This is a genomic window from Micromonospora sp. NPDC050187, from assembly GCF_044459745.1.
Classification (GTDB): Bacteria; Actinomycetota; Actinomycetes; order Mycobacteriales; family Micromonosporaceae; genus Micromonospora.
On sequence record NZ_JBITJH010000019.1, the window covers coordinates 1 to 57,671 of the forward strand.

Here is a 57,671-nt window from a genome sequence, read left to right on the forward strand (position 1 = left end):
GTTCATGGGGGAACTCCAATCGGGGGATCGACACCCCGGCGTTCAGGGGACACCGGGGACGCGAGCACCGTCAGGCACCCGAACAAAGACAAGGAAAAAAAAGGGGGGATCTCTCCCACCGGCGGAAGGCCTCACGCTGCCCGTCCACACCGGCGAACCATGTACAACGACCCGCCACCCGCCGGCATTCCGCGGCCGGGTCCCGGACCGAACCCGGACGTCGGGAACGGTGGGGCCGATCCGTGCCGCCGGTCGCCGGTACGGTGGGCGGGTGCTGTGGAACGTCGGCCCACCGGGGTCGGTCACCCCGGACGCGCGGAGCCTGCCGGACGGCGACCCGCTGACCCACGTGAGGTGCATGTCGTGATCGTCCAGGCGATCCGGCGCTACCCGGTGAAGTCGATGCTCGGCGAGGTGCTGCCGCACGCGCAGGTCGGCCCGGCCGGGGTGGAGGGTGACCGCCGGCTGGCGCTGCGCGACCTGACGACCGACCGGGTGGTCAGCGCGAAGCACCCCCGGCGGTGGCGGGCCATGCTGACCCTCCGCGCCACGGGAGGCGGCCCCGACCCGCTCCGGATCAGCCTGCCGGACGGACGTGCACTCACCACCGGGGACGACGTGGACGCCGTCCTCAGCACGCTGCTCGGCACGCCGGTCGCGCTGATCGCGACCGTGCCGCCCGGCGCGACCCTGGACCGGGCCCGGCCCGACGAGGTCCTGGCGGCCGGCGTGACGGCACCGGTGACGGTCGACGAGACGCCGCTGGGCGGGGGAAGCACCGCCGAGACCTTCGTGGACTTCGCCCCGGTCCACCTGGTCACCACCGCCACCCTGGACCGGATCGCCGAGGCGGCCGGCACCGGGCAGCCGGTCGACGCCACCCGGTACCGCCCGAACCTGGTGCTCCGGACCACCGGCGTACCGGGCTTCGTCGAGAACGGCTGGGTCGGTCGGGACCTGCGGGTCGGGGCGGAGCTGGTACTCCGGGTGGTGGCGCTGACGCCGCGCTGCGCGGTGCCGACCCTGGCCCACGGCGACCTGCCCGCCGAGCCGGACGCGCTGCGGGTGCCGGCCCGGCTGAACCGGGTCGCCCCGGTGCCGCAGCTCGGTCCGCTGCCCTGTGTCGGCGCGTACGCCCAGGTCGTCCGCCCCGGTCGGGTCGACGCCGGGGATCGGGTCCGGCTCGACTGAGGAGCGCCGGACTCAGTCGTCGTCCTCGTCCTCGTCCTCGTCGTCCTCGGCCCCGCCGTCGACGCCGGTGACGGGGAACCGCTCCAGCATGGTCAGCAGACGGGCCACGGTGACCCCGTCGATCTGCTGCCGCTGGGCCGCATCGCCGAGGCGCTCCCGGAGTTCCCGGAGCCGCTTGGTCCGGTCCTTCGATTTCCCCGAGGCGAGTTTGCCGACCGTGTCGCGCAGCCGCTCGGCGGTTCGCGCGTCGACCGCGCCGCGCGCCTCCGCCTCGTCGATCACGGCCTCGAACTCGTCGGCCAACTCCCGCAGGGTGGTCGGCCGGGGGCGGGCGGGAGTGGGGACGGGACGGGTGGTGCGTGGAGCCCCGGTGGACGCCGTCGGGCTGGGCACCGGGTCGGCCTGCGCGCCGGTGGCGGTCCGGCCCGTGGTGGACCGGCCGGCCTGGTCCTCGCCGAGGGCGCGCACCCCGACCAGCCCGACGAGCAGCGCGAGCCCGGCCGCGACCAGGACCCCGATCCTGCGGTTCGACCGGGGGCGCGGCACCGCGCCCGGGGGGCGGGGGGCCACCCGGGTCGGATCGGTGGCCCGGCCGGCGTAGCCGGGCGTCGGCGGAGGCCCGACGAGCGTCCGGGCGGCGGGGGGACGCGGACGCGCGACGAGGGTCGGGGGCGGCGCGACGGGGGCGGGCGGGGACGACAGGGTGGGCAGGACGGTGGTGGGCGGGTGCGTGGGCCGGCCCGCGCCCAGCCGGGTGGCGACGTCGGCAGCCGCCGGTCGACGGGCCGGGTCGGCAGCCAGGCAGGCCATCACCAGCCGGTCGACGTCGGCGGGCAACTCGGGGATGCCCAGCGGCGGCACCGGGCTGCCCCGGCCGTGCACCGCCCAGGCGTCCTCCCAGGTCCGCACGGGCAGCGGCGCGCGGCCGGTGAGCGTCCGGTAGAGCAGCGCGCCGAGCGCGTAGACGTCGCTGGCCGGGTCGGTTGCTCCGGCGGCGAGCCGTTCGGGCGCGATGTACGCGGGGGTGCCCATCAGGGGTTCTCCCCCGTCCCGCCCGGCGAGCGGATGGTGCGGCCCGGCGAGCGCGGCGATGCCGAAGTCCAGAACCTTCGCGCCGGTGTCGGTGAGCATGACGTTGCCGGGTTTGACGTCGTGGTGCACCACCCCGATCCGGTGCGCGGCGGCGAGGGCGGCGGCGACCTGCCCGCCGAGACGCACGGCGTCCGGCCAGGCGAGCGGCCCACGGTTCAGCCGGTCGGCGAGGTTCTCCCCCTCGACGAGTTCCATCACCAGGTAGGGCACCACGACGCCGCCGGCGAGGGTCGCCTCGCCGTAGTCGTACACCTGGGTGACGTGGGGGTGGGTCAGCCGGGCCGCCGCGCGGGCCTCGCGCCCGATGGTGGCGCGCAGCTCCGGGTCGGCGGCGAGCTGGCCGGCGAGAGCCTTGACGGCGACCGGACGGTGCAGCACCTCGTCGTCGGCGCGCCAGACCTCGGACATCCCACCGAGGCCGATGCGCGCGCGCAGGACGAACCGGTCGTGCAGCCGGAGGCCGGGCGTGAACGGCGGCGACATGATGCTCCAGTCTGCCCTCCCCAGGACCGCCGGCACCACCCGCCCCCGCCCGGCTGGGCCGGCGGCCGGTGGGGCACGTCCGGGGCGGACGGTCGGGGACGGGACTCCGGAGTCCACGGCCGGACGGCCGTCGCGGCGGCGTGGGTCAGGGCTTTCGGCCGACCGCGGCGTACATGCTGACCTCGGCGGCGGTGGGGCGCGGCTGCGGCTCGTGCTCGGCCCGCCACTCCGCCACCGACGAAACACCCGGTTCGATGAGTTCCAGGCCGGTGAAGAACCGGGCGAACTCCGCCCGGTCACGCAGGACGACCAGGCCGTTCGGGTCGCCGTCGTGTCGCGCGCCCGGCGGGCGGGGTGGCAGCGGCACGGGCAGGTGATCGCCGGTGGCGTGGGAGGCGACGAGGTGGCTGCCGGCGGGCAACGCGTCCAGCAGCCGCGCGACCGCGCCGTACGGATCCTCGTCGTCGGGGACGAAGTGCAGGACCGCCACCAGCATCAGGGCGACCGGCCGGGTCGGGTCGAGGGTGCGGCGCAGGTCGGGGTGGGCGAGAATGCGCTCCGGCTCGCGCAGGTCGGCGTCGAGGTAGGCGGTCGCCCCCTCGGAGGTGCTGGTGAGCAGGGCACGGGCGTGCGCCAGCACGATCGGATCGTTGTCGACGTAGACGACCCGGCACTCCGGGGCGATCGACTGGGCGACCTCGTGGGTGTTGTCGGCGGTGGGGATGCCCGTGCCGATGTCCAGGAACTGCCGGATGCCGGCCTCCCGGGCCAGGTGGGCCACCGCCCGCTGGAGGAAGCGGCGGTTCTCCCGGGCGCTGGTGCGCACGGTGGGGAACGCGGCCGCCCAGGCGTCGCCGGAATCCCGGTCGGCCTGGAAGTTGTCCTTGCCGCCGAGCCAGTAGTTGTACCGGCGGGCGGGGTGGGCCACCGACGTGTCGATCCGGGCACTACGCTGGGCCGCTCCGGAGAACCCGCTGGTCACGACTGCCTCCATGGCTCCACGTACCGCGCCGACACGGTGGGCGCGCTCAGCCTCCCGCGACCGTCCACTGTCACCGGTCGCGATCCATCGTAGTCGGTGCGCCGACCGGCCCGGACGACGCCGCGCCGGTCACGCCCGGTGCAGGTCGTCGAGGACCCGGCCGAGGATGTCCGGGGTCCGCTCCGGCGGTTCGGCCTCCACGCAGAGTCGCTCCATCGCGGCGGCGTAGTGGTCGACGTCGTCCCGCTTGTCGAGGTAGAGCGCGCTGGTGAGTTGCTCGATGTAGACGATGTCGGGCAGGTCCTGGTCGCCGAAGCGCAGGATGGTGAAGGCCCCGCCCGCCGCGGCGTGCCCGCCGGCGTCGAAGGGCACGATCTGGAGCCGGATGTTCGGCGCCTTGGTCGCCTCGACGAGCGCGGCGATCTGGCCACGCATGACCTCCGGCCCGCCGATCGGCCGACGCAGGACGGCCTCGTCCACCACCGCCCAGAGGTGCGGCGCGTCCGGCCGGTCCAGCAGCCGCTGGCGCTCCATGCGCAGGCCGACCCGGCGGTCGATCTCGGCCGCGCCGGCCGCGCCGTGCCCCAGCATGACCACCGCGCGGGCGTACTCGCGGGTCTGGAGCAGGCCGGGAACGAACTGGACCTCGTAGCTGCGGATCAGGGCCGCCGCGGCCTCCAGGCCGAGGTACGACTGGAACCAGCCGGGCAGGACGTCGCCGTAGCGGTGCCACCAGCCGGGGTTGTTCGCGTCGCGGGCCAGTTTGAGCAGCGCCTCCCGCTCCCCCGGTTCGGTGACGCCGTAGAGGGTGAGCAGGTCGGCGACGTCCCGCTCCTTGAAGCCGACCCGACCCAGCTCCATCCGGCTGATCTTGGATTCGGAGGAGCGGATCTCCCAGCCGGCCCCCTCCCGGGTGACCCCGCTGGCCTCGCGCAGCCGACGGAGCTGCGCGCCGAGCAGCATGCGCAGTACCGTCGGCCCCGTCGTCGGACCGCCCTCGGCTGGACCCGTCGTCACGTAACGACCTCCGCGTGCCCACTGTTCCAGCCGGACGCCCCCGACCGGCTGACGTGTAAGCATGCCATGAACCCAGAGTCAGGCGTAGTCAGCCGGACGGGCTCCGGGTCCCGCTGCCGGGACATGCTCAGGTGATCAGGTGGTCGAAGTCCCCGTCCCGGGCCCCGAGCACGAAGGCGGCGATCTCGTCGACCGTGTAGATCAGCGCCGGCCCCTCCGGATGCCGCGAGTTGCGCATCGCTATCCCGGCCCCACCCGGCAACTCGGCCAGCTCGACACAGTTGCCGCTGGGATTGCTCCGACGGCTCTTCTGCCACTTCAGGGGAGGCAGGTCACTGGTGGGAACGCCGTTCTGTGGCTGCTGCATGGGGCGTCTCTCGTTCGGTTGGCCGTCCGACACCGCGTGCAGCGGGACGACGACGAAGGGTGCGCGAAAAATCAACTCGTCGGCAGATGCACGTGCATCTGCTATTGCATCTGCATTGGACAGCGAGCATGATATCGCACGTGAGCGGTACCCAACCGTTCACTTTCAGTGACCCGAACCTGGGGTGCGACCAGGAAAAACGGGGCCTGACACAGGGTCGTGTCGGGCCGCTGCACGGCGCACCGCGACGCGATGACGGGGGGACGCCGGTGCCAGATCCGTTCACCATCGTGTCCGGCATCTGCGCCGCCGGAGCCGTCGCCGCCGGTCTCCAGCTCCGGCAGCGAGCGGTCCGCGCCGAGGCGCGGATCGAGACGCTCCAGGCGGAACTCACCGCCGAACGGCACGCCGCCAGCCACGATCCGCTGACCGGGCTGCCCAACCGTCGGGCCTTCTACCGCCTCGCCGGGACCCTGCTCACCAACGCCGCCGGGAAGCCGCTCATCGCCGTCGTCCTCGACCTCGACAACTTCAAGCAGGTCAACGACCGGTACGGTCACGCCGCGGGCGACCAGGTGCTGATCAGCGTCGCGGCGCGCTTCGCGGCCTTCGCCGGGGACAACCTGGTGGCCCGCCTCGGCGGCGACGAGTTCGCCGGCCTGCTGGCCAGCCCCACGGTGGACCACCGCTGGATGGAGCACACCGCCCACCGGCTCGGCGACGCGCTCGCCGCACCGATCGAGCACGGGACGGTCCGCCTGCGGGTCACCGTCTCGGTCGGTCTGGCCCCGGTACGCGGTCCGGCCCAGCTCGCGGACGCGCTCTGTCGTGCCGACGCCGCGATGTACCGGGCCAAGAGCATCGGCGCGGCCCGCCCGACCCGGCAACTGGTCGACACCCACCACGTCGACAACCACCACGACGACCCGCTGACCGTCCACCGCTGACGGTCCGGAGCGGGTCGCCACCGCGACGGCAGAACCCCCGGCACGCCGCTCGCGGGCCGGGGGTTCGTGGGGCGGTGCCTAGACGGCGACCGGCACCCGCTCCGCCTCCTGCTGCTCCGCCGCACGGGCCCGCTCGGCGCGGCGGCGCTCCCGCTCCTGCGCGCCGATCAGGTCGTCCGGCAGCGAGTCCTCGACCTCGGTGTCGAAGCGGCGCAGCAGTCGGATGGCGAAACCGCCCAGGGTCACCAGGACCAGCGCCGCCCCGCAGACCACGTAGGTGAAGGCGATGCCCCGGCCCTCGCCGGTGCCGATCACCGTGCCCACCGACCCGGCGAGCGCGCCGTCCGGGGCGAGCATCGGGCCGAACCAGGCGGTGGCGGTGGGAGCCACCAGCGCGAAGCCGATCGGCAGGGTCGACCAGGAGATGGTCTGGTTCAGGCTGAACACCCGGCCGTGGTACCGCTGCGGCACCTTCACCTGGACGATGGTGGCGTAGATGCTCTGCGCGGTGGTCATCGACATGGCCAGCCAGAACGCCCCCACCGCGATCATCACCACCGAGGCGTCCAGCCCGATGAGCACACAGCCGACGGCGGTACCGAGGTTGCCGACCAGCACACCGATCATCCGGCGACGCCGGGGCCCGCCCCAGAGCGCCATCAGCACGCCACCGGCTATCCCGCCGAGCGCCTCCGCGAGAGCCACCTGGGCGACCTCGGTGGCGGTGGCGAACGACAGCACCAGCGGGGTGATCAGCACCAGGGCCGGGGCCAGGAAGACGTTGCCCAGCGCGAAGTAACCGAGCATGAGCCGGAAGCCCCGGTGGTTCCACGAGTAGCGCAGGCCGTTGGCGATGGCGGTCAGCAGCCGCTCCCGGGGACGCCAGCCGAGCAGGTCCGGGAAGCGGACCACGGCCAGCGTCGCCACCGCCACCACGTAGCTCGCCACGTCGATCAGGAGGATGCCCTTCAGCTCGATCGCGGCGAGCAGGCCGGCGGCGAAGACCGGCATCATCAGCAGCGCAAAGCCGTTGGAGAGCTGCACGACGCCCATCGCGTGCCCCAGGTAGCGCTTCGGCACCAGCTGCGGCACCGACGACTGGTACGCGATCCGCTGGAACGCCCCGGCCACCTGACTCAAGGCCACCAGCAGGTAGATGTGCCAGAGGACGAGGTTGCCGCTCCAGAGCAGGGCGGCCAGGACCACCTGCACCAGCCCCGCCGAGGAGCTGGCGATCATCATGATCCGGCGGCGGTTGAGGCGGTCGGTGATCGCGCCGGCCACCGGCAGCACCAGCACCCCGCAGAGCAGTGCCAACGCCCAGAGCAACCCGAGGTTGGTCACCGACCCGGTCTCGGTGAACAGCCAGATCGGCACGGCGAACGCGGTCAGCGCGCTGCCGGTGGTGGAGACGACCTGCCCGACGGTGACCGCCAGGAACCGGGCCATGCTCGGCCGGACCACGTCCTTCACCGGGCGGTCGTCCACCCCCACCCGCTGCCAGTCGCGCAGCGCCCAGGCGGCGTCCTCCCCCTTCGCGGCGGGCTCCAACGAGTGGGTGTCCCCGGCGGCCATCGCCCGGTGCGTGGAGGTGACCACCTCGGCCAGCTCGTCGGCCCGGTACTTGAGGAAGAAGTGCCCGGCCTGGTCCAGCACGACGAGCCCGAGGGTGTCGCTGAGGAACTGCCACTCGGCGTACCGCTCGGTGTAGTAGTCGGTCACCGGGTCCTCGGAGCCGACCACCGACACGATCGGGACGCGCAGCTTCGCCGCCCGCCGGTCGAGCAGCCCGGTGAAGTACTCCTCCGAGGCACGCGAGTCGGCCCGCATGTTGCTCAGGATCCGGTCGGCCTGCTCCGGCTCCAGCTCGTCGGTGTCCACACCCATCGACTTGAGCCAGCTCGCGTAGTGCCGGTTGCTGCGCAGCTTCTCCAACCGGGTACGGATCGCGGCGAGGGGTCCCTTCGGGCGGGCGAACGGGAACATCGCCCCGATGTAGAGGGCCGCCAGTTCCCGACCGGCCGCCTCGACCTTGCGGGCCACGTCGGCGACGATCGCGCTGCCCACGCCGCAGTGGCCGTAGAGGGCGATCGGTCCCTCGATCCGTTCCAGGATCTCCCCGGCGACCCGGGTGGTCAGCTCGTCGAAGGGCAGCGCCTCCTCGTCCAGCCCGACGTCGTGCCCGGGGATCGCCAGCGACCAGAGCGCGTGTCCGGCCGGCAGTGCGTCGGCGAGGGGCTGGTAGACGATGGCGCTGCCGCCGCCGTACGGGACGCAGACGTAGGTGAGGGTTCGCTGGGCGGCCGGGATCGGCTTGGTCAGCTCGTAGAGGAGCCGGCGCGGGCCGTCCGATTCCGCACCACCGGTCATGAAGCCGGCCAGGTCCCGGATGGTGCGCTGCTGGAACAGGTCCATCACGCCGACCGGGCGGGTGTCCAGGTCCGCCTTGCGGATCTTCGCGACCACCTGCGTGGCGAGCATGGAGTGCCCGCCCAGGTCGAAGAAGTCGTCGTCGATGCCGAGCGTGGGGACGCCGAGCACCTCCGACCAGATGCCGGCGAGCAGCCGTTCGGTGTCGTCGCGCGGCTCGACCAGGGCGACCGACGCCTCCCGGGCGACCACCGGGGCGGGCAGCGCCTTGCGGTCCAGCTTGCCGTTGGGGCTCAGCGGTAGGGCGTCCAGGGTGACGAAGGCGTTCGGCACCATGTACTCGGGCAGGCGCTCCTTGAGCGCCGCCTTGCACGCCGCCGGCTCGGCCGTCCCGACCAGGTAGCCCACCAACCGCTTGTCGCCCGGGGTGTCCTCGCGGACGACCACCGCCGCCTCGGTCACCCCGGGCTGCTCGCGCAGCGCGCTCTCGATCTCGCCCAGTTCGATCCGCAGGCCGCGCAGCTTGACCTGGTGGTCGATCCGGCCGAGGAACTCGACCACGCCGCTGCCGTCCGGCTGGGTCCGCCAGCGGGCCAGGTCTCCGGTGCGGTAGAGCCGGGCACCGGACTCGCCGGAGTACGGGTCGGGCACGAACCGCTCGGCGGTCAGCGCCGGACGGCGGTGGTAGCCCCGGGCCAGACCCACCCCGCCGATGTGCAGTTCACCGGCCACCCCGACCGGGCACTCGTTTCCGGCGACGTCGAGCACGTGCAGCCGCAGGTTGGCTATCGGCCCGCCGATCGGCACGTTGGTCAGGCCGGTGAGAGTGGCCGGCTCGCAGGGCCAGGCGCTGACGTCGATGGCCGCCTCGGTGGGGCCGTACAGGTTGTGCAGGCCGCACCAGGGCAGCCGGGTGGTGAACTCGACCGCCGTGGCGAGCGGCAGCTCCTCGCCGGAGCAGATCACCCGGCGCAGAGCGGTGGCCGCCTCGACGCCGTCCTCGGCGAGGAAGACGGTCAGCATCGACGGGACGAAGTGAGCGGTGGAGATCCGCTCGCCGATCAGCAGGTCCCGCAGGTAGCCGGCGTCCTTGTGCCCGCCCGGCTTCGCCAGCACCAGCCGCGCGCCGGTCTGCAACGGCCAGAAGAACTCCCACACCGACACGTCGAAGCTGGCCGGGGTCTTCTGGAGCACCGCGTCGTCGCCGCCGAGGCGGTACGTCTCCTGCATCCAGTCGAGCCGGTTGACGATGCCCCGGTGGGTGTTCGGTACGCCCTTGGGGCGGCCGGTGGAGCCGGAGGTGTAGATGACGTACGCGAGGTTGCCCGGGGCGGCGGTGGCCGTCGGGTCGTCGGTGGGCTGGTCGGCCCAGACGCCTTCGTCGTCGAGGGCGAGGACGGTGGCGGCGGTGGCCGGCAGGACGTCCCGCAGGTGTTCCTGGACCAGCACCACCGGGGCGTCCGCGTCGGTGACCATGAAGGCCAGCCGGTCCGCCGGGTACTCCGGGTCGAGAGGGAGGTACGCGCCGCCGGCCTTGAGCACGCCCAACAGCCCGGCGACCAGCTCGAAGGAGCGTTCCGCGCAGACCCCGACCAGGGTCTCCGGGCCGACGCCCCCGGCGCGCAGCCGGTGGGCGATCCGGTTGGCCGCCGCATTCAGCTCCGCGTACGACCAGGTGCGCCCCTCGAAGGTCACCGCCGGGGCGGCCGGGGTGCGGGTGACCTGCTCCTCGACCAGGCCGTGCAGGGTGGCCGTGGCGGGGAAGTCGGCGGCGGTGACGTTCCAGCCGGCCAGCAGCGCCCGTTCGTCGGCGGTGGTCAGCTCCAGGGCGGAGACCCGGGTGTCGGGCGCGGCGACGACCGACCGGAGCAGGGCGGTGAACCGGGCGGCCATCCGCTCGACGGTGGCCCGGGTGAACAGGTCGGTGTTGAAGACCAGCTTCCCCCAGAGCCCGGACTCGACCTCCACCACGTGCAGCTCGAAGTCGAACCGGGTGGCGCGCAGCTCCATCGGCTGCCACTCGAAGCTGACCTCGCTCGCCTCCGAGGTGGACCGGAACCGGCCCATCTCGTAGTTCTGCAGCACGAACATCGACTGGAACACCGGGGAGCGGCTGACATCCCGGGGCAGGCCCATCTCCTGCACCACCCGGGCGAACGGCACCTCGGCATGCTCGAAGCCGTCGAGCACACCGCGTCGGGTGCGGTCCAGCAGCTCGGTGAAGGTGGGGTCGCCGGCCAGCTCGGCGCGGAGCGGCAGCATGTTGATGAACATGCCGACCAGGTCCTCCAGCTCCGGGGCGGAGCGGCCGGCCACCGACGCGCCGACGGCGAAGTCGTCCTGGCCGGCGTGCCGGGCCAGGAAGACCTGGTACGCGGCGAGCAGCGTCATGAACAGGGTGCCGCCCGCGTTCCGGGTCAACGCGTTCAGCGCGTCGGTGACCTCCCGGTCGACGGTGAACTCCACGAAGTCGCCGTGGTAGGTCTGGGTGGCCGGGCGGGGCAGGTCCAGCGGCAGCTCCAACGGGGTGATCCCGGCGAGCCGCTGCTTCCAGTACTCCAGGTGCCCGCGCGCCTGCGGGCCGTCGAGCTGCCCGGCCTCCCAGACCGCGAAGTCGCCGTACTGGACGGACAGGGTGGGCAGCTCACCGCCCCGGTAGAGGGTGATCAGGTCGCGCAGCAGCACGTCGACCGACCAGCCGTCGCCGACGATGTGGTGCTTGCCGAGGAAGAGCACGTGGTCGTCGTCGGCCAGCCGGATCAGCAGGGCCCGCAGCAGGGGCCCGGCCGCCAGGTCGAACGGCTCGGTGGCGGCCCGGTCGACCAACAGCTGCGCGGTGGCCTCGTCGGGGGCGTCCACGACGGTCAACGGCACCTCGACGCGGTCGGCGACCACCACCGTCGGGCGACCGTCGGCGTCGGCCGGGAAGCGGGTCCGCAGCGACTCGTGCCGGTCGGTCAGCGCGTCCAGCGCGGCCCGCAGGGCCGCCACGTCGAGCGGGCCACGCACCCGCAGCGGCACGGCGATGTGGTACGCCGCCTCGCCCGGGGCGAGCTGGTCCATGAACCAGACCCGTTCCTGGGCGTACGACAGCGGCACGGTCGCCTCCGGCGGCCGGGGGGTGATCCCGGCCGCCGGGGCGGCACGACGCTTGCGGAGCCGGGACGCGATGAGCGCCTGCCGGGCGGCGTCCCGTGCCGAAGCGTCCTTCAGGTCTGTCATGTGCGGCTTCCCTCTTCCGCCGCGAGCAGCGCGGCGACCTCGTCTGCGGAGAGTTCGTCGACCTCGGCGGCGATCAGCGCCTCGATCTGGGTGGCCAGGTCGGCGACCACCGGGGTGCTGAACAGCGCCCGCATCGGCAGGTCCACGTCGACCTCGGCGCGGATCCGGGACATCGCCCGCATGCCCCGCAGCGAGTTGCCGCCGAGGGCGAAGAAGTCGTCGTACGCGCCGACCCGGTCCACCCCGAGGATGTCGGTGAAGACCTCGGCCACCAGCGCCTCCGCGTCGGTGCGCGGGGCCACGAATGACCGGGCGGCCTCCGTGGTGGCCGGGGCGGGCAGCGCGGCGGTGTCCAGCTTGCCGTTCGGGGTCAGCGGCAGCGCGTCGAGGCGGACGAACGCCGCCGGCACCAGGTGCGCGGGGAGCTGCCGGGCCGCCTCGGCGGCCACGTCGGCCTCGGCGGCGGTGCCGACCAGGTACGCGACCAGGGCCGGCTCGCCCGAGTCGGTGCGTACGGCGACCACGGCCTCCCGGACGCCCGGCTGGGCGAGCAGGGTCGACTCGATCTCGCCCAGCTCGATCCGCATGCCCCGCACCTTGACCTGGTGGTCGCGGCGGCCGAGGTACTCCAGGGTGCCGTCGGCACGCCAGCGGGCCAGGTCACCGGTGTGGTACATCCGCTCCCCCGGTGCCCCGTACGGGCAGGGCAGGAAGCGCTCGGCGGTCAGCCCTGGCCGGCGCAGATAGCCCCGGGCGAGCTGGACCCCGGCGACGTACAGCTCCCCGACCACGCCGGGCGGCACCGGGTTCAACGCCGCGTCGAGCAGGTAGGCGCGCATGTTCCAGGTGGGCCGGCCGATCGGCACCGGCCCGGCCGGCACCGCCTCGCCGGGGGCGATCCGGGCCGCCACACAGCCCACGGTGGCCTCGGTCGGGCCGTACTCGTTGACCACGGCGACGCCGGGGTGGTCGGCCCGCCAGGCGGCGAGCTGTTCACCGGTGAGCGCCTCGCCGCCGATGACCAGGTCGGTGCCGGGCGACAGCGCGGCGTCGAGCAGCGGCAGGTGGCTCGGGGTGACCTTGAGGAAGGCCGGCGGACCCCCGGCGCGGGCGGCGGCCTCGTCGATCCCGGCCAGCCGGACCGTGCCGCCCGCGGTGAGCGGGCCGAGCAGACCGGTGACGGTCAGGTCGAAGGAGACCGGCGAGTGCAGCAGCGCGGTGCCGGCCAGACCCGGGTAGGTGTCCCGGGCCCAGGCCAGGTACGCGTGCACCGCCCGGTGCTCGACCACCACGCCCTTCGGGCGGCCGGTGGAGCCGGAGGTGTAGAGCACGTACGCCGGGTGGACGGGGCGCAGCGGCGCGGTCCGCTCGGCGTCGGTGAGGTCGGCGGCGTCCCCGTCGCCGGTCGGCGTCCCATCGCCGGTCGGCGTCCCATCGCCGGTCGGCGTCCCGTCCAGGACCAGCGCGCCGGCCGGGACGAGTGCGGCGGTCTCGGCCGTGGCGAGCACCAGCGCCGGTGCCGCGTCCTCCAGCAGGTAGGCGATCCGTCCGGCCGGGTACGCGGTGTCCACCGGCAGGTAGGCCGCGCCGGACTTGAGCACGGCGAGGATCGCCACCAGTAGTTCCGCCGAACGGGGCAGCGCCAGGGCGACCAGGTCACCGGGGCCGGCGCCCCGGGCCACCAGTGCGCGGGCCAGCCGGTTGGCGCGGGCGTTGCACTCGGCGTAGGTCAGCGACACCCCGTCGGCGACCAGGGCGGTGGCGTCCGGGGTGTCGGCCACCTGCCGCTCGATCTCGGCGACCACGGTGGACGCCGGGACGTCCCGGGCGGTGTCGTTCCAGGTGCGCAGCACGCGCTCCCGCTCGGCGTCGTCGAGCAGCGGCAGGGCGGAGACCCGGGTGGCCGGCTCGGCCACGGCCGCGTCGAGCAGCCGGACGTAGCGGGCCACCACCGCCTCGGCGGTGGACCGGTCGAACAGCGCGGTGCGGTAGATCAGCCGGCTGGTCGTGGTGGTGACGTCGAAGGCCAGGTCGTCCTTGGTGGTGCCGAGGGCGACCGGGTCCAGCCCGGAGTCCGGGATGAAGTTGAACGCGGTCTGGAAGATCGGCTGCACCGACGGGTCCCGCTGCGGGGCGAGGGCCTCGACGATCCGCTGGAACGGCGTCGCGCCGTGCTCCATCGCGTCGACCAGCGCGTCCCGGGTCCGGGCGACCAGCTCGGTGAAGGCCGGATCGCCGGTCAGGTCGCAGCGCAGCGCGGCCGGGTTGACGAACATGCCGATCAGCGGGGCCAGTTCGGGGTTGTCCCGGCCGGCGGTGGAGACCCCGACGACCAGGTCGTCGTCACCGGAGATCCGGTGTAGCAGGGCGGTGAACGCGGCGAGCAGCACCATGTAGGGGGTGGCGGCCGATCCGACGGCGAGCCGTCCGACCCGGTCCAGCAGCCCGTCGGGCAGGGTGAAGTGCACCTCGTCCCCGGCGTAGCCCAGCTCGGCCGGACGGGGCCGGTCCAGCGGCAGGGTGGTCACCGCCGGGGCGCCGGCCAGCCGCTCCCGCCAGAAGCCGAGCTGCCGGTCCAGTTCCGCGCCGGTGAGCTGCTCGCGCTGCCAGACCGCGAAGTCGGCGTACTGGATGGCCAGCTCGGGCAGGTCCACGGTGGCGCCACCGAGCGCGCCCCGGGCCAGCGCGGCCAGTTCCTCGGTGAGGATCACCGCGGACCGGCTGTCGAAGACCACGTGGTGCACCACGCCCTGGAGGACCACCCGGTCGTCCGCCATCCGGACCAGCCGGGCCCGCCACAGCGGCCCGACGTCCATCGGGATCGGCGTGCGGGCCAGTTCGGTGAGCAGTTCGTCGAAGCGCGGACGCCGCTGTTCCGGCGGCAGGTCCCGCAGGTCGATCACGTCCAGGTCGACCGGCTCGGCGGCGCGGACGACCTGGGTCAGCGTCCCGTCGTCGACCCGCAGGTGGGTGCGGAGCGCCTCGTGCCGGGCCACCACCGCGCCGAACACCGCGCTGGCCTGCTCGGCGGTGAGCCCCTCGGGGAACGTCCACAGCAGGGAGACGTTGTAGACCGGGGAGCCGGCGTCGAGCTGGTTGGCGATCCACACCCGTTCCTGGGCGTACGACGCCGGAAAGCTCCATTCCTTCGCCGTCACGACAGCGCCTCACGCACCGAACGGGGACGCATGTCCGTCCAGACCGTGTCGATGTGGGCGAGGCACTCCTCGCGGGTGCCGGCGAAGCCGGCGTCGTGCCAGCCGGCGGGGAGCTCCCGGTCGGCCGCCCAGATCGAGTACTGCTCCTCGTCGTTGCGCACGACCAGGAATCGGGGGTCGGACATCACTTTTCTCCAGGGGTGTGCGGTTCGGCCATGGCGACAGCGATCTTGCGGGGGCCGGTGAACGGCTCGCGGCCGTGCGCGGCGGTCATGTTGTCCACCACCAGTACGTCGTCGCGCCGGTAGTCGAAGCGGACGCTGGCGGCACGATACGCGTCGCGCAGGTGGTCCATGACATCGGTGGGGATCTCCGCCCCGTCGCCGTAGTAGGTGTTCGCGGGGAGCCCGTCGGGGCCGAAGAGTTCCCGCAGCCCCTCCTGAAGGTCCTTGGCGAGCGTGCTGACGTGGAAGAAGGTGGCGTGGTTGAACCAGCGGGGCGTGTCCGATCCGGGCCGGTGGTGCACCACGTCCCGCACCGAACGGGTACGCAGCCCGTCGGCGCCGATCCACTCCAGCGCGATCCGGTTCGCCGCCGCGTACGTTTCGACCTCGGCCCGGTCGCCGGTGTCGAACACGTGCTGCCACGGGGTGCCGAAGTCGGGATGGAAGTTGCGGACCAGCATCCAGCGCCGCCGGACGAACTCCTCCCGCACCGCCGGGTCGATCAGGTCGTACACCCGGCGCACGTCGGCCAGGGGCGTCGCGCCGAGCGTGTCCGGCGGGGTGATGCAGTAGAAGAACAACGTCAGCGGCCACCGCGCCTGGTACGAGTTCTCGTTGTGCAGGAAGATCTCCTCGTCCGGCGGGTAGTCGGTGGAGGTGTAGACCTTCCCCTTGATGGCGTGCCGGGGCGAGGAGCGTTCGGTGTAGGTCAGCGGGTCGCCGGCCAGGGCCCGGACCACCCGGTCGAAGCCGTCCACCCCGCCGACGTCGAAGCCGCGGAACAGCAGTCCGCCGTGCTCGACCAGGGTGGCCCGCAGCTCCGCCCGGCGTCGGTCGATCAGTTCGGTGAGCGGGGTGCCGTCGTTCTCGACGACAACCGGCAACGTGGCGATCGAGTCGCTCATCGAGAACCTCCGTGGAAACCCCTGGCATCAGCCGTGGGGAGGGAACGGAACTCCGGTGGAGCGGGGCAGGGAAAGCCGACCCGCCGCCAAGGCGGGTCGGCGTCCACCACCACGCCACCGGAATGCTTACCAGCTGGCTTGTTAGGCTGTGAGCCGTGGCCAGGGCCGTGAAGCGGGCATTCAGATTCCGCTTCTACCCGACTGACGCGCAGGCCGCCGAGCTTGCCCGTACGTTCGGCTGCGTCCGGCTGGTCTACAACATGGCGTTGGCCGCCCGCACCGAGGCGTGGACGCTGCGCCAGGAACGGGTCAACTACCACGCCACCTCGGCGATGCTGACCACGTGGAAGAAGGCCGACAACCTGGCGTTCCTCAACGAGGTGTCCTCGGTACCGTTGCAGCAGACCCTGCGGCACCTGCAAGTCGCGTTCACCAACTTCTTCGCCAAGCGCGCCCGGTACCCCAGCTTCAAGAGCAAGAAGAAGTCGCGCCGGTCGGTGGAGTACACCACCAGCGGGTTCCGCTGGCGTGACGGCCAGCTCACCCTGGCGAAGATGACCGAACCGCTGGACATCGTGTGGTCCCGGCCGCTTCCCGAGGGCGCGAGGCCGTCCACGGTCACCGTGTCGCAGGACCCGGCCGGACGCTGGTTCGTGTCCCTGCTTTGCGACGACGTGATCGAGCAGGCTCCCGCTTTGGGAATGGTCGGCGTCGACGCTGGACTCGACAGCCTGCTGACCCTCTCCACCGGAGAGAAGATCGTCAACCCGAGGTACGAGCGCCGCGACCGGTCCGCGCTCGCCAAGGCGCAGCGGGAGCTGGCCCGCAAAGCCAAAGGGTCCCACAACCGCGCCTGCTCGGCGTGTGGTGCGCTCGCTGAGCGGATGCCGCTGAACATGCGGTCGTGGACATGCCGATGCGGGCAGACCCACGACCGTGACGTCAACGCGGCCCGCAACATCCTCGCGGAGGGGCTCTCCGTGATCGCCTGTGGAGGCGGTGTAAGACCCCAACGGACGGACGTCCGGACGGGGCGGTCGTCGACGAAGCAGGAAACCCAGCGGACGACCGCTGGAATCCCCCGCCTTCAGGCGTGAGGAGGAAGTCAACTGCTCAGGTCTCCTTTCCCCGTCGTCAGGCGCGGGGCAGTCGGGGGATGGCCGGGATGGTCGGCGCGGCGGGTTCCTCGGCGGGGGCCGCCGCGCGCTGCTCCTCGATCCGGGCCGCCAGGCCCGCCACGGTGGGCGTCTCGAAGAGGCTGCGCATCGGCAGGCGGACCCCGGTGGCCTTGCGCATCGCCGCGATGAGCTGCACCGCGACCAGCGAGTTGCCGCCGAGGGCGAAGAAGTCGTCGTCCACGCCGACGGAGTTGACGCCGAGGTTGTCCCGCCAGACAGCGGCGATGACCGCCTCCAGCTCGGTCCGGGGCGGGGTGGAGGTGCCGGCGACGGTGACGGTCCCGGTCGGCTCCGCCTCCGTCTCCAGGCTCTCCGTGGTCACCTGGGCGGCCCGCCGCCGGATGTCGGCGACCGTGCGGGTGGCGATGACCACCTGCGCACCGAGACCGGCGGCGAGGCTGCGGCGGAACGCCTCCGCCCCGTCCACCGGGCGGATGTCCTCGGTCGGTCCGCCGACAGCCGGTTCGGCGGCCGGCGACGCCGTCGTGGCGAGCCCGCCGGTGACCGTGTCCTGGTCCACCCGGCGGAGCACGAAGTCGCTGATGGACACGATCTCGTGCCCGTCGGTGTCGACGAGGGAGATGTCGGCGGCGACCACCTCGTCGGTGGCGCCGTCGCGGTAGCGCAGGTGGCTCGCGAAGGTCGCCGGCAGCGGACCACGCACCACGATCCGCCCGTACGACAGCGGCAGGTAGGTGCCGGAGCCACGCCCCCGGCCGAAGGCGGTCGCCACGTCCAGCAGTGCCGGGTGCAGCCCCCAGGCGGGCAGGTCGTCCCGGGCCGCCGCCGGGGCCTCGATCCGGGCCAGTTCCTCGCCGGTGCCGAGGTGGTGCTCGCGCAGCGAGTGCCACCGGGGCCCGAAGGTGAGCATGCTGGTGCGGCCCCGACCGAAGGAAGAGTCGTCGTCGATCCGCCGGCAGGCGGCCGTCACCATGGCCAGGTCCCGGACCGGTGGCGCCGGCTCGGTGGTCCACCCGGCCGATCCCCGCACGTGGGTGCGCGACTCACCGGCGGCGAGGCTGCGGACCGCGAAGTCCACCCCCTCGTCGGTGCCGGTCAGCTCGACCCGGTACTGGGCGACCGTGCCGTCGGGCACCGAGAACGGCTCCAGGAAGACCACGTCCCGCAGCTCCACCAGCGCGTCGTCGCCCGGGACGGGCAGCGCGGCGGCCACGGCGGCGCGGACCGACTCCAGGTGGGCGGTGCCGGGCACCACCGGCACCCCGCCGATGCGGTGCTCGTCGAGCAGCCAGTGGGTGCCGGCGGAGACCAGACCGTGCAGCACGGTCTCCGTCGCCCCGGTGACCCGGGTGGTGAGCACCGGGTGGTCGACCGGGCTGGTGACCGTCTCGCGGGCCACCGCCCGGAACCCGGCCGGCGCGTTCGTCTCGACGGCCATGCCGACCTCGGCCCAACCGCCCCAGTTCTGGGACAGCACCGGCGCGCGCCAGCCCAGCCCGGAGCGGGCGTACGCGTCCAGGGCGTTGTTGGCCGCGCAGTAGTCGACCTGGCCGAAGCCGCCGACCACGGCGGTGATCGACGAGCAGAGCACCACGAAGTCCAGCGGCAGGTCACCGAAGACCTGGGCCAGCGCGAGCGTGCCGGCGACCTTCGGGGCGAGTACCCGTTCCGCCTCGGCGCGCTCCTTGACCTCGGCCATGCCCCCGCCGGGCAGGCCGGCGGCGTGCACGATGCCGTCGACGCCGCCGTACGCCTCCTCGGCGGCGGCACGGACCCGGCGCAGGTCGGCCGGGTCGGTGACGTCGGCGGCGAGGACGAGGACCTGCGCGCCGGCCGCCTCCATCCGGCGGATCGCCGCGATGGCCCGGCCGGCCCGGTCGTCGCCGTGCACGGCGAGGTGGTCGTCCCACGCCTCGCGCGGCGGCAGGCCGGAGCGGGCCAGCAGCACCAGCTTCGCGCGGGCGCGACGGGCGAGGTCCTCGGCCAGGGTGATGCCGATGCCGCCGAGGCCACCGGTGATCACGTACCGGCCGCCCTCACGGAGCGCCGTGCCCATCTCGTCCCCGTCGAGGGTGACCTGCTCGTAGTCGGTGACCCAGCGCCGGCTGCCGCGCAGCGCCACCTCGCTGACCGCGCCCGTCGGGCGGTGCAGCTCGGCGGCGAGCGCGGTGGCGTCGGTGGCCGCCGGGTCCGCGTCGACGAGTCGGACGGTCAGGCCGGGCAGCTCGACCGGGAGGACCCGGGCCAGGCCGACCAGGGTGGCGTGCTCGGGGCGGGTCAGGTCCGGGCCGGTCACGTCGCCGATGCCGGCGGTGACCAGGTCGAGGACTCGGGGGTGCTCCTCGGTGGTCGACCCGGCCCCGGCGAGCGCCTGGACCAGGTGCAGGGCGTCGAAGAAGCCCCGGTCCAGGGCGGCTGCGGTGGCGGCGAGGTCGGTGCCGGTCGGCGCGCCGTCCAGGGTGAAGGCGTGGACGAGGCGGTCGGGCAGGTCCGCGCCGAGCGCGGCGACCAGCGCGTCGTGGTCGGCGCGGACGCCGGGACGCAGCCGGTACCCGTCGGCGGTGGCGGCGAAGTCGTCCCCGGCGCGGACCGCGACCGGGTCGGCCCCACCGGCGCGCAAGGCCGCGAGCAGTGCCTCCCCGCGCGGGCCGTCGACCAGCACCAGGCAGCGGCCGAGCGGGACACGGCGCGGCTCCGGCGCGGCCTGCCGCCACACCGGGACGGCGAACCACTCCGGCAGCGGCCGGGGCCCGGCCGGGGTCTCCGCGACGGCCGGCTGGACCGGGTCGGCGTCGATCCAGTACCGCTTCCGCTCGAACGGGTACGTCGGCAGCGGCACCCGCCGGGCGGCGGGGTCCGCGTCGAGACGCACCCCGACGCCGGTGCACCAGAGCGCGCCGGCGGTGGCGAGGAAGGTGGACAGGTCGCCGGTGTCCTCGGTCGGTCCGGGCAGGCTGCCCAGCGGGGTCAGCGCCCGCTGCTCCGGCGACGCCTTGGCGACCTGCATCCGGGCCAGGTTCGCCAGCTGCTTCCCGGGCCCGCACTCCACCAGCGACCAGGTGCCCTCGGCGAGCAGGGTGGCCACGCACGCGCCGAAGCGGACCGGCTGGCGCAGGTGCGCCGCCCAGTACGCCGGGTCGATGGCCTGCGCGTCGGTGATCCAGGTGCCGGTGACGTTCGACAGGAACGGCACGGTGGGCCGGCGCAGCTCCACCGAGGCCATCAGTGCGGTGAACTCGGCGAGGATGGGCTCCATCATCGGCGAGTGGAAGGCGTGCGAGGTGCGCAGCGGCTTGCACTTGCCCCGGCGGGTCTCGGCGTACGCGGCGACCGCCTCGGCCGGCCCGGCCACCACACAGGTGCCCGGACCGTTGACGGTGGCGACGGCCAGCCCGTCCGGGAGGGTGTCGGCGACCACCGACTCGTCCAGACTGACCGCGAGCATCGCGCCGGCGGGCAGCGACTGCATCAGCCGTCCCCGGGCGGCGACCACGCGCAGCGCGTCGGGGAGGGTGAGCACCCCGGCCACGGTGGCGGCGACGTACTCGCCGATGGAGTGGCCGATCATCGCCGCCGGCCGGACTCCGGCGCGCTGCCAGAGCGCCGCCAGGGCGTACTCGACGACGAACAGGGCCGGCTGGGTGTAGCGGGTCTCGGTGAGCTTCTCGGCCGCGTCCGGCACCCGGCCGAGGATCAGGTCACGCAGGTCCAGGCCCAGTTCCGGGCGGAGCAGCTCGGCGCACTCGTCGACCGTGGCGGCGAAGGCCGGCTCCTCGGCGTAGAGCTGGGCGCCCATGCCCGCGTACTGGGAGCCCTGCCCGGAGAAGAGGAACGCCACCCGGGGCGGCGCGCCGTCGGCCACACCGCCCTGCCGGCGGCGCGGGGTGCGCAGGGCGGTCACCGCGTCGGGCAGGTCAGTGGCGACCACGCTGGCCCGGTGCGGGTGATCCTGCCGTCCGACGCGCAGGGTGTGCGCGACGTCGGCGAGCAGTTCCGGGCCGCCGTCGGTGGTCCGCGCCAGGTGGTCGGCGAGCCGGGCGAGGGCGGTGTCCAGCGCGGTCGGGGTCTTCGCCGACACGTGCAGCAGGTGGGCCGGGCGGGTCCGCCGGTCGGCCCGGTACGCCGTCGGGGCCTCCTGGAGCACCACGTGCGCGTTGGTGCCGCCGATGCCGAACGAGCTGACCCCGGCCCGGCGCGGGCCGGCGTCGTCGTCCCACTTGGTGAGGGTGTTGGTGACGTAGAACGGCGTGTCGGCGAAGTCGATCGCCGGGTTCGGGGTCTCGTAGTTGATGGTCGGCGGAATCAGCCCGTGTTCCATGGCCAGCACCGTCTTGATCACGCTGACGATGCCCGAGGGCTGGCTGAGGTGGCCGATGTTGGACTTGACCGACCCGATGCCGCACCAGCCGCGCTCGTCGGTGTCCCGGCCGTAGACGGCGGAGAGGGCGGCGACCTCGATCGGGTCGCCCATGGCGGTCCCGGTGCCGTGCGCCTCGACGTAGCTGATGGTGCGCGGGTCGACGCCGGCCAGCGCGACGGCCTGGGCGACGGCCTCCATCTGCCCGTCCACGCTGGGCGCGGTGAAGCCGACCTTGCCGGCCCCGTCGTTGTTGATCGCGTTGCCGAGGACCACCGCGCGGATGGTGTCGCCGTCGGCGACCGCGTCGGAGAGGCGCTTGAGGACGGTGACCCCGACACCGCTGCCCCACACCGTCCCGTTGGCGTCGGCGTCGAAGGGCCGGCACCGCCCGTCCGGCGAGGTGAAGCCCTCCATGCCCATGAAGCCGACGCCGTGCGGCAGCTCGACGTTGACCCCGCCGGCCAGGGCCATGTCGCACTCGCCGTTGCGCAGCGACTCGCAGGCCAGGTGGAACGCCACCAGCGAGGTGGAGCAGGCGGTGTGCACCGTCAGGCTCGGCCCGCGCAGGTCCAGCCGGTACGACACGTTCGTCGCCACGTAGTTCGGCGAGTTGCCGGTGGCCACCGAGACCGCCGAGTGCACCGCCCCGCCGACCCGCTTGTTCTGTGACACGTGCCGCTGCAGGTAGAGGTTGCCGCCGGTGCCGGCGTACACGCCGATCGCGCCGTCGTAGCGGGCCGGGTCGTAACCGGCGTCCTGCAACGCGGTGTGGCAGGACTCCAGGAAGATCCGGTGCTGCGGGTCGGTGATCTCGGTCTCCCGGGCGGTCATGCCGAACAGTCCGGCGTCGAACTCGTCGAACGCCTCCAGCACCGGGGCCTTGTGCACCCAGCTCGGGTCGTCGACCTCGTCGACGGTCGCGCCCCGGGCGAGCTGCTCCTCGCGGGTGAAGGTCGTCACCGACTCCACGCCGTCGACCAGGTTGCGCCAGAACTCGTGCACGTCCGCCGCGCCGGGCAGGCGGGCGGCCAGGCCGACGATCGCGATCGGCTCGACGCCGTCGTCCTCGCCGGGAAGGGCGGGTGTAAGCGGGTTGTCCATGGGTTCCTTCATTCCGCGGCGCCGCCGGGGCGGCGGGGTGGGATTCGGCGGGTACGACTGCGACGGGCGGCCGCGCGGAGCGCGGCCCGGGCCAGCTCCGGCCGGTCCACGGCACCGTCGAGGTGGGCGGCGAGCGCCCGGATGGTCGGGTGACGGAAGAGGTCGAGCAGCGCCAGGGAGCGCCCGGTCGCGGCGGTCAGCCGGGCGTGCACGGCGGCCAGGGCCAGCGAGTGCCCGCCGATGTCGAAGAAGTTGTCGGTCACCCCGACCCGGTCGCGTTCCAGCACCTCCCGCCAGACCCCGGCGATCAGTTCCTCGGTGTCGGTCAGCGCGTCCGGACCGGCGGGCAGCAGCCCGCGCGGCGGGTCGCCGGCGGCGACGGTCATCGCGCCGAGCCGGGCCACCCGGACGGTCGGCCGGGGCAGGTCGACGGCGACCGTGTCGACCGGTTCGTGCCCGGCGGCGGCCAGCGCGCCGACCAGGGCGGCCAGGTCGGCCAGGAGCGCGTCGATCCGCCCGGCGTCGAACAGGTCCGGGTTGTACACCACCTCGACGCCGAACCGCCCGTCCCGCTCCACCACGTAGACGGTGACGTCAAACGGGGAGCCGGGCTTGTCCACCCGCACCGGTTCGCCGGTCAGCCCGGCCAGCGTCAGCCGGGGCTCGGCGAAGTTGAGCACGTTGAACAGCACCTGCACCAGCGGGGCGTGCGAGGTGTCCCGGGTGATGCCGAGCGCCTCGACGATCCGGTCCAGCGGCGCGCCGGAGTGGGCGGTGGCCTCGTGCAGCTCGGTCGCGCAGCGGTCGACCAGCTCGGCGAAGTCAGCCCCGCCGCCGGTGCGGACCCGGACCGGCACGGTGTCGATCAGGAAGCCGATCACGTCGTCGAAGGCGGCCAGCCGCCGGTCGGCGACCACCGCGCCGAGGACGTGGTCGTCGCCGCCGGTGAGCCGGCCGAGCAGGACGCCGAAGCCGGCCAGCAGCACCGCCGCGCTGGTGGTGCCCCGGACCGCGGCGAGCGCCCGGACCGCCCGGTCCGCCTCGACCGAGAGGGTCACCCCGGCCTCCGCGCCCAGGTAGGTCTGCACCGCCGGGCGGGGCCGGTCGCGGGGCAGCTCCAGCAGGGTCGGCGCGCCGTCCAGGTGCGCGCTCCACCAGGCCACGTCGGCCGCGCCGCGCCGCCGGTCCCGCTCGACCCGCCAGACCGCGTAGTCGGCGTACGAGACGGCCAGCGGCGGCAGGGCGGGCACCGTCCCGGCGACCGCCTGGGCGTACGCGGTGGCGAGGTCGTCGTAGAGCACCGCCTCGGACCAGCCGTCGAAGACCGAGTGGTGCAGGGTGATCGCCACCACGTGCTCCCGCTCGCCGAGGCGGTACACGGTGACCTGCCAGGACGGGCCGGTGGCCAGGTCGAAGGAGTGCGCGGCCCCGGCGGCGAGCATGGTGCGCAGCTCCGCCTCGGCGTCGGCGGCGCCGGTCAGGTCGACCACCGGCACCGGCACGTCGGTCGGTTCGGCGCACACCGCGTACGGCACCCCGGCGGTCTGGAGGATCCGCCAGCGCAGCACGTCGTGCCGCTCGGCGACCGCCCGCAGCGCCGCCCCCAGCGCGGCGGTGTCCAGCGGACCGTGCAGCCGCTGCGCCAGCGCGATGTTGTACGGGGCGCTGGACGAGGCGATCTGGTCGACGAACCAGAGCCGGCGCTGTGGCGCGGACAGGGTCGGCGGGTTGCCGGTGGTCAGCCCGTCCTCCTCGGCCGGGGCGGCGGCGCGGACCGCGTCGACCAGCCCGGCGAAGGTGCGGGCGGCGACCACGTCCCGCGCGTCGACCTGCCGGTCCAGCTCGGCGCGGAGCGCGGCGACCAGACGCATCGCGGCGACCGAGTTGCCACCGGCGGCGAGGAAGTCGGTGTCCGGGCCGGGGGTCGTGCCGAGCAGTCGGGCCCAGAGCCGGGCCACCGCCGCCTCGACCGGGTCGGCGGAGTCCACCACGTCGGCGGTCGGGTCGGGGCGGTCGGCGGCGGCCCGCTCGCGCAGGGCGGCCCGGTCGAGCTTGCCGGTGGTCGGGCTGACCGGCAGCGCGGGCAGCCGCAGCAGGCGGGCCGGCTGCATGGCCGGGGTGAGCCGGTCGGCGGCCCAGTCCCGGATCTCCTCGTCGCCGGGGGCATCGGCGGGGGTGAGGAAGGCGACCAGCTCGGTGCCGGACGGGCCGTCGACGGCCTCCACCGCCACCCGGTCGACCGCCGGGTGGCCGACGAGCACCGCCTCGACCTCGCCCAGCTCGATGCGCTGGCCCCGGACCTTCACCTGGCGGTCGATCCGCCCCAGGTAGGCCAGCCGGCCGTCCGGGCCCTGCCGGACCAGGTCGCCGGTGCGGTAGAGCCGCTCGCCGGGCACACCGGAGAAGGGGTCGGGGACGAAGGCCGCCGCGGTCAGCGCCGGCCGGTCGAGGTAGCCGTCGGCCAGGCCGGGACCGCCGACGAGCAGTTCCCCGCTCTCGCCCGGCGCGACCGGACGCAGGTCGGCGTTGACCACGTACACCCGGTGGTTGGGCAACGGCAGGCCGATCGGCACCGGGTCGGTCTCGTCGCCGGTCAGGTCGCCGGCCACCACCGCGACGGTCGCCTCGGTCGGGCCGTAGGCGTTGACGAACCGCCGGCCCGGCGACCAGCGGGCGGCCAGCTCGGCCGGGACCGCCTCGGCGCCGCAGAGCACGGTCCGCCAGCCGGGCAGGGCGGCCGGGTCGAGCAGGGCGAGCACGGTCGGGGTGAGCAGCCCCCAGTTGACGTCGTGCGCGGCGGCGAAGCGCTGCAACCGGAGCGGGTCGGCCCGGTCGTCGGCGCCGACCAGCTGCACCGCGCCGCCGTGCGCCAGCGGCACGAACAGGTCGATGACGGCCGCGTCGAAGCTGAGCGAGGCGCTGGCCAGGCTCCGGGTGCCGGCGTCGACGCCGGTGCGGGCCGCCCAGCCGGTCACGAACTCGGCGAGGCCCCGGTGGGTGACGCGGACGCCCTTGGGGCGACCGGTGGACCCGGAGGTGAAGAGCACGTACGCGGTGTCGCCGGGGCGCGCCGGGCAGGGCGTGAGCGGGGCCGGGCCGGGCAGCCCGACGGTCTGCACCCCGGCGACGTCGCCGAACTCCGCCCCGGCGGCGTCGCCGACCACGATCCGCACACCCGCGTCCCGGGCAATTTCCCGCAGCCGCGCACGGGGGCCGCCCGGGTCGAGCGGCACGTACGCCCCACCGGCCAGCAGCACGCCGAGCACGGTGACCACCAAGTCGGGGCGGCGGGTGGCGCACACGCCGACCCGGCTGCCGGGACCGACCCCCCGCGCACGCAGCGCGGCGGCCACCCCGGCGGCCCGTTCCACCAGGTCGCGGTAGCTGAGCCGGTCGTCCCACTGGCGGACCGCGGTGGCGTCGGGGGTCCGGGCGGCCTGCTCCCGGACCAGGTCGGCGAGGGTCGCGTCCGGCCAGGGCAGCTCGGGCCCGTGGGCGGCGGCCGGGTGCGGGGTGGGGGTCATCGGTGGGCTCCGGATCCGGTGGGGAGGGCTTCTCCGTCGACGACGTGCAGCCGCAACTCGCTGAAGTAGCGCCGGCCGGCCTGGTCGGGCACCCAGGCCTGCTCGGGGGTGGGCAGCATCTCGGTGAGGGTCACCGACACGTCGTCCCCGTCCTGGCTCCGGGCGGTACGCAGCATCGAGCAGAACGCCGAGGCGTAGAACGGGCTGCTCAGGTCGAGGAAACAGGGCTTGGTCTCGGTGGCGAGCTTGACGTACACCTGCTCGGGCAGGCCCAGTTCGCGCCGCCACCGCCGGACGGCGAGGAACCGCTCGCGTTCACCGGTGACGTCGGCCAGGCCGGTCCCGCCCAGCGTGGTCCGCCAGGTCTCCCGGGCCACCACCAGCCGGTCCAGGGTGATCCGGGGCGTGTGCGGGGCGGCGGCGACCAGCTTGAAGCCGTCGACGGCGTGCATGGTGAGCGGGCCGGCGAAGACCTCGTCGAGGGTCCACGTCCGCCCGTCGGGGGCGACGGCGACGAGCTCCCCGTCCCGGTCGACGACGGTCAGGTCCACGGTGGGCAGCACCCGGTCCGGGTCGGCCCCGGCGGCGGGGGCGAAGGCCAGCTGCCGGTCGGCGGGGCCGACCAGGCTCTCCGCGACCCGGCTGGTCCGGCGCGGCCACTCGTCCGGCACCAGCAGCCGGACCCGGCGGCCACCCAGGTCCTCGTCGAGGGCGGCGCGCAACCGCTCCACGTCCGGGTGGGACGGGGTGAACACCTCGCAGTCGAACGACGCCCAGGCGGCGTGCAGCTCGCCGAGGACCACGGTGTACTCGCCCCGGGCCAGCGCCTCGGCGTCCCGGGCGCAGATCTGCAGGTCGGGGCTGTGCAGCCGGGCGTTCGCCCAGGTCGGTGGCGCGGCCGGGAAGACCTCGGCGGCCCGGTCGGCGAGCCCGGCCACCCCGACGTCGAGCCGGCGGGTGCCGGCCGGCAGCGCGTCCAGCCCGAACAACCCGGCCCAGCGGCGGGCGAACTCGGCGGCCACCGCGTCGACCGGGCGGTCCCCGGTGCCCCAGAACAGGCCCTGGGCGAGGAACCACAGGTCGGCCAGGGACACCTCGCCGCCGCGCGCGTCGGCGCGCAGCTCGTCGTACAGCTGACGGAACGCGTCGGCGTACGCGCGCCGCAGCGCCTCGACCAGCCACCGGGCCGCCTGGAGCAGCACGGCCATCGGCGCGGCGATCTCCCGCAGCAGCGGACCGCCGACCACGACGTCGAGGTCCCGGCTGGTGTCCTCGTAGCAGAGGGTGCGGCCGGCGTACATCTGCCCGTCCCGGCGGCGGGGCGACTGTCCGGTCAACTCGGTGAAGAGGGAGTCCAACCCGGCCAGGGCCTCCCGGAGCCGGTCCGGGTCACCGGCCGCGCCGGCCACCGCCTCCCGACCGGCGCGCAGCCGGTCCAGGCCGGCGCGTGCCCGGGTGCGCACCGGCTCGTCGCCGATGGCGTCGATCCGCGCACCGAGCACCCGTTCGGCGTCCGGGCTGACCGGCAACAACGCGTTCCAGGTGATCAGCTCCCGTTCGACGAAGCGCTCCAGCAGGGCGTAGCCGTCGTCGGGGCGCCGCAGCCCGAGGTCGGGGTCGGCGACCACGTGCACGGCGGGACGGCGGCCGTCGCAGGCGGCCAGCAGCGCCGCCTCCACGGTGGAGAGTTCCAGCGGCGGGCGGCCCGGACGGCGCACCGTCCGGCCGTCCAGGCCCAGGTGAGGGGCGAGCATCGGCGGCCACCAGCGCCGCACGGCCGGGTCCCGGCCGAGCGCGTCGGCGTACGCGGCCACCGCCCAGGACTCGAAGGCCACCCACCGGCGGCGGGTCAGCTGCTCACCGGGCCGTGCGGTCAGCGGCGTCGCGGCGTCCGGGTCGACGGTCACCCAGCAGCTCGGCCCGAAGAAACCGACCGTCTCGTTCTTGCCGCAGTAGCGCTGCCAGTAGCGCAGCAGGGCCTTCTCCCGGTCCCGGCGGCGGACGTTGCGCGGGGCGTCCGGCCCGGCGGCGACCAGCCCGTCGAGGGCGGTGAGCACGTTCGGGTTCTGCCAGGTGACCGCCTCGCGCAGCAGCGGGTCGGCGGCGATCCGCCGCAGCGTCTCGCCACCGTCGCGCAGCGCCTCGGCGAACGTGGCGTCGAACGGGTCGGCGGGAGCGCCGTCGAGCAGCTCGTCGGCCGCGGCGGCGGCCTTCGGGGCGGCGAGCGCGGTCAGCCCGTCGGCCGGGAACCCGGTGGTCCGCAGCAGCGCGTCCCGCCAGACCGACCAGTGCGTGTCGCCCAGCGGCACCCGGTGCCCACCCGGCCCGGACGGGGCGACGGCCTCCGCCCGCGCCGTCGGGGCGGCGGGCGCGGGCGGCGGGGTGGCCGCCGCGGCCAGCAGGTCGGTCCGGATCACGGCCAGCACGTCGGCGAGCCGGTCGTGCAGGAAGAAGTGCCCACCGTCGATGTCGTGCAGGACGAAGCCGGCGGTGGTGTGCCGGTCCCACGCCGCGCTCTGCTCCCGGGTCACCGCCAGGTCGGTACGGCCGCTGAACGCCACGATCGGCACCGGCAGCGGCTCCTCGGGGGTGTACCGGTAGGTGTCCACCCGGCTGAAGTCGGCCCGCAGCAGGGGCAGCAGCAGCTCGACCAGCTCGGGATGTTCGAGGATCTCCTCGGGCAGACCGCCGCCGGCGCGGAGCCGGGCCAGCAGTTCCTCGTCGTCGACCCGGGAGAGCCCGTCGAAGTGGCTGGTGTCGGTGACGTGCGGGGCACGGGCACCCCCGACGTAGAGCCGTACCGGCAGCGGCCGGCCGGTACGGCGCAGCTCCCGCACCACGTCGAAGCCGAGCCGTCCGCCCATCGAATGGCCGTAGATGGCGTACGGCCGGTCGGCCCGCGCGGCGATGGCCTCGGCGACCTCCGTCACGTCGAAGTCCGGATCCTCGGCGATCCGCGCCTCCCGGCCGGGCAGCTGCACCGGTTGGACCTCGACGTCCTCGCCGATGGCGTCCCGCCAACGGCGGAACGCGCTGGCCCCGGCCCCGGCGTAGGGCAGGCAGAACAGTTGCACCGACGCGTGGGGACGACGTCCGGTGGAGGCGAACCAGGTCACCGCTGGCCTTTCTGAGGAGGGTCGATCCAGTACCGGTGCCGCTGGAACGGGTAGGTGGGCAGGCCGGTGCGCCGGCCGCCGCCGTCGGGGTGCAGCGCCGCCCAGTCGACGTCCCCGCCGGCCAGCCATCCGGCGGTCCGCTCCAGCAGGTCCGCCGGGACGCCGGCCACCCGGTCCCCGGTGGCGAGCAGGTCGTCCAGCGCGGTCACCGCGCCGGCCGGGTCGGTCGCCGCGACCAGCGCCCGGCAGCCGAAGGCCCGCCGGCCGGTGGCCAGGGTCCAGGCCACGTCCGCCAGCGACGCGGCGGTGCCGGCCAGGTGGGTCCGCAGCCGGGTGACCGCCGCGCGCAGCGCCTCGGGGGTACGCGCCGACAGCGGCAGCAGGTACGTGCCGTCCGACGGTTCGGCCGGCTCGTCCGAAGGTGGCTGTTCCACCACGACGTGCGCGTTGGTGCCGCCGAGGCCGAACGAGCTGACCCCGGCCACCCGGCGCGGGGCCTGCGGCCAGTCGCGGGCCTTGGTCGGCACGTAGAACGGGCCGTCGGCCAGGTCGATCTCCGGGTGCGGGCGGGTGAAGTGCAGGTTCGGCGGGATGACCCCGTGCTGCACGGCGAGCACCGCCTTGATCAGCGAGGCGATGCCGGCCCCGGCGTCCAGGTGGCCGATGTTGGTCTTGACCGAGCCGAGTGCACAGGTCTCGGCGGGGGCCGCGCCGGAGTAGACCTCGTGCAGCGCGGCCACCTCGATGGCGTCGCCCAGCGGGGTGCCACTGCCGTGCGCCTCGACGAGGCGGACCTCGCCGGGGTCGACCTCGGCGGCGGCGAGCGCGTTGGCCACTGCGGCGGCCTGCCCGGCCGGTCCGGGCACGGCGAACCCGGCCCGTTCCGCCCCGTCGTTGGTGACCGCCCAGCCGGGCAGGATCGCGTAGATCCGGTCCCCGTCGGCCTGCGCGTCGGCGAGCCGGCGGAGCACGACCACCCCGGCACCGGAACCGAAACCGGAGCCGGCGGCGGCCTCGTCGAACGCCCGGCACCGGCCGTCCGGGGAGGCCATCCCGCCCGGGGTGACCCGGTGTCGCGGCCAGGTGACGTTGACCCCGCCGGCCAGGGCGACGTCGCACTGGTAGTCGGCGAGGCTCTGCGCGGCGAGACAGACCGCCACCAGCGAGCTGGAGCAGGCGCTCTGGGTGGCGACGGCCGGCCCGGTCAGCCCCAGCCGGTACGCGACCTGTCCGGGGAGGTGGTCGGTGAACTGCCGGCCGATCAGCCGGGCCTCCCAGTCGTCCGGGTCGACGTCGCCGACCACGGCCGGGTTGTCCATCAGGTGGAAGAGGAAGTAGCGGTTCGCGGAGGTGGCCGCGTACACACCGACCAGGCCGGGGAACCGGTCCGGGTCGCACCCGGCGTCCTCGAGCGCCTCCCAGGCGGTCTCCAGGAAGATCCGGTGCTGCGGGTCGGTGCGGGCCGCCTCGTCGGGGCCGAAGGAGAAGAAGTCGGCGTCGAACTCGTCCACCCCGGCCAGCCGCCCGGTGGCCCGCACGTGCCGGGGGTCGGCACGCAGTCGGGGGCCGATGCCGAGGGCGGCCAGTTCGTCGTCGGTGTGGTCGTGGACGGCGTCCACCCCGGCGCAGATGTTCCACCAGAAGGTGGCGACGTCGGGCGCGCCGGGGAACCGGCCGGCCAGGCCGACCACGGCGATCTCGTCGCCGGTGTGCTCCCGGACGCCGACCGGCGGCGCGGACGGGGTGGGCAGGGCGGGAGCCGGGACTCCGGCGGCCGGGGCGTCCAGCAGCCGGGCCTGCGCGGCCACCGTGGGGTGCGCGAACAGCCGGGGCATGGGCAGCCGCACGCCGAAGCGTTCGGCCAGCCGCTCCTGCACCAGTCCGAGCAGGAGGGACTGCCCACCGAGGTCGAAGAAGCTGTCGGTGCGGCCGACCGCCGTCCGGCCGAGCACCGCGCACCAGATGTCGTGCACCGCCCGCTCGGTCGGGGTGGTCGGCTCCTGACCGGCCGGCAGGGCGGCCGGCGGGTCGGGCAGCGCGCGTTCGTCGACCTTGCCGGTCACGGTGAGCGGGAACACGTCGACCACGACGACCGCCCGGGGCAGCGCGTACTCCGGCAGTCGGCGGGCCAGCGCCGCGCGCAGGGCCGCCGGGTCGAGCGGCCCGCCGGCCGGGGTGGCGTACGCGAGCAACTCGCCGTCCCGGGCGATGGCGCGGACGGCGGCGACGCCCGGTAAGTCGGCGAGGTGCGTCTCGACCTCGGTCAGCTCGATCCGGTGCCCGCGCACCTTGACCTGCCGGTCCAGCCGGCCGAGGCAGACCAGCTCCCCGCCGGGCAGCCGCTCGCCCAGGTCACCGGTGCGGTACGTGGGCACCCCGTCCGGGTCGACACCGAACCGGTCGCTGTCGAGGTTGAGGTAGCCGGGGGCCAGGTGCACGCTGCGGACCTCGATCTCGCCGTCGGCGGTGAGGTCGACGGCGTACCCGGGCAGGGCGTGGCCGATCGGCAGTGGACCGGTGCGGGTGGCGTCGGCCCCGGCCAGCGGCACCGCGTACCGGGCGGCGAAGGTCATCTCGGTGGCGCCGTAGCCGTTGACCAGCAGGCAGTCGGCGGCGAACCGGTCCCGGCCACGGGCCGCGTCGGTCCAGGTGGCCTGCTCTCCGCCGAGCAGCACCACGCGGACGTGGTCGAGCCGGCGGTCGCCGAGGGTGTCCAGGAGGAAGCGGTAGACGGTAGGGGTGGAGTGGTAGACGGTCACCCGGTGCCGGACCAGCTCGTCGACAGCGTGGGCGAGCCCGTGCCGGCGCAACTCCACCGGGACGACCGCCGCGCCGGTGAGCAACGCCGGCCAGAGGTCCGGGATGGCGGCGTCGAAGCTGAACGAGGCGAGCAGGCTGAGCCGGTCGTCGGGACCGAGGGCCAGGGTGGCGATCTGGTTGTCCACCACGTGCCGCAGGTTGCGGTGGGTCTGCCCGACGGCCTTGGGCACCCCGGTCGAGCCCGAGGTGAACAGCACGTACGCCACCGCGTCCGGGTCGACCGGCACCGGCGCCAACGGCGCGGCGGCGGGAGCGTCGGCGACCAGCACCCGCGTCCCGGGGCGGGCCTGGCTCAACCGGCGCGCGAGTGTCTCCCCAGCGGCACCGGTGAGGATGGTCCCGACGTCGGCGGCGGCGAGCATGTGCCGCAGCCGGTCCTCGGGGAAACCCGGGTCCAACGGCACGTACGCGCAGCCGGCGGCGAGCGTGCCGAGCATGGCGGCGATGGTGGGCACGCCGTGCGCGGTGAGCAGGGCGACCCGCGCACCGGTGGGAACCGTGGCGGCGGTCAGCGCGGCAGCGTACCCGCCGGCCAGTCCCCGGAGCGCGGCGTAGCGCACCGGCCGTTCGCCGAGCACGGCCGGTCGGTCGGGGTGCCGCGCCGCGACGTCGACGAAACGGTGGACGATCGTGGACTGCGGCATGTCAGTGCGCGATGACCGTCCGCAGGCCCACCCGCACACAGCGTCCGACGCCTGCACTCATTGATCCCCCCAGGATTTCCACAGTAGAGAGCAGCATAGGCCGGGTCGGCCGACTGGGAAGATCATCGATCGGGAGTTGGACCGAAGGTCCGACCCCAGGTCGGACGTCGGACATGACGAGCCGTCCGATCAGCCCTCCACCGCAGGAACCTGTATGGCCCGGGGGACCACCGGACGGTCATCCTACGCGGAACCGAGGCCGGTCCGGGAGAACTTCCACCTGATGGACCGACAGCCTTCCGGTGCCGTGGCCCACCCGACGCCACGAGGGGATGCGTCGCGACAGGTGCCGGGCCCATCATACGGTCTGTTGTGGAATGACGCCGCCCCGTCGATGTCGAGCGGGTGTCCCGGCGGTCGCCGACGCACGGGCCGCCGTGGACCGCTACGGTGGGCGCCATGGGCAAGCCGACCCGCTGGGTGACCGAGACCGGGCCCGACCATTCCCGCTGGTACGTCGACCGGTTCCGCCAGCTGGCCGCCGAGGGGGCGGACCTGACCGGCGAGGCACGGCTGTTGGACGCCATGGTCCCGCCCGGCGCGCGGATCCTCGACGCCGGCTGCGGCACCGGCCGGGTCGGTGCCGCGCTGGCCGACCGGGGGCACACGGTGGTCGGGGTGGACGCCGACCCGGTGCTCGTCGAGGCGGCCCGCGCGGACCACCCGGGGCCGACCTGGCTGGTCGCCGACCTCGCCGAGCTGGATCTGCCCGGCGAGCCGTTCGACGCGGCGGTGGTCGCCGGCAACGTGATGGCCTTCGTGGCCCCCGGCACGGAGCGGGACGTGCTCCGCCGGATCGCCGCCCACCTGCGCCCGGACGGGGTGCTGGTGGTCGGGTTCGGCACCGGCCGGGGTTACCCGCTCGCCGACTTCGACGCCGACGCGTCCGCCGCCGGGTTGCACCGGGAGCACCGTTTCGCCACCTGGGACCTGCGGCCCTGGCGGGCCGACGCCGACTTCGCGGTCACCGTGCTGCGCCGCCCCGCCACCTGACGCGCCACGCCGGCGCATACGTCGACGCCGCCGTCGACGTCCCCGTGGGCGACGCCGACTCCGTCGGCACGTGCGGACCCGCACCGACGCCCGTCAGGCGGGCGCAGCGACCTTCCGGGCCGCCTCCGGGTCCAGCGGGCTGCCGGCGGGCACCAGGCTGACCAGGCCCGCGGGTAGGCGCACCGGCCGTACGCCGGGGTAACCGAGCACGCCCAGCACCTCCGTCGAGGCCACCACGTGCCGCCGGCCGAGGTCGGTGACGACGGAGACGGCACCGCCGGTCGCCCCGGGTGCGGCGACCGACTCGACGACCACTCCCCGGCCCGGCTCGACCACCACCTGGTCGGCGACCACACCCGCCGCCCCGTCGGCTCCACCGCCACCGGGCACCGCCCCCCGCTCCGGCACGGTCGCGCCGACGCGTACCTCCCGGACGCCGCCGTCGTCACCGACCTGCCCGCAGATCGCGCCCGCGTCGGGATGGGCCAGTCGGGGTGGACTCGTCGGCGGGGCGGTGGGGCCGCCCGGCACGAGGTCGGGCAGTTTCGGCAGGCGGGCGAAGCGGCCGAGGGTCAACGGCCGCGGGTCGCCCTGCCCGGTCCGGGCCAGCAGGAGACTCGCCTGCAACTCGGTGATGCCGGCGATCCCGTCCCGGTCGACGACCACGTACTGACGGCCACCCCCGGAGTTCGCGACCAGGTGGACGTCGCCGATGTCGGCACCGGAGACCGCGTCGGACGGCTCGCCCAGGTCGGGCAGGTCCAACGGCGCCAGGTCCGGGCCGGCCGGCAGGCTGTCGAGCAGCGCCGGTGCCACCGGCACCGCCCGCTGCCGGGTCGCGGCCAGCGCGGCCAGCACCCGGTTCACGTCGCGCAACCGGTGCCGGTGCCGGTGCCAGACCAGGTGCAGACTGCCGTCCGGTGGCCGGAGCAGCACCGCGTCGTCGCCGAGCGGTCGGCCGTCCCGGGCGGTGGTGCCGACCAGAAGTACCGAGCGGGGCACCGTCGCGTCCGCGCCGGTCACCGAGCAGACCGTCCAGGGCGCGGTGGTCAGCCGGCCGGCGGCCGGCAGCGAATCCGGCGCGTCGGGAATGCCCAGCGGAAGCCCACGCGGCACCCCCTCGATCGAGCGGCGGGCGACCAGCACGGTCTTCGCCCGCTCGGCACCGATGATCAGCAACGCCGAGGCGTAGTTCGACACCGGGTGGAGCTTGCCGTCCCGGTAGACGAAGCGTGCGCCGGACTCCTTCTCGACGACCACGGCCCGCTCGTCGCGCCAGCCGGAGCCCCCGCCGGCGAAGAGGCCGTAGAGCGCGGACCCACCGAGCACGATCACCGCCACCAGCACGCTGGCCAGGGCCGCGCCGGCCAACCGGCGGAACGGGGAGACCACCGGGTCCGTCTCCCGCATGACCAGGGCGACGACCGCGCGTTGGACGGTGAACTGGTACGAGTGGAGCTGGTCCTGCCGCGACGGCATGCGGTCCCTTCCCGGTGCTCGGCCGGGTCACAGGATAAGCGGGGCGCCATCACCGCGCGTGCCGGGCCGAGCCGCTGCGGTGACCGACCGGCCACGCCGTGGCGTGGGCCGACGACGGCCGGGCGGGCATCCCCGGGACCGGCCCCTGCGGCGCACGGCCGGGACGGTACGCCGGGTCGCGAATAGTGCCGCGCCGAACGGGAAGTCGGGCCCGACGTCCTGTCCATTACCCGAAGGAGGCCCCGCCGTGCGGACCCTGCTCGCCGTGGTGGGGGTGGTCGCCGCCGCCCTCGTCCTGCTCGGCCTGCTCCTGGAGGCGGTCCGCTGGCTCGTCGTGGTGGGTGCGGTGGCGCTGCTCGCGGTGGTCGTCCTCGCCCTGGTCAAGAGCCGCCGGGTGGTGGCCCGGCACCGTGCCACGCCCCCGGAGCGGCGCCGGTAGCGCCACGGTCGGCAGGATCGCCCCCGCTGATCTCGGTCAGCACCCGCTCCTGCACGGCCCGCGCCTGCGGCCCGCTCGGCGGCACGCCACCGGCCCGGGCCGCGATCGACCGTTCGACCACGTCGGCGCACCAGCCCGTGTCCGCGAGCCGGCGTCCGGCGGCCACCTTCGACAACCACACCCCGTCGCGGAAGCGCACCAGGGAACGGCACGCGCCCAGTACCGCGTCCTCCGCACCGGGAGCCGGCCGGTCCCCCTCGGGTGTGGGCAGCGCCAGCCACCAGCGCAGCGCGTCGACCAGGAGCCGGCGCAGGTCGGCCGGGGCCGGATCGACGAACACCTCGGCGGCCGGCGGACCGAACAGCGTCAGTCCGTGCTGGTGCAGGATGCTGCGGTCGAGTCCGTACCAGAACAGGCCGTCGGCGGCGGGCCGGTCCGGACCGTTCACACCGGCCCGGAACGGCATCCCCCGGCCGGTGTTCAGCTCGACCTCGTAGCCGGGCTCCGGGGTGCCGGACCGGGCGACCGCCTCCCGGTAGAGGACGAGTTCCAGGCCGCGGGCCGGGCAGGGCAGTGCCTCGTGCCGCAGCCGTGCCACCAGCGCGCGACCGCGTTCCGGGCCGGGCGCGTGCGCGCAGAGCAGGGCCACGTCCACGTCGCTGCGACCCGGTTGGTACGCGTCGAGCGCCACCGACCCGGCGGCGTACGCGCCCACCAGGTTGTCGCCCAGCACGTCCCGGGCGGCGTCGACCAGGTCACCGAGATACGTCCGCACGTCGGGGTCCATGACCGCATTCTGGTCCGCCACCGCGCTCGGGCCGTACCCACCCCCGGGGCTGCGCGTACCCAGCGTAGGGGTGACAATACGGATCGACACGGATGACTCTGGTCGTTGGCGTCCACGGGCGAGGGCAGCACCGTTCGCATTCGGACAGGAGAGCCGAGAGGCGTGATGGACACGAACTGGTCGGTACGGCTCGACCCCGAGACCCGCACGCTCGGCGCCCGGACGGCGACCCGCCTGCGGGAGCTGATCCGGGACGGGGTCCTCGCCCCCGGCTCGCGGCTGCCGGCCGAGCCGGAGCTGGCCCGCCGGCTCGGGGTGAGCCGGCCGACCCTGCGCGCGGCCGTCACCGAGCTGATCGGGGACCTGCTCCTCGTTCGCCGCCGGGGCGTCGGCACGTTCGTCTCGGCGGCGCCCCGGCCCGCGCACGGCCTGGAGCGGCTCACCGGCGTCGGACGGGGCATCGCGCTGCTCGGGCACCGGCCCGGCACGACCGGGCTACGCGTCCGGCACGTCGTCGCGGACCCGTCGCTGGCCGCCGAGCTGCGCGTCGATCCGGGTGCCCCGGTCGTGCACCTGACCCGCACCCGCACCGCCGACGGCGTCCCGGTGGCGCACTGCGCCGAGTGGGTTCCGGCGGGCCTGCTGCCGGAGCCCACCGCGCTCGACGCGTTCGGCGCGGAGGACTCGCTGCACGACCGGCTCGCCGCGCTGGGGTTGCCGCTGCGGCAGGCGGTGACGCGGCTGGTGCCGGTGGTCCCGGACGCCGACCTGCGCGACCGGCTCGCCCTCACCTCGGACACTCCGCTGCTCCTGCTCGAGCAACGGCACTATCCGGCGGCCCCGGGCGACCGGGTGGCGCTGTTCAGCCGGCACTGGTACGACACCGGCCGGATCGACCTCCAACTCGTCCGTCGGGGCTGACCGCCGGCCGCCGTCGGGACGGTGGGCCCCACGAGCAGCGGGGCCCGGACGTCACCGGTCAGCCCACCAGCGAGGGCTCGCGGGTCAGCGTCGGCCGGTCGTCCACCGGGCCGGCGGCGGAGCGGTTCGGCAGGGAGAGCCGGATCACCTTCCACCACGCCGAGGCCACCTGCCGGGGCAGCGACCCGGTGGTGTACGACAACCCGTAGCGCCGGAAGACCTCCCGTACCTCCGGGGCGATCTCCTGGTAGCGGTTGCTGGGCAGGTCGGGGAAGAGGTGGTGCTCGATCTGGTGGGAGAGGTTGCCGGCCATCAGGTGCAGCAGCCGGCTACCGCTGATGTTGCCCGAACCGAGCATCTGCCGCAGGTACCACTCCCCCTTCGTCTCCCCCTCGATCGAGGTCTTCTCGAAGGTCTCCACGCCGCTCGGGAAGTGTCCGCACATGATGACCGAGTGGCTCCACACGTTGCGGATCAGGTTCGCGGTGAAGGTGGCGGCCAGGGTGCTGAGGAAGGACGGCCCGGAGAGCAGCGGATGGAGGACGTAGTCCTTGAGCACCTGACGGCGGATCTTGCGCAGGACCGCCTTCCCGCGCCTGCGGAACAGCGGGTCCCGGGTGGTCTTCTCCTGGAGGTGGCGGCCCAGCTCCATGTCGTACGCGGCGATGCCGTACTCGAAGAAGCAGGCGTTGATCAGGTTCCACAACGGCTGGCCGAGGTGCATCGGCCGCCAGGGCTGGTCCTCGTCGACCCGCATGATGCCGTAGCCGAGGTCGTTGTCCCGGCCGACGACGTTGGTGTACTTGTGGTGCAGCTCGTTGTGCGACTGCTTCCACTGTTCGGCCGGGGAGACGTGGTCCCAGTCCCAGGTGGTCGAGTGGATCTTCGGATCCCGCATCCAGTCCCACTGGCCGTGCAGGACGTTGTGGCCGATCTCCATGTTGTCCAGGATCTTCGCCACCGCCAGTCCGGCGGTGCCCACCACCCAGGCGGGTGGGAAGAGCGAGAAGAGCAGCACGACCCGGCTGCCCAGCTCCAGCTTGCGCTGGTTGGCGACGAGCCGACGGATGTACGCGGCGTCGCGCTCGCCCCGGCTGGCGATGACCCGGTCCCGGATCGCGTCGAGGTCGGCGGCGAGCGCCTCGATGTCCGCCGCGGTGAGATGCGCGATGGGGTTGTGCGGCTTCTTCTGGATCACGGTCACGTCCGCAACTCCCGTCGTCAGAGGTCGATGTCGCACGGGCCGGCCGCCGCCGACACGCAGGTCTGGATGAGCACGCCGTCGCCGGGCTGTGCAGTGATGAGTTCCCCGGTTCGCAGGTCCCGAACCGCTCCCTGGCGCAGTGGCAGGACGCAGCCGAAGCAGATGCCCATCCGGCAGCCCGAGGGCATCAGCATCCCGGCCTCCTCGCCCGCGTCGAGCAGCGCGCGGGCGCCGTCGGCCTGGACGGTGACCCCGGCGCGGGTGAAGGTCACCGGACCGCCGTCGCCGGCGGTGATCACGGTCGGGCGGAACCGCTCGGTGTGCAGCCGGTCGGCGCCGCCGCCGGCCCAGTGCGCCTCGAGGGCGTCGAGCAGACCGACCGGTCCGCAGGCCCAGGTCTGCCGGTCGAGGTGGTCGGGCACGAGGTCGCCGAGATCGGCCACGTCGAGCAGCCCGTCGGTGTCGGTGTGCCGCTCGACCAGGCGCAGCACACCCCGCGTGGCGAGACCGCGCAGCTCGGGGCCGAAGATCACGTCGGCCGGGGTGGGCGCGGAGTGCAGCAGGACCACGTCGGCTCCGGCCAGCGCACCGGAGCGGAGCATGCCCATCACCGGGGTGACGCCGCTGCCGGCGGTGACGAAGAGGACCCGGTCCGGCACGGGCGTCGGCAGCACGAAGTCGCCCTGCGCCTGGTCGAGCTGGACGATGGTCCCCGGCTGGATCCGGCGGACGAGGTGGTTGCTGACCACGCCGTCGGGGATCGCCTTGACGGTGACGCTGATCGGAGCGTGGCCCCGGACCGGCGGCGAGGTGAGCGAGTACGCCCGCCACTGGCGGACGCCGTCGACGTCCACGCCGAGTCGGACGTACTGGCCGGGCACGTGGCCGCGCCAGCCGCGACCGGGGCGGATCACGACGGTCGCCGCGTCCGGGGTTTCCGGGCGGACGTCGAGGATCCGGCCACGCAGGTCGGCTCCGGCGCGCAGCGGCGCGACGAGGTCGAGGTAGTCCCCGGGCAGCAGCGGGGTGGTGACCGCGCCGGCGAGCCGCAGGAGCCGGTCCCGGAGAGGAATCCGGGCGGACCGGTACGGAACGGTGGTGGTCATACAACCATGGTGGGCGCACCGAACGTACAAAAGCTTGGCTCGGTAAGGTAAAACGGCCTCACCTTCTTGTGCGGAGGGAACAAAGAATGTCGGAAACCTCCCGCGCCACCCGCGAGGCGGCCCGGCTGGCCCTGGACGAGCGGGTGGCCCGGGAGCTGCAGGACCGGCTGCCGCTGCTGGCCGAGCGGACGGTGACCGCGATCACCGCCGAGGTGCCCAGCTACTCCGGCACGCTCACCGGCCAGATGCGCGACAAAATCTCCAACGCCGTGCAGATCGCCCTGGGCACCTTCCTCAACCTGCTCGAGCACGCCCAGGGCACCGACCCGAGCACCCCCCTGACCCCCGCGCTGGACGCCGCGTACGCCCTCGGCAGCGGCGAGGCGCGCTCCGGCCGCAGCATGGACGCCCTGCTGGCGGCGTACCGGATCGGGGCCCGGGTCGCCTGGCGGGGGATGTCCACCACGACGGTCCGGAGCGGGCTGCCCGCCGCCACGGTGGCGGAGTTCGCCGAGCTGCTCTTCGCGTACATCGACGAGCTCTCCGCCGCCAGCGTGGCCGGGCACGCCGACGAGCTGGCCAGCGCCGGACGCGCCCGACGGCGCAACCTGGAACGACTGGCCCAGCACCTGCTGGCCGGCGAGCCCGAGGAGGTGCTGCTGTCCAGCGCCGAACGGGCGGACTGGCCGCCGCCGCAGACCCTCACCGCCGTGCTGGTCCCCCGGACGAGCCTGCGCGTGCCCCTGGCCACGCTCAGCCCGCACACTCTGGAGGCCGGCGAGGACCTGCCGGGGGCGGAGCCGCGAGCGGAGACCGGCGTGCTGCTCGTACCGGACATGCACGGCGCCCGACGGCGGCAGCTGGCCCGGGTGCTGCACGGACGCCGCGCGGTGCTGGGGCCGGCCCGCCCCTGGCACCGGGTCGCGGTGTCGTTCCGGCGGGCCTGCCGCCTGCTGGCCCTGGGCGTCGACGCACCGGAGGACGGCGCCCCGCTGGACACCGAGCACCACCTGGCCGAACTGGTGCTCGGCATGGACCCGGAGGGGCTGGCCGACCTGCGCGACCGGGCACTGGAGCCGCTGGCGTCGCTGCCGCCGGCCACCGCGCACCGGCTCGCCGAGACGCTGCGGTCGTGGTTGCTGCATCACGGCCGGCGGGACGATGTCGCGGCCGACCTCTTCGTCCACCCGCAGACGGTGCGATACCGGATGGGCCGGCTGCGGGAGCTGTACGGGGACCGACTCACCGACCCGACCACGGTGCTGGAGCTGACCCTGGCCCTGGCCTTCCCGGACCGCCCCACCCCGGCCGGGGACTGATCCCGGAACCCCCACCCAAGACATCGACCAGCATTGACGGAACTGGCGTCGGCTCGTATCGTGACTGCATCAGGAAAGCGCTTTCCAGCACGTCCCGCCACGACCCGGGTCCCGCACCCGTCCCTGCCGGGATCCACCGGCCGCCCCGGCGCGGCACACCTGCCTGCCCCTCCACCCGGCGGCGCGCGCCGCGACGGCTCCGCGCGCCCGGAAAGCAGAGCGACCGATGACCACCATTCCCACCGTCCCCTCCACGCCGCCCCGCCGCGCGTCCCGGCGCACCGGCCTCCTGCTGGCCGTCGTGCTGGCGATTCCGCTCGGCGGCGGAGTGGCCGCCCCGGCCGCCGCCCGGGTCGACGCCCCCGGCGTGACCTGCACCGGCACGCCCGACGGGTTCGCCTCGGTCAACGCCCTCGGCCAGAACGGCACCACCGGCGGCGCGGGCGGCCCGACCGTCACCGTCACCACCGCCTCGCAGCTGGCCTCCGCCGCCGGGCAGGCCGGACCGCTGATCATCCGCATCTCCGGCCGGATCCAGGTCAGTGACATGATCACCGTGGTCGCCCACAAGAGCATCGTCGGCGTGGGCACCACCGCCGAGATCACCGGCGGCGGCCTGCAACTCGGCTCGACCACCCGGCCCGGCAACAACGTCATCATCCGGAACATCAGGTTCACCGACGCCGAGGACGACTCGATCAGCGTCACCAACAAGGCCCACCACGTCTGGATCGACCACAACGACCTGTCCGACGGGTACGACGGCCTGCTCGACATCAAGCGGGAGTCGGACTTCGTCACCGTCTCCTGGAACCGGTTCCACCAGCACAGCAAGGCGTCACTGGTCGGCCACTCGGACAACTACCCCGCCGACCGGGGCAAGCTGCGGGTCACCTACCACCACAACTTCTTCGACGGCACCGACCAGCGGCACCCCCGCGTCCGCTTCGCCGAGCCGGTGCACATCTACAACAACTACTACCGGAACAACGCCCTCTACGGCATCGCCTCCACCGAGGACGCCGGGCTGATGGTCGAGGGGAACTACTTCGAGAACGTCGCCCACCCGATCCACGTCGGCTACGCCGACAGCGCACCAGGGCGGGTGGTCGAGCGGAACAACCTGTACGTCAACTCGGGCACCCCGGAGACCGCCGGCACCGTGGTCGAGCCGCGCACCTACTACCCGTACACGGTGGACTCCCCCGCCGGTGTGCCCGCCACGGTCTCCGCCGGAGTCGGCGTCGGCCGGGTCTGCCCGTGAGGCCGGCCCGCCGCTGAGACCCCTGCTCCGCCCCGAAGGCTCTCACGAGGCGGTTGCCGCCGTCGCGGCACGTTCTGTCGCCCAACTCCCTGATCTGGCGACCCTGGCACCGTCAGACGGTGTCGTTCAGATCCATCCCTGACTGCGGGCCCACCGCACAGGCTCCGGGCAACGAGGCACTACTGCTCGCTACGCCGGCGCGCGAGGTGAACGGTGATGTCGGCGGCGATCTCGACCGTCTCCGGCAGGACCTGCATGATCCGGCGGTATGCCTGTTCCTGCCGGGCGATCGGCAGTTCGAGATAAGCCGAGATGGTCGAGAGAAGGCCGACGTAGTCACCGGCACTCATCGTCAGCCGCCGTTCGATCACGGACTGCCGAACATCGACGAACCTCCCGGACCGTCGGAGCTCGGTGCCCGGCCACTGCATCTCGTGTCCCGCAGGCGTCCCGTCGGGAGACGGGATCTCGTCGCTGTCCAGGAACGGTGCCCGCGCCCCGCGAACAGCTTTCCGCACGGCCGGGTCGGCCAACCGGATCGGTCCACCGAACGAGGCGAACACGCCACCCGGCTCCAGCAACCCGGCCATGCGCGGCCACCGGCCCTCCGGGTTCGTCCAGTGCAGCGCCGCTGCCGCGTAGACCAGCCCGTAGCGCTCGCCCGGCCGCAGGTCCTCGAACGCGGCTTGCCGGATCTCGACCTCTGCTGGCACGTGCCTACGCAGTTCGGCGAGCATCGCCGCGTCAGGCTCGGTCGCGGTCACCGCGACTCCCCCTTGGGCGAACAGCCGGGTCGCTTTGCCTGTCCCAGCGCCGATCTCCAGGGCAGTCCGAACCGGCTGACGGGCGTACGCCATCACCATGTCGAAGAGCGTCGGAGGATACCCCGGTCGGAACCGTTCGTATGCTTCCGCCACCACTCCGAAGCTCAGTGCGCGACCAGACATGCCGAGCATCCTGACACGATCCGCGTGGTCGGCTGTGGCGGACGACCAGCTCTTCACGACGGACGGCTGGGCTGGGCGTCGTGCACGACCGTGCCATCGGTCAGGGTCAGGTCGTAGGTGACGATCAAGCGGGGGCCACTTTCTCCGGTGAGCCGACCGGGTTCCCGTTCGAAGGCTGGCCCCGGCCACCAGGCGACGTAGCGGCCGTTGCTCACGGAAGCCTGGACGGTTAGGTCGCCAGCATGGATGGTCACGCCCGCGACCTCCACGCCGGCCGCGCCGTCGGTTATCGAAGCATCGCGGAAGTCGCTGACGGTCCCCTGGGTGAAGCCCCGGGCCGGCGCCGGCCGTGCGGGTCCCGAGCCGCCGCCGATGCCGAAGGTGACGTCGTCGACGTCCTCGGTGCCCTGGCGGTTGTGGGCCAGGCAGGATCCCGACATGTCGGGGTCGTCGGTGCGGTACAACAGGACGACGTACTCACCGCGACGCTCGGCCAGAACGAGCCGGGCCCGCTCCAGGTCCAGGTGGCCGCCACGCAGCCGATCACGGCAGGCCGGGGCCACGATGTCGACCTCGGCCGCGGTCAGAACGGTGGGTACGGGGGTCCAGGACGCGTACGCCCCGCCACCGCGCACACCGTCTGGCAGGACGACGACGGCGGCCGTCAGCGCGGCCGCAGCCACGGAGAGGAGGAGCAGACGACGCCGGGAACGTCGCCCCGGTGCTGTCGCGCCGGGCTGGTCGGAGCCCGCGGCAGGCACGATCGTCACGATCCGTTCCAGAGTGGCAGCCGCGCGCTGCCGCTGCTCAGCGGTGGGCGTGCCGGCGACGTCCAGGGAGCGCAGGGCCGTGTCCAGCCGGGAGTTGGAAAGGCCAGCCATACGGGTGTTCACGGGTTCTCCTCCATCTGCGCGGGAGCCGACGGTGGCCCTGCTGGGGTGTGGGACGCCAGAGCCGACAGGGGGTCCGGGGCCGAGGACGGTCGCTCCACAAGATCGAGTTGACGGCGCAGGGCGCGGCGGGCGCGCAACAGCCGCAGCCGGTAGGAGGCGGCGCTTATCCCCAGCACCCGGGCGGCCTGGGGAGAGGTGAGGTCCTCGAAGACCCGCAGTGACAGCGCCTCCTGCTCACCGGCGCTCAACCGTCTCCATGCGGCCGCCAGATCCAGGCGCTGGACCGCCGCGTCGTCCTCGGGTCCGTCGGCTGAGTCGGCTGGTGCCGTCTCGGCGATCCGCACCGCCAGGGCATCCCGCCGTCCCAGGCCGCGTTGCGTGTTGAGCAGGCAGTGGCGGACGATGCCGAACAGCCAGGCCCGCGCCTCGTCGGACCTGCTCGGCGCGTCCTGCACGCGGCGCCAGGCCACCAGGAAGGCGTCAGCGACGACGTCCTCGGCGTGACTCGAGTGCACGCGACGCTGGGCGAAGCGCAACACGTCGGCGTAGGCATCGGCGTACAGCGCCCGGAAGCGCCCCTCCCGATCCGGCTGCGGTGTCCTCACACTTCCTACCTGTCCGGCAGGGCCCCTACTGTTTCACCGCCCGCGACATCAGGATCATCGGTGCCACCTCGTGCCCGCCCGTCACCGCGCCGGCCCTGTGGCTGCTGGCCCATGGATGGCCAGGGCATGATCGGTGCATGGATGCGGCAACCTGGCGGGCGCTGGGGCGAGCGTTCCCTGGCCCGGTGGGGCTGGCTGCATGGGTCGCGGTGACCCTGCCGGCTCCGCTGGTGTTCTTCGAGGTGACCCACCGGTGGGAAGAACGCCAGAACGTGTCGACGGCGCTCTGGTGGACCCTGGGGGCACTGCCGGTGCTCGCCGCCGTGGTGGCCGCGAGGTGGACCCGGTACGGCGGCCAGCGTCGCAGCATCCCGGCCTTCCTGGGGGCCGTCGCCGTGGGCACGCTGATCGGTGCGGTGTTCCTGGGAGCCTCAATGGCCGTCTACCGATGGGGCATCCCGCTGCAAGGTACGGCCGAATGGTGGGGTGTCCTGGCCAGCGGCGCCCTGCTGGTGACCGCCGGCGCGGTCATCGGTCACGTGATCGGCCTGGGCAGCCCGCGCCGCGGTCGGCTGTCGGATCGGCATGGCCACCTCATCGGCGGGATCGTCACCGTGGTGGGTGTCCTCCTCGCACCGGTGACGGTGCAGCTGGGTGCCGAGGACAGCACCAGCCGTTACGACGTGACCGGCTACGGTGGTGTGGGGCCGTACGCTGCGGCAGCCCGCGAATCCGGGGTGGTGAACCTGCCAGCGGCGAGCCGGTACGCCATCCTGGCGGTGGGCCCCGCGCCGCAGGAGCCTGACTGCCGGGTCACCGGCGTCGGTCTGGCCGGTCGGTCGGCGGAGTTGGTCACGATCGCACCCGGCGACTACGGCACCGACGCCGTCTCTTACGCCTGGGTCGCCTCGTTCAGCGTTCCCGGCCCCGGTACCTACGCGCTGACCTGCCGATCCTCGGACGAGCAGGCATCCTATGTCGTCTGGGAGACTCCCGACATCCGCGGAGCGGTCGGCGGGTTGGTCCACTGGCCGTCGGTCGCGATCTGGTCGCTCGGCGCAGTCCCCGGTCTGCTGGTCATCGCCAACACCGCAACCAGACGACGCGCCAGCCGACAGGAGGGGACCGCGCCCGGACAAGGTCGGCCCCAGGGTTCCTGAGTCCGGATGGTGTTTCGGGCCGCCGGGTCGACTGGGTGGCCCAAGGCCGTTCGCCGTCACGTGGGACGGGCGCCTGCGGTGGCGGGACCCTTCCGTCGACCAGCCTTACATCTATTTATTTAAATATCTACATGCATTACAGTGACGCCGTGCCAGCCCGCACGGGTAAGGGGACGGCCCACAACGGCCTCCCGGCACCCTACTTGGTGGAGAGGTGCTCATGATCGGTAACTCCTCAGCGCGCCGCCGCACCCTGCTCGCCGCTGCCGCTGGTCTCGTCGCGGCACCTTTGGCGGCCGGAACCGCGTACGCGGCGGCCCCGAAGGTCTACCTCGACCCCGGGCACGGGGGCACCGATCCCGGCGCGGTCGGAAACGGCCTGACCGAGAAGGCCCTCACCCTCAGCATCGCGCTCCAGACCCGCGACATCCTGAGGGCCAACTGGAACGTCGACGTGCGGATGTCCCGCACCACCGACGTCACCCGCAGTCTCACGTACCGCACCGACGACGCCAACGCGTGGGGTGCCGCGATCTTCGTCAGCATCCACATCAACTCCGGCGGCGGTACGGGTTTCGAGACTTACCGGTACCCGGGGAGCACCGGCAACACCGCCGCGCTGCACAGTGCGGTCCACGCCCGGGTCCTGTCGGGCATGCGCTCCGTCGCCTCGGTCACCGACCGCGGCATGAAGACCGCGAACTTCCACGTGCTGCGGGCGACCGCCATGCCGGCGGTCCTGACCGAGAACCTTTTCATCGACACCGTGGCCAACGCCAACCTGCTCAAGCGTGCCGACTTCATCACGGCCACCGCCCGGGGGCACGCCAACGGCATCGCCAGCTACCTCGGCCTCTAGGCATTTCAGAAGGAGATCGCCTGATCCGGCGTCGGCGGGTCGGTGATCGCCAGGCAGTGAGGTCTCCGGTAGGTGGTTCAACCACCAGGAAGAACTCATCACCGGAGACCTCGTGGCCACCTTGGCGGTGACGAGGCGACCTGCCGACGCCCGGTGGGCGGCGCTGGTCCGTGAACGACCGAGGTCAGTCCACAGTCGGCTTCCGGCCCACGCCGCCGAGTATCCAGACCTCCTCCGGAGTGACATCGGTCACGGTGTCCGGCCGCCATTCGGAGACGAACACCAGGCCGGGGTCGACGAGGTGTACGCCGTCAAAGAAGCGTTCGACCTGATCGCGCGTGCGGTGGGTGGCCGGATACCTGGTGTTCTTGTAGACCTCTGCGGCGCCGCCAGCACTGTCCGGCCTGGGGTCGGCGGTGGCGTGATTGATGACGAGGTAGCTACCCGGGGCCATGGTGTCGCGGAGGCGGGCGACGATCGCGTACGGGTCAGCTTCGTCGTCGATGAAGTGAAGGACGGCCACCAGCAGGATGGCCACTGGCTGGTCGAAATCGATCTGCGCCCGGGTGTCGGGGTGGTTGAGGATGGCGTCCGGGTCGCGCAGGTCCGCCGTGATCATGCTCGTGGTCTTGGCTTCGGTGGTCTTCAAGGCGCGCGAACGGGCCAGCACATTCGGATCGTTGTCGACGTAGACCACGCGTGCGTCCGGCGCCTCAGCCTGGGCGATCTCGTGGACGCTGCCCTGGGTGGGCAGGCCGCTGCCGATGTCGAGGAACTGGCGGATACCCGCGTCGCGGGCCAGGAACCGCACCGCACGGCGGATGAACCCACGGTTCTCCCGAGCCATGAGAATCACCTCGGGAGCCGCTGCGAGCACCTTGTTCGCGGCCCGGCGATCAGCTGCGAAATTGGCTGTGCCGCCCAGGTAGTAGTCGTACATGCCCGCAGCGGTGGGGACGAAGGGATCGAAGCTGTCCGACTGGCCTGAGCTGTCCGTGGTCACCTGTTCTCAGATCCTTCCTGAAGCGTCCACATGGTTCGTCCGGATCCGATGTGAACTGGCAGCCCAGCGGAGCACAACAACATGATCTCGACCTCGGATTATTCACACCAGCGCCGAGTCAGGCAACGTCGCCCGTCCCCGGCGAGACGCCACAGCTGCACCGGTTACGGATGCTGTTCGTCATCGACGACCCGAGCGGCGACGAAGGGAGCCTGCCCAATCGTGGTACGCAAGGCTCCACGGACGGTGGTGAGCAGGTGTGGCCGCCGCCGGCGTCAGGTGTCGGGCTGGCTCGTCTCGGATGGGAGACTCGCGCGGTGCGCTCAGGTGTTCCACGTACGGTCAAGGCGGTCGACACGTCGGAGTTGATCCGGCTCGATGCGGAGGCGATCGAGTGCGGGCTGAACCGCAATCACGGCGCCGGATGGCTGGTGGAGTTCGCTGATCCCGGAGCGGTGCACTACCTGTGGCCGGTGCTGGTGCACCGGGCTGAGCACCGGCCTGAGTTTTCGCCGCACTGGCGGTGCATGCTGTTGTTGACGATGCGAGACGGCCAGCAGGTCTCTTCCCTGCTGGATGTCCTGCCCACCTCGTTCGAGAACCTGCCCGAGACGCTGGACGCGGCCACGAAGACCGAGGTCACCCACCGGCTGGAGCATGGGGGCCTGCTGACGCAGGCCCAGTGGGCCGACCTGAACCCCTGACCCAGGTACTGGTTGGCGGTGACGTGCCGATCGACCGACACGCGCCCCGAGGCGTGAGCTGACGGGGGGTCAGCTAGCGCGTCCCCGGGGGCTTCGGCGGGTGGCTTGGACGGTGCGACGTTGCGGAACCGCTCGTGCGCCGACTGCCGGCTGATGCCGAGCGCGCTGCCGATCTCGGCCCAGGAAAGTCCGGCCTCCCGCGCCGCCACCACGGCGCGTTCGATCAGCGGCCGTTGCCAGCGTTCCACCTCGGCGAGGACACCGAGTGCCTGCAACGGCCAGGTGGTGGCCAGCTCGGCGACGTTGTCCCGGAGGGTGTCGGAGCGGTTCAGCAGGCAGCCGGGCGGTGTGCTGGCCAGGATCGGCCGGATGTGTCCGGCCCACTCGGAGGTGGCCATCCATCGTCCCTCTTCGGCGGCCGGGTAGTCGCTGGTGCCGACCCAGCCGCAGCTGCAGTGGGCCTGGTAGCTGGGGGCGACGGCCGGTGCGGGGGCGTCGGTACTCAGCGTCCCGTCCGGCAATCGGTACCCGATGAGGTTCGTATGCCCCGGAACCATTTCCTCCGCCGTCCCGCAAGCACCGGTCATGCGGGTCATGACCCTGACGTGGGTCTGTGCCTGGCCCTCCCCGCCCGTGCTGCCGAGGGCCAGCCAGACTCTGCCCAGGTGGGACGACAACAACGGCCACGTCCACGCCAGCCGGGATCGACCATCAGCGAGGACTGGTGGAGGCCGCCGCGGATCCCCGGGGGCAACGGTGCCGCCCTCGGCTACTGACCCGAGCGGGAGACGCCGGATACCGGAGGCCCCCCGCTGATGGCCGCCCCGGCTGGGCTGGGCGGGCGGCACGGGTGTGGTCGACGGTGGCCTACTGCGGTCGCGCACTCCGAGTGGTGGCCGTGCCCCCGACCCCGGCGGAAGCACGGCTCAGGCTGGGCGCTGCCGCGAGCAGACGGCGCGCGACCGGGTGGTCGGACTGGTCAAGCAGGTGGCGGGTGGGGCCGGTGCCCTGCACCCGACCGTGGTCGAGCAGCGTCACCTGGTCGGCGATGGCGGAGACGACACCGAGGTCGTGGGTGATGAACAGGAGACTGAGTTCGAGCTCCCGGCGCAGCGTGGCGAGCAGATTCAGGACGGTGGCCTGGACGGAGACGTCGAGGGCGGAGGTGATCTCGTCACAGACCAGGACGTCGGGGTCGGCGGCCAGGGCACGGGCGATGGCGACACGCTGCTGTTCGCCACCGGAGAGCTGCCCCGGATACCGGTGGACCACGTCGTGGGGTAGTCGGACGTTGTCCAGCAGGTCCGTGACGCGCTGCGCCACGGGGGCATCTCCGGCGGTGTCGAAGTACCGGACGACCCTGGCGAGTTCGGTGCCGACGGTGCGACGAGGGTTGAGTGAGTCAGCGGGGTTCTGGAAGACGATCTGGATGGCGCGGCGTTGGGCCACGGTGCGCCTGCGGGCGGTTGGGGCGAGGGGCGTGCCTCGCAGGGTGATGGTGCCGGCGTCGGGACGGAGCAGTCCGGCGATGCAGCGGCCGATGGTGGTCTTGCCGGAGCCGGAGGCACCGACGAGCGCCAGGCAGGAACCGGCGGCGAGGTCGAGGCCGACCTTGTCGGCCGCAATGAGCCGCTGGTGACCGTCGCGGTGAGTGACACTCAGTCCTCTCACCTGGAGAACCGCGGGCGAGGTGGCAGGGGGGCCGGCGGCGCTGGCCGGCCTGGTCGTCACGGGCGCGGGACGGTGGGGGTCGGGGACGGTGTCGAGCAGGTGGCGGGTGTAGGGGTGCCGCGGCCGACGAAGGACGGTGCGGGTGTCGTCGTGCTCGACGATGGTGCCGTCGTGCAGCACGGCGATCCGATCAGCGTGTGGAGCGATGGCGGCCACGTCGTGGGTGACGTACACCATGGCTGCGCCGGTCTCGGCACGGAGGCGGTCCAGGCGGGTGAGGAACTCGTGTTGGGTGACGGCGTCGAGGCCGGTGGTGGGTTCGTCAAGGACGATGACCGCCGGTTCGAGGAGCAGGGCCTGGGCGATGACGACGCGTTGGCGTTGGCCGCCGGAGAGCTCGTGCGGGTAGCGACGCAGGAACCGCCGATCGGTGGGGAGCCTGGCACGGTCGAGGGCGCGGCCGATGACGGCGTCGGCGTCGCGGGCGCGCTGATGGGCACGCAGGATCTCGGATAGTTGCCGGCCGATGCGGCGGGCCGGGTTGAGGGCCTGGAGCGGGTCCTGGGGGACGTAGCTGACCAGCCGGGAACGTAACCGGCGGAGGTCCGTGTCGGCACGACACAGGATCGGTTGGCCCTCGATCCGAACAGTACCGGCGGTGATGGTGGTGCCGGGATTGGCCCAGCCGAGCAGGGCCAGAGCAGTGGTGGTCTTGCCCGATCCGGAGGCGCCGATGAGCGCCAGCAGATGTCCGGCCGCGAGGTCGAAGGTAACGCTGTCGACGATCGGTTGACCGGCGTCGGTGCGCACGCGTAGGCCGTCGACCGCGACGGCGAGTTGATGACGGGTGGGGGGTGGAGTGCGGGTGGGTGTTTCGGCGGCGTCCGATGTCATGACTGGTTGACCTCGTCGACGACCGGCACACGGCCGGGGTTGGGACCGATGGCCGCGCCGGTGGGGTGAAGCGGCACGGCGGGGCCAGGTGTGACGGTGACGGCGCGGACTCGACGGCGTAGCCGGGCGGCGATCTCGTCGCCGCCCAGGTTGAGGGTGACGGTGAGGGCGGCGATGAGGACGGCCGGGGCGAGAACCGCCCAGGGCTGCAGAACCAGGCCGGTGCGGTTCTCGGCGACCATCAGCGCCCAGTCCGCGGCGGGGGGTTGCAGGCCGAGGCCGAGGAAGTTGGCGCCGGCGACCATCGCGATGGTGCCGGCGGTGCGGGAGCCGAGGTCGGCGAGGACGGGGGCGGCGATGTTGGGTAGTACGTCACGGACGGCGATGCGGGGCCAGGACTCGCCGCGGGCGAGCGCGACCTCGACGTAGCCTCGGACGGCCACCTGCAGGGTGGCCGCACGCACGACCCGGATGATGCCGGGCAGGTTGGCCAGGGCCGAGGCGGTGACGACGACGAGGGTGCCCCGACCCGTGGCAGTGGCGAGTACGGCGAGGACCAGGAACGGCGGGATGGCCAGCAGCACGTCGACCGGCCGCAGGATGACGCTGTCCGCCCGGCGGCGGAGGCCGGCGAGGATCCCTGCGGCGGTGCCGGCCAGGTAGGCCACGACGGTGGCGGCAGCCGACAGCGCGACGACGGTGCGCCCACCGTGCAGGAGGCGGCTGAGCACGTCGCTGCCCAGGTAGTCGGTGCCCAGCGGGTGTCCGGGGCGGGGCGGGGTGAAGGGCAGGCCGACGACCTCGGTGGGGGTGTGCGGGGCGAACCACGGCCCGGCCAGCGCGAACACGAGGATCCCTACGGCCGCTCCGGCGACGGCGACCTCGGTCCGTCGGCGGATTCGGGGCAACCGGGTCGTCATCGGATCCGCCTTGGCCGGCTGCGCAGTTTCGGAACCAGCGCCATGACGATCAGGTCGGCCAGCAGGTAGCCGATGACGGTGGTTACGGCGAACAGCAGGGTCACGGACTGTACGTAGGGCAGGTCGCGGTGTCCGATCGCGTGGATCAGGTCGGCCGAGATGCCGGGGTAGTTGAAGACGGTCTCGACCACGACGATGCCGCCCACCAGCCAGGTGATGCTGCCCGCGAGGAGCGGTACCGCCGGTGCGAGGGCGTTTCGAAGGGCATGGTGGGTGACGATGCGCCGTTCGCCGACGCCGTGCAGGCGCGCCATTCTGACGTAGTCCGACGCCATCGCCTCGGCCATCTGGGCCCGGACCATCCGGATCGTCTGGGGGGCCATCACTGCGACCAGCGTGAGGACCGGCAGCACGAGGGCCTCGGGCGCGGACAGCGGGTTGGCGCCGGGGTCCGGCATGGACACGGCCGGCAGCACCGGCCAGGCGTAGGCGAAGACCGCGATGAGCAGGGTGGCGGTGACGAACTCGGGCAGCGCGCCGACGATCACGGCGGTGATGGTGACAGCCCGGTCACGGGCATGGCCGGCACGGGCGCCGGACCAGGCGCCGAAACCGATCGCGACCGGGATGAGAACGGCGGTCGCCACCGCTGCCAAGGTCAGGGTGTTGAGGAGCCGACTGGCGATGATCTCGGTGACCGGCCGGCCCGAGAACACCGATCGACCAAGGTCGCCTTGCAGTACACCGCTGATCCAGTCCAGGTACCGCTCGGGCAGGGGTCGGTCGAGACCGAGTTCGGCACGCAGGGCCGCCTTCTGCGCGGCGGTGCCGCCGCCGGAGCCGGCACCCTTGGCGAGGAGGACGTCGGCGGCGTCGCCGGGCAGCAACTGCATCGCCCCGAAGATCACCACCGAGGCGGCGGCGACCACCACGACGGCACCCAGCAGGCGTCCGGCGAGATGGCGGCACAGCGGAAAGCGGTCCCGCCACGGCAGCCGGGTCCCGGGGCCGGAGTTCACAGCCACACGTCGGCGTAGTTGCACCAGTCGTCGCTGGCGACGGTCGCCTCCTTGAAGCCCTGCACCCTGGGGCTGACCCCGTCGAGCCACCTGGCGTAGGAATGGACGATGTAGCCGCCGTCGGCCCACAACTCCTGTTGCAGTTCCAGGTACCGCTCCCTGCGCAGCGCCGGGTCGATGGTGCCGCGTGCGACGGCGAACTTCGCGTCCCACGCCGGGCGTTTCCAGGCGGTCTCGTTGCTGAGCGCGTCGGACACGACCGCCTGGCCGTAGAACCACTCCAGGGCGTAGCTACCCCACCCGGTCTGGGTGAAGGGCTGCTTGAGGTACACGTCGGTCCAGTACGACGACCGCTCGGACTTCACCACCTCGATGGTGATGCCCGCCTGCTTGGCCTGCTCGGCGAAGAGCAGCGCCGCCTGCACGTACCCGGGAGTGACATCGGCGGTGTGCAGGGTGACTCTCAGGTTCTCCTTGCCGGCCTCGCGGAGCAGCGCCCGCGCGCGCTGAGGGTCGTGGGGTCGCTGCGGGATCGAGTCGGCGTAGTTCGGTGCGCCTTTGCCGTACAGGTCGTTGCCGACCTCGCCGTAGCCGAACAACACCGCGTCGACGATGGCCTTGCGATCCACCGTCAGCTTCAACGCCTCGCGCACCCTGGGGTCGTCGAACGGTTCGCGGTCGATGAGCATGTTGAACGCGTGCATGGTCCCGACCGGTGACTGACGAATACCGAGTTTCCGGTTGCCCTGCTGGGCCTTGGCCTGCACGTGGGACAACTGGTGCACGACGTCGGCCCGCCCGGAGAGGAACACGTTGAGTCGGGCGTCAGCGTCCGCAGCGAGGAGGATCTCCACGCTGTCGACGTAGGGTCTTCCCGGCTCCCAGTACCGGTCGTTGCGCACCAGACGGGTTCGTTCGCCCGGCGTCCAGCTGTCGAACCGGAACGGGCCGGTGCCGACGGGCGGGTGCGTCCGGTCGAAGCTGGTGGTGCCGTTCTGGATCACGTAGACGTACCAGCCTGCCAGTAGCGCCCCGAGGTCGGCCATCGGTTGCTTCATGCGCAACTCCACCGTCAGGTCGTCGACGCGGCGGGATCCGGCGAGGTCGACCATGGCGAGGTCGGCGGCGGCCGGTAGCTTGTTCGCCGGGTCGATGATCCGCTTGACGCTCCAGAGGACGTCATCGGCGGTCAGCGGCTTGCCGTCATGCCAGAGCACGCCCTTACGCAGCACGATCCGCCAGACCGTGCCGTCGGCGTTCGGCTCCAGACGCTCGGCTAACCGGGGGCGCAGGGTCAGGTCGTCGTTGTAGGCGACCAACTTGTCGAAGATGTTCTTCGCCACCGCTCCACCGCCCCACGACCCGGCCAGATGCGGGTCGAGCACGTCGTCGGTGGTGCTTGCCCCCGAGGTGACGACCCGCAGGTTCCCGCCACGGCGGGGTGCCCCGCCCTGCGCTGCCGTCGGTTCCTGCGTCTGGCATCCGGTCAGTCCGGGCACACCGAGCAGCACAGCGCCGGACAGCACACTCTTGAGCAACGCGCGCCGGTCGGCGGCCCTCCCCGCGTGGTCGCTGCGTCTGTTCACGTCACAAGCTCCTTGCTCGGGCGAAGGTGGAGCCCGCAACGGTCTGCCGCAGGGACCGACCGGCGGCAGGGTGAAGGAATCGCGGACCCGAGAAGACACACGGGCGGACAGCACCGCGCTGGGCGCAACGGGCGCCCCACAGCAGTCAGGACAGCCCACCGTGCAGGCAACTCAGCGGCTCCGGGGCCGACTCCGACGGGAGCGTCGTTCGAAGCGCAACCAGGCAGACAGCGGTTGACGCGCGAGCACCGGACGAGGAGGTGTGCATCTGATCCATCCTTCGTAGATCATCGCCGATGAGTACGAGTGGAGGTATCCTGACTTCCGGATCAACGTTCGCCCCGGCCTTCCCAGGCTTGCGCCCAGTGGCCTACTCGGGGATCACTGACCGGTCACAGTGGCGAGGACCATGCCGGATTCACACCGGCTTCCCTCACACGTCGCGGGCTGACCCTAGCAAGGGCATGCTGTGATCCGCATAGGACTGTCGACTGTGTCCTGCGCCACGTCCGCGATCGCGGTCATCCGGAACGGCCGAGCCGTGCCCACCGGCGCGCGTAGACGATCGCGCTGACGGCGAAGATCGCCGCGCTGACCGCCAGCCAGCGGGCCAGCAGCGGCTGCGGGATCAGGCCGGTCGCGGCCGTGTAGGTGTCCCCGCCGAGTCCGAGGATGCCGGGAAGGTAGACCAGCAGGAGCAACCCGGAGGCGAGCGCGGGCACCCGTACGTGGTTCAGCGCAGAGCGGCGGTCCGGACGGCCCATCACGGCACGCAGCGTCCGATCGACCAGTGCGTAGACCGGGAACAGGAGCAGATCGTGGACAATGACCGCGCCGAGGAACCAGAGCAGCATCCGGCCCGCAGTCGGCTCCCCGGACAGCCGCAGCGCTATCCAGCCGGTCAGCGCGAAGCAGCCGAGCAGGAGCAGCAGGTGCCAGGGCGCGGCACCGTAGCCACGCCGGAACTCAGTCATCGGGCCGTTCCTCGAAGGTGATTCTCCGGACCCACTTCGTGCAGTGCACGCCGGGCAGCGCCGGCACGATGATCCGCGCGGGGTAGCCGTGATCGGCCGAGAGGTCGACCCCGTTGACCCGCAGGGCGAGCAGCGAGTCGGGGTGGCGGACCTGGTTGGCCTGCAACCGGGCCCGACGGAACAGCCCGACCCGTTCCAACGACTCGACCCTCGCCAGGGCGTTGTCGGGCGCGCCGACCAGAGCGGCGAGGTCCCGTAGCCGCACCCCGGTCCAGGTCTGCTCCGTCGACCAGCCCTCGACGCAGGCGATCGGCAGGTCTGCGGTGTGCTGCGTCATCGCGAGCAGGCCGCCGCGGTCCACCTCCACCGTGCGGTCGCCGCCGCGCACCGTCAGCCGCCACTCGGCCCCGGTGTCGGCGGGTCGGACACCGGCCGCGGCCGCGGTCCGGTTGACCGGGAATCCGTTCGGTCCTTCGTCGGGCTGCCGGCCCCGGGGTAGCAGCAGCGCGGTCCTGCGCAGCACTCCGTCCATGGTCTGCCCGACGGTCAGCGCCGCCAACAGCAACGCGCCGCCCCCGGTCAGGGCGAGAACACCACGCCGGCTCATCGTCGCCGGGCCGGGCCGTCGGGCTACCAGCCCGTCCGGATCCGCCGGCTCCGGCCTGGTCTCCCCCAGCGTGGTACGCGCCATGCTCGGGCCCCGCAGCGCGGAGATCATCCGAGGAAGCTTGATCGCCACGTGCGTGACCAGGGCGGCGGTGAAGATCCAGGCGCCGTACCAGTGCGCGGTGTAGAAGTCGAACCCGAACAGGTACGCGTACTGGATGTTGAGCAGTCCGGTGACCGTCTGGAAGAGGATTCCGCCCACCAACAGCAGCAGCGACAGCCGTTCGAGTACCTGGGCCACCGAGCGGGCCGGCGGCCAGTCGAACAGCTTGGGCACCACCGACCAGAGCTTCGCCACCACCACCGGGACCAACACGATGCCGAGCGTCACGTGCAGGCCCTGGGTGAGTCGGAACAGCCAGGCGGGGCGGGTCGGCCAGTCGAAGACGGGAGGGTGCAACCAGCCCACGTCGCTGGGGAGGGCCTGGCCGAGCCGAGGGCCGTACGCTATCCAGTCCAGCAGTCCGGTGATGATCACCAGCGGTAGCGTGGCGAGCAGGACGACGCCGAACACGGAGGTCAACCACGGGCCGCGTACCGGGCTGCGCCAGGCGTCGGCGGTGGCGGCGGCCCCCGGCGGGCGATGCCGGTCCAACGCGCGCCACAGCCGCGCCGGGTAGGCGTACACCCGCGTGCCGGCCACCTCGGCCGACCGCCCGGGCCCGTCGGACGTGCGTCTCGGCTCACCGCAGTCGGCTCCCGCAGTGGGATCGTGGGACGGCGGGTCGGCTGGCACGGATCCTCCAGTCCGTGAGGGCGTCGAACCGGACGCGACGGGCTTTCGATCAGGACGCTAGCCGTCAACGCCGCTCGCAGGCGGGCTTTGCGGCATTACCCAGGGCGAAAGGTCCGGTTACTACGAGTTGCTGACGTCCGAGTCGAACCGGCACCGACGGCCGTCGCTCTGTCCTAGCGTGACGGGAATGCGGGTACTCGTCACCGGCGCCGCCGGGTTCATCGGATCGCAGGTCGCGGACCTGCTCGTCGCGGAGGGGCACCGGGTGGTGTGCCTGGACGCGCTGTTGCCGCAGACACACGGGAGCGTGCTGCCCGAGTGGTTTCGCCGGCACGATCCGGTGGTCGGTGACGTCCGCGATCCGGGGCTGCTGGACGACCTGCTGGCCGGGGTCGATGCCGTCTGCCACCAGGCGGCGATGGTCGGGCACGGGCTGGACCCGTCGGACGCCCCCGACTACGTCAGCCACAACGACTACGGCACGGCGGTGCTGCTGGCGGCGATGCACCGGGCCGGCGTGTCTCGTCTGGTGTTGGCCAGTTCCATGGTGGTCTACGGTGAAGGGCGCTACACGTGTGCCCGGCACGGAATCGTTCGACCGGCAGCACGTCGCCAGGCCGACGTGGCCGCCGGCCGGTACGACCCCACCTGTCCGGTGTGCGCCGGTGCCCTCACGGCGGCGCTCGTGCCGGAGGACGCCCCACTGGAGCCCCGCAGCACGTACGCGGCCAGCAAGCTGGCCCAGGAACACCTGGCCGCCGCGTGGAGCCGGCAGACCGGGGCAGGGGTGTGGGCGCTGC

The 57,671-nt window shown here is 73.3% G+C and carries 38 protein-coding genes, 1 pseudogene and 1 riboswitch (1 of these 40 running past the window's edge); of the genes and pseudogenes, 12 read left to right on the forward strand and 27 right to left on the reverse strand.

Features of this window, described 5'->3' with window-relative positions; genetic code table 11:
* The first annotated feature begins 363 nt into the window (after positions 1 to 363).
* The gene (locus tag ACIBJE_RS24640) at positions 364 to 1,191 is read left to right on the forward strand and encodes an MOSC domain-containing protein (RefSeq protein WP_396752127.1); all 828 of its coding nucleotides are present in this window, start codon (positions 364 to 366) and stop codon (positions 1,189 to 1,191) included.
* 12 nt (positions 1,192 to 1,203) lie between these two features.
* On the opposite strand, the gene ACIBJE_RS24645 is transcribed toward ACIBJE_RS24640, so the two are convergent.
* The 4 genes from ACIBJE_RS24645 to ACIBJE_RS24660 all read right to left on the reverse strand — a co-directional run bounded on the left by ACIBJE_RS24645 (position 1,204) and on the right by ACIBJE_RS24660 (position 5,132).
* Positions 1,204 to 2,766 carry a serine/threonine-protein kinase gene (locus tag ACIBJE_RS24645; protein WP_396752129.1) on the reverse strand — a complete coding sequence of 521 codons (1,563 nt, stop codon included), beginning with the start codon at positions 2,764 to 2,766 and terminating at the stop codon, positions 1,204 to 1,206.
* A 145-nt stretch (positions 2,767 to 2,911) separates the two neighbouring features.
* A complete protein-coding gene (locus tag ACIBJE_RS24650) occupies positions 2,912 to 3,760 on the reverse strand; it encodes an SAM-dependent methyltransferase (protein ID WP_396752132.1) in 849 nt (282 codons plus the stop codon).
* Positions 3,761 to 3,877: 117 nt separating this feature from the next.
* Positions 3,878 to 4,765, reverse strand: coding sequence for a helix-turn-helix domain-containing protein (locus ACIBJE_RS24655; protein ID WP_396752134.1), 888 nt, complete (start codon positions 4,763 to 4,765; stop codon positions 3,878 to 3,880).
* Positions 4,766 to 4,892: 127 nt separating this feature from the next.
* Positions 4,893 to 5,132 carry a DUF397 domain-containing protein gene (locus tag ACIBJE_RS24660; protein ID WP_088984790.1) on the reverse strand — a complete coding sequence of 80 codons (240 nt, stop codon included), beginning with the start codon at positions 5,130 to 5,132 and terminating at the stop codon, positions 4,893 to 4,895.
* 269 nt (positions 5,133 to 5,401) lie between these two features.
* Between ACIBJE_RS24660 and ACIBJE_RS24665 the strand changes: the two genes are divergently transcribed.
* Positions 5,402 to 6,079, forward strand: a complete 678-nt coding sequence (locus tag ACIBJE_RS24665; RefSeq protein ID WP_396752136.1) for a GGDEF domain-containing protein — start codon at positions 5,402 to 5,404, stop codon at positions 6,077 to 6,079.
* A 78-nt stretch (positions 6,080 to 6,157) separates the two neighbouring features.
* On the opposite strand, the gene ACIBJE_RS24670 is transcribed toward ACIBJE_RS24665, so the two are convergent.
* From ACIBJE_RS24670 to ACIBJE_RS24685, 4 genes are read right to left on the reverse strand one after another with little or no spacing between them, the layout of a single operon-like run.
* On the reverse strand, positions 6,158 to 11,671 hold the full coding sequence (locus ACIBJE_RS24670; RefSeq protein WP_396752139.1) for an amino acid adenylation domain-containing protein: 5,514 nt from the start codon (positions 11,669 to 11,671) through the stop codon (positions 6,158 to 6,160).
* On the reverse strand, positions 11,668 to 14,829 hold the full coding sequence (locus ACIBJE_RS24675; protein WP_396752142.1) for an amino acid adenylation domain-containing protein: 3,162 nt from the start codon (positions 14,827 to 14,829) through the stop codon (positions 11,668 to 11,670). The genes ACIBJE_RS24670 and ACIBJE_RS24675 overlap by 4 nt, the downstream gene beginning before the upstream one ends.
* Entirely contained in the window at positions 14,826 to 15,014 is a 189-nt protein-coding gene (locus tag ACIBJE_RS24680; RefSeq protein WP_088984794.1) for an MbtH family protein, read from the reverse strand. The genes ACIBJE_RS24675 and ACIBJE_RS24680 overlap by 4 nt, the downstream gene beginning before the upstream one ends.
* Positions 15,014 to 15,958 (reverse strand): TauD/TfdA family dioxygenase, encoded by a 945-nt coding sequence (locus ACIBJE_RS24685; RefSeq protein WP_396752145.1) that lies wholly within the window; start codon positions 15,956 to 15,958, stop codon positions 15,014 to 15,016. The genes ACIBJE_RS24680 and ACIBJE_RS24685 overlap by 1 nt, the downstream gene beginning before the upstream one ends.
* 155 nt (positions 15,959 to 16,113) lie before the next feature.
* Between ACIBJE_RS24685 and ACIBJE_RS24690 the strand changes: the two genes are divergently transcribed.
* The gene (locus ACIBJE_RS24690; RefSeq protein ID WP_396752148.1) at positions 16,114 to 17,055 is read left to right on the forward strand and encodes an RNA-guided endonuclease InsQ/TnpB family protein; all 942 of its coding nucleotides are present in this window, start codon (positions 16,114 to 16,116) and stop codon (positions 17,053 to 17,055) included.
* A 37-nt stretch (positions 17,056 to 17,092) separates the two neighbouring features.
* On the opposite strand, the gene ACIBJE_RS24695 is transcribed toward ACIBJE_RS24690, so the two are convergent.
* The 4 genes from ACIBJE_RS24695 to ACIBJE_RS24710 are packed head-to-tail and all read right to left on the reverse strand — an operon-like array spanning position 17,093 to position 32,662.
* A complete protein-coding gene (locus ACIBJE_RS24695) occupies positions 17,093 to 22,558 on the reverse strand; it encodes an SDR family NAD(P)-dependent oxidoreductase (RefSeq protein ID WP_396752151.1) in 5,466 nt (1,821 codons plus the stop codon).
* An 8-nt stretch (positions 22,559 to 22,566) separates the two neighbouring features.
* Positions 22,567 to 26,082, reverse strand: coding sequence for an amino acid adenylation domain-containing protein (locus ACIBJE_RS24700; protein ID WP_396752154.1), 3,516 nt, complete (start codon positions 26,080 to 26,082; stop codon positions 22,567 to 22,569).
* The gene (locus tag ACIBJE_RS24705; RefSeq protein ID WP_396752157.1) at positions 26,079 to 29,198 is read right to left on the reverse strand and encodes a thioesterase domain-containing protein; all 3,120 of its coding nucleotides are present in this window, start codon (positions 29,196 to 29,198) and stop codon (positions 26,079 to 26,081) included. Before ACIBJE_RS24705 ends, ACIBJE_RS24700 begins: the two co-directional genes overlap by 4 nt.
* Positions 29,195 to 32,662 carry a beta-ketoacyl synthase N-terminal-like domain-containing protein gene (locus ACIBJE_RS24710; RefSeq protein WP_396752160.1) on the reverse strand — a complete coding sequence of 1,156 codons (3,468 nt, stop codon included), beginning with the start codon at positions 32,660 to 32,662 and terminating at the stop codon, positions 29,195 to 29,197. The genes ACIBJE_RS24705 and ACIBJE_RS24710 overlap by 4 nt, the downstream gene beginning before the upstream one ends.
* Before the next feature lie 459 nt (positions 32,663 to 33,121).
* Between ACIBJE_RS24710 and ACIBJE_RS24715 the strand changes: the two genes are divergently transcribed.
* The gene (locus ACIBJE_RS24715) at positions 33,122 to 33,715 is read left to right on the forward strand and encodes a class I SAM-dependent methyltransferase (RefSeq protein ID WP_396752163.1); all 594 of its coding nucleotides are present in this window, start codon (positions 33,122 to 33,124) and stop codon (positions 33,713 to 33,715) included.
* A gap of 93 nt (positions 33,716 to 33,808) precedes the next feature.
* On the opposite strand, the gene eccB is transcribed toward ACIBJE_RS24715, so the two are convergent.
* Positions 33,809 to 35,194 (reverse strand): type VII secretion protein EccB, encoded by a 1,386-nt coding sequence (eccB, locus tag ACIBJE_RS24720; protein ID WP_396752166.1) that lies wholly within the window; start codon positions 35,192 to 35,194, stop codon positions 33,809 to 33,811.
* Between the two features lie 247 nt (positions 35,195 to 35,441).
* On the opposite strand from eccB, the gene ACIBJE_RS24725 reads away from it, so the two are divergent.
* Positions 35,442 to 35,633, forward strand: coding sequence for a hypothetical protein (locus ACIBJE_RS24725; RefSeq protein ID WP_396752169.1), 192 nt, complete (start codon positions 35,442 to 35,444; stop codon positions 35,631 to 35,633).
* Here ACIBJE_RS24725 and ACIBJE_RS24730 read toward each other — a convergent pair.
* Complete coding sequence (locus ACIBJE_RS24730; RefSeq protein ID WP_396752173.1) at positions 35,575 to 36,420, reverse strand: nucleotidyltransferase domain-containing protein; 846 nt, start codon at positions 36,418 to 36,420, stop codon at positions 35,575 to 35,577. The genes ACIBJE_RS24725 and ACIBJE_RS24730 overlap by 59 nt on opposite strands.
* A gap of 165 nt (positions 36,421 to 36,585) precedes the next feature.
* On the opposite strand from ACIBJE_RS24730, the gene ACIBJE_RS24735 reads away from it, so the two are divergent.
* Positions 36,586 to 37,341 carry a GntR family transcriptional regulator gene (locus ACIBJE_RS24735; RefSeq protein ID WP_396752340.1) on the forward strand — a complete coding sequence of 252 codons (756 nt, stop codon included), beginning with the start codon at positions 36,586 to 36,588 and terminating at the stop codon, positions 37,339 to 37,341.
* 58 nt (positions 37,342 to 37,399) lie between these two features.
* On the opposite strand, the gene ACIBJE_RS24740 is transcribed toward ACIBJE_RS24735, so the two are convergent.
* Together ACIBJE_RS24740 and ACIBJE_RS24745 are read right to left on the reverse strand one after the other, a co-directional pair.
* Entirely contained in the window at positions 37,400 to 38,545 is a 1,146-nt protein-coding gene (locus ACIBJE_RS24740; protein ID WP_396752176.1) for a fatty acid desaturase family protein, read from the reverse strand.
* Positions 38,546 to 38,562: 17 nt separating this feature from the next.
* The gene (locus ACIBJE_RS24745) at positions 38,563 to 39,651 is read right to left on the reverse strand and encodes a ferredoxin reductase (protein ID WP_396752179.1); all 1,089 of its coding nucleotides are present in this window, start codon (positions 39,649 to 39,651) and stop codon (positions 38,563 to 38,565) included.
* An 86-nt stretch (positions 39,652 to 39,737) separates the two neighbouring features.
* Between ACIBJE_RS24745 and ACIBJE_RS24750 the strand changes: the two genes are divergently transcribed.
* Entirely contained in the window at positions 39,738 to 40,970 is a 1,233-nt protein-coding gene (locus tag ACIBJE_RS24750; protein ID WP_396752182.1) for a PucR family transcriptional regulator, read from the forward strand.
* 226 nt (positions 40,971 to 41,196) lie between these two features.
* A complete protein-coding gene (locus ACIBJE_RS24755; RefSeq protein ID WP_396752185.1) occupies positions 41,197 to 42,234 on the forward strand; it encodes a polysaccharide lyase family 1 protein in 1,038 nt (345 codons plus the stop codon).
* 179 nt (positions 42,235 to 42,413) lie between these two features.
* On the opposite strand, the gene ACIBJE_RS24760 is transcribed toward ACIBJE_RS24755, so the two are convergent.
* Genes ACIBJE_RS24760 through ACIBJE_RS24770 form a run of 3 tightly spaced genes read right to left on the reverse strand, consistent with a single transcriptional unit; the run spans position 42,414 to position 44,679 of the window.
* The gene (locus ACIBJE_RS24760; RefSeq protein WP_396752188.1) at positions 42,414 to 43,190 is read right to left on the reverse strand and encodes a class I SAM-dependent methyltransferase; all 777 of its coding nucleotides are present in this window, start codon (positions 43,188 to 43,190) and stop codon (positions 42,414 to 42,416) included.
* A 44-nt stretch (positions 43,191 to 43,234) separates the two neighbouring features.
* Entirely contained in the window at positions 43,235 to 44,074 is an 840-nt protein-coding gene (locus tag ACIBJE_RS24765; RefSeq protein ID WP_396752190.1) for a hypothetical protein, read from the reverse strand.
* Positions 44,071 to 44,679: an RNA polymerase sigma factor gene (locus ACIBJE_RS24770; RefSeq protein ID WP_396752193.1), complete on the reverse strand. Its 609-nt coding sequence runs from the start codon at positions 44,677 to 44,679 to the stop codon at positions 44,071 to 44,073. The genes ACIBJE_RS24765 and ACIBJE_RS24770 overlap by 4 nt, the downstream gene beginning before the upstream one ends.
* Before the next feature lie 137 nt (positions 44,680 to 44,816).
* Between ACIBJE_RS24770 and ACIBJE_RS24775 the strand changes: the two genes are divergently transcribed.
* Together ACIBJE_RS24775 and ACIBJE_RS24780 are read left to right on the forward strand one after the other, a co-directional pair.
* Positions 44,817 to 45,839, forward strand: a complete 1,023-nt coding sequence (locus ACIBJE_RS24775; RefSeq protein WP_396752195.1) for a hypothetical protein — start codon at positions 44,817 to 44,819, stop codon at positions 45,837 to 45,839.
* Between the two features lie 220 nt (positions 45,840 to 46,059).
* Positions 46,060 to 46,698, forward strand: a complete 639-nt coding sequence (locus tag ACIBJE_RS24780; RefSeq protein WP_396752343.1) for an N-acetylmuramoyl-L-alanine amidase — start codon at positions 46,060 to 46,062, stop codon at positions 46,696 to 46,698.
* 184 nt (positions 46,699 to 46,882) lie between these two features.
* Here the strand turns inward: ACIBJE_RS24780 and ACIBJE_RS24785 are convergent, their stop codons facing one another.
* Positions 46,883 to 47,701: an SAM-dependent methyltransferase gene (locus tag ACIBJE_RS24785; RefSeq protein WP_396752198.1), complete on the reverse strand. Its 819-nt coding sequence runs from the start codon at positions 47,699 to 47,701 to the stop codon at positions 46,883 to 46,885.
* 170 nt (positions 47,702 to 47,871) lie between these two features.
* Between ACIBJE_RS24785 and ACIBJE_RS24790 the strand changes: the two genes are divergently transcribed.
* Positions 47,872 to 48,405 carry a hypothetical protein gene (locus ACIBJE_RS24790; protein ID WP_396752358.1) on the forward strand — a complete coding sequence of 178 codons (534 nt, stop codon included), beginning with the start codon at positions 47,872 to 47,874 and terminating at the stop codon, positions 48,403 to 48,405.
* A gap of 95 nt (positions 48,406 to 48,500) precedes the next feature.
* Here ACIBJE_RS24790 and ACIBJE_RS24795 read toward each other — a convergent pair.
* The 7 genes and pseudogenes from ACIBJE_RS24795 to ACIBJE_RS24825 all read right to left on the reverse strand — a co-directional run.
* Positions 48,501 to 48,992 (reverse strand): annotated as a pseudogene (locus tag ACIBJE_RS24795) (hypothetical protein); the annotation flags it as partial.
* 280 nt (positions 48,993 to 49,272) lie between these two features.
* Positions 49,273 to 50,970 carry an ABC transporter ATP-binding protein gene (locus ACIBJE_RS24800; protein WP_396752200.1) on the reverse strand — a complete coding sequence of 566 codons (1,698 nt, stop codon included), beginning with the start codon at positions 50,968 to 50,970 and terminating at the stop codon, positions 49,273 to 49,275.
* Complete coding sequence (locus ACIBJE_RS24805) at positions 50,967 to 51,890, reverse strand: ABC transporter permease (protein WP_396752203.1); 924 nt, start codon at positions 51,888 to 51,890, stop codon at positions 50,967 to 50,969. Before ACIBJE_RS24805 ends, ACIBJE_RS24800 begins: the two co-directional genes overlap by 4 nt.
* On the reverse strand, positions 51,887 to 52,909 hold the full coding sequence (locus tag ACIBJE_RS24810) for an ABC transporter permease (protein ID WP_396752206.1): 1,023 nt from the start codon (positions 52,907 to 52,909) through the stop codon (positions 51,887 to 51,889). The genes ACIBJE_RS24805 and ACIBJE_RS24810 overlap by 4 nt, the downstream gene beginning before the upstream one ends.
* Positions 52,906 to 54,495, reverse strand: coding sequence for an ABC transporter substrate-binding protein (locus ACIBJE_RS24815; RefSeq protein WP_396752209.1), 1,590 nt, complete (start codon positions 54,493 to 54,495; stop codon positions 52,906 to 52,908). The genes ACIBJE_RS24810 and ACIBJE_RS24815 overlap by 4 nt, the downstream gene beginning before the upstream one ends.
* Before the next feature lie 310 nt (positions 54,496 to 54,805).
* Positions 54,806 to 54,929: riboswitch (cobalamin riboswitch) on the reverse strand.
* Between the two features lie 87 nt (positions 54,930 to 55,016).
* Positions 55,017 to 55,469: a hypothetical protein gene (locus tag ACIBJE_RS24820; RefSeq protein WP_396752211.1), complete on the reverse strand. Its 453-nt coding sequence runs from the start codon at positions 55,467 to 55,469 to the stop codon at positions 55,017 to 55,019.
* Positions 55,462 to 56,778, reverse strand: coding sequence for a molybdopterin-dependent oxidoreductase (locus ACIBJE_RS24825; protein WP_396752214.1), 1,317 nt, complete (start codon positions 56,776 to 56,778; stop codon positions 55,462 to 55,464). The genes ACIBJE_RS24820 and ACIBJE_RS24825 overlap by 8 nt, the downstream gene beginning before the upstream one ends.
* Positions 56,779 to 57,058: 280 nt before the next feature.
* On the opposite strand from ACIBJE_RS24825, the gene ACIBJE_RS24830 reads away from it, so the two are divergent.
* Positions 57,059 to 57,671, forward strand: partial view of an NAD-dependent epimerase/dehydratase family protein gene (locus ACIBJE_RS24830; protein WP_396752217.1) — the 5' portion only. It continues 449 nt past the right edge of the window; the window shows 613 of its 1,062 coding nt (coding positions 1-613); it begins with the start codon at positions 57,059 to 57,061; the stop codon falls past the right edge of the window.

Excerpts from the sequence above, each read along its gene's own strand:
- ACIBJE_RS24645 (WP_396752129.1), bottom strand. The coding sequence starts at position 2,766 with ATGTCGCCGCCGTTCACGCCCGGCCTCCGGCTGCACGACCGGTTCGTC.
- ACIBJE_RS24650 (WP_396752132.1), bottom strand. The coding sequence starts at position 3,760 with ATGGAGGCAGTCGTGACCAGCGGGTTCTCCGGAGCGGCCCAGCGTAGT.
- ACIBJE_RS24660 (WP_088984790.1), bottom strand. The coding sequence starts at position 5,132 with ATGCAGCAGCCACAGAACGGCGTTCCCACCAGTGACCTGCCTCCCCTG.
- ACIBJE_RS24670 (WP_396752139.1), bottom strand. The coding sequence starts at position 11,671 with ATGACAGACCTGAAGGACGCTTCGGCACGGGACGCCGCCCGGCAGGCG.
- ACIBJE_RS24680 (WP_088984794.1), bottom strand. The coding sequence starts at position 15,014 with ATGTCCGACCCCCGATTCCTGGTCGTGCGCAACGACGAGGAGCAGTAC.
- ACIBJE_RS24685 (WP_396752145.1), bottom strand. The coding sequence starts at position 15,958 with ATGAGCGACTCGATCGCCACGTTGCCGGTTGTCGTCGAGAACGACGGC.
- ACIBJE_RS24695 (WP_396752151.1), bottom strand. The coding sequence starts at position 22,558 with ATGGACAACCCGCTTACACCCGCCCTTCCCGGCGAGGACGACGGCGTC.
- ACIBJE_RS24700 (WP_396752154.1), bottom strand. The coding sequence starts at position 26,082 with ATGACCCCCACCCCGCACCCGGCCGCCGCCCACGGGCCCGAGCTGCCC.
- ACIBJE_RS24710 (WP_396752160.1), bottom strand. The coding sequence starts at position 32,662 with ATGCCGCAGTCCACGATCGTCCACCGTTTCGTCGACGTCGCGGCGCGG.
- ACIBJE_RS24715 (WP_396752163.1), top strand. The coding sequence starts at position 33,122 with ATGGGCAAGCCGACCCGCTGGGTGACCGAGACCGGGCCCGACCATTCC.
- eccB (WP_396752166.1), bottom strand. The coding sequence starts at position 35,194 with ATGCCGTCGCGGCAGGACCAGCTCCACTCGTACCAGTTCACCGTCCAA.
- ACIBJE_RS24730 (WP_396752173.1), bottom strand. The coding sequence starts at position 36,420 with ATGGACCCCGACGTGCGGACGTATCTCGGTGACCTGGTCGACGCCGCC.
- ACIBJE_RS24735 (WP_396752340.1), top strand. The coding sequence starts at position 36,586 with ATGGACACGAACTGGTCGGTACGGCTCGACCCCGAGACCCGCACGCTC.
- ACIBJE_RS24745 (WP_396752179.1), bottom strand. The coding sequence starts at position 39,651 with ATGACCACCACCGTTCCGTACCGGTCCGCCCGGATTCCTCTCCGGGAC.
- ACIBJE_RS24750 (WP_396752182.1), top strand. The coding sequence starts at position 39,738 with ATGTCGGAAACCTCCCGCGCCACCCGCGAGGCGGCCCGGCTGGCCCTG.
- ACIBJE_RS24755 (WP_396752185.1), top strand. The coding sequence starts at position 41,197 with ATGACCACCATTCCCACCGTCCCCTCCACGCCGCCCCGCCGCGCGTCC.
- ACIBJE_RS24760 (WP_396752188.1), bottom strand. The coding sequence starts at position 43,190 with ATGCTCGGCATGTCTGGTCGCGCACTGAGCTTCGGAGTGGTGGCGGAA.
- ACIBJE_RS24775 (WP_396752195.1), top strand. The coding sequence starts at position 44,817 with ATGGATGCGGCAACCTGGCGGGCGCTGGGGCGAGCGTTCCCTGGCCCG.
- ACIBJE_RS24780 (WP_396752343.1), top strand. The coding sequence starts at position 46,060 with ATGATCGGTAACTCCTCAGCGCGCCGCCGCACCCTGCTCGCCGCTGCC.
- ACIBJE_RS24790 (WP_396752358.1), top strand. The coding sequence starts at position 47,872 with ATGCTGTTCGTCATCGACGACCCGAGCGGCGACGAAGGGAGCCTGCCC.
- ACIBJE_RS24800 (WP_396752200.1), bottom strand. The coding sequence starts at position 50,970 with ATGACATCGGACGCCGCCGAAACACCCACCCGCACTCCACCCCCCACC.
- ACIBJE_RS24805 (WP_396752203.1), bottom strand. The coding sequence starts at position 51,890 with ATGACGACCCGGTTGCCCCGAATCCGCCGACGGACCGAGGTCGCCGTC.
- ACIBJE_RS24820 (WP_396752211.1), bottom strand. The coding sequence starts at position 55,469 with ATGACTGAGTTCCGGCGTGGCTACGGTGCCGCGCCCTGGCACCTGCTG.